Below are 55,759 nucleotides of genomic sequence, written 5' to 3' on the forward strand. Positions count from 1 at the left end.
TCGTCCCCCGAGCCGACCATCTCCGACTCCCCCACCTCCGACTCCCCCGCGAGGACGTCCCGATGACCACCGCACAGGTGACCGCAGCCCCCGCCCGCCCCGGCCCCCGGACCGCGCCACGCGGCCTGCTCGGCCGTCTCTGGCGCGGGCGCGCCGCCGACGCCCCCTGGGTGCGGCCCGTCTTCCTCGTCCTGCTGCTCGTCACGGCCGGGCTCTACCTCTGGAACCTCGGCTCCTCCGGGTACGCCAACTCCTTCTACTCCGCGGCCGTCCAGGCCGGCAGCCAGAGCTGGAAGGCCTTCTTCTTCGGGTCGCTCGACGCGGCGAACGCCATCACCGTCGACAAGCCGCCGGCCGCGCTGTGGCCGATGGCCCTGTCCGTGCGCCTCTTCGGGCTCGGCTCCTGGCAGATCCTGGTGCCCGAGGTGCTGATGGGGGTGGCGACCGTCGCCGTCCTCTACGCGGCGGTACGGCGCCGGTTCGGCGCGGGCGCCGGGCTGATCGCGGCCGCCGTGCTGGCCCTCACGCCCGTCGCCGCGCTGATGTTCCGCTTCAACAACCCGGACGCCCTGCTCGCGCTGCTGATGACGGTCGCCGTCTACTGCGTCCTGCGGGGCCTGGAGGACGGCGCCGCCAAGTGGCTGGTGTGGGCCGGGGTGGCCTTCGGCCTCGCCTTCCTCGCCAAGACCCTGCAGGCGTTCCTGATCCTGCCGCCGCTGGCGCTCGTGTACGCGGTGTGCGCGCCGGCCGGGCTCGGCCGCCGGTTCGGGCAGCTGGCCCTCGCCGGACTCGCGATGATCGGCTCGGCCGGGTGGTGGGTGGCCCTCGTCGAACTGTGGCCGGCCTCCTCCCGCCCGTACGTCGGGGGCTCGCAGAAGAACAGCTTTCTGGAGCTCACCTTCGGTTACAACGGGCTCGGGCGGATCAACGGCGACGAGACCGGCAGCGTCGGGGGCGGCGGTGGCCGTGGTGGAGGTCAGGGCGGCGGCTGGGGTGAGACCGGCATCGGCCGGATGTTCGGCGACTCGGTGGGCGGGCAGGTCTCCTGGCTGCTGCCGGCCGCGCTGCTCCTGCTGCTGGCCGGTCTGGCGGTCACCTGGCGGGCCCCCCGGACGGACACGGCCCGTTCCGCCTTCCTGGTGTGGGGCGGGGCGCTCCTGATGACCGTGGCCGTGTTCAGCTTCATGGCCGGGATCTTCCACGAGTACTACACGGTCGCCCTGGCTCCGTACATCGCCGCGCTCGTCGGCATGGGCGTGAGCGTCCTGTGGGAGGAGCGCACCGCGTTCCTCGCTTCGGGGGTGCTCGCGGTGACGGCCGGGGGGACTGCGGTCTGGGGCTGGACGCTGCTCGGCCGTACGCCCGACTGGCTGCCGTGGCTGCGCTGGAGCGTGCTGGTCGCGGGCGCCGTGGCGGCGGTCGGGCTGCTGGTCGCCGGCCGGGTGCGGCGGCGGATCGCCGTCGCGTTCGCGGGCCTCGGCGTGGCCGCGGGGCTCGCGGGGCCGTTCGCCTACACGCTGGCGACACTGGGCAGCGGGCACCAGGGCTCGATCGTGACGGCGGGCCCCGCGGGCGGTGCCATGGGCCGCGGACCGGGTGGCACGCGGATGTCCGAGGGCGCCGGACCCGGCGGCCCCCTGCCCCAGGGCGGCGCAGGCCAGGGCGGCATGCCCAACGGTCCCGGGGGCCAGGGGAGCCAGGCCGGCCAGGGTGGGCAGATGCCCGGCGGTGCCCCCGGCGGCACCCCGCCCCAGGGCATGCCCGGCGGTGGCACAGGGCGTCCGGCCCTGGAGCGCTTCGGCCCCGGTGGCGGGGGTGGCATGGCCGGCCTGCTCAACGGCACGAACGTCGGGGCGAAGGCCAAGGCGGCGCTCCTCGAGGACGCCGACTCCTACACCTGGGCCGCGGCGACCGTCGGCGCCCAGAACGCCGCCGGATACCAACTGGCGACCGAGAGGCCGGTGATGGCGATCGGCGGTTTCAACGGCAGCGACCCTTCCCCGACCCTCGCGCAGTTCAAGCAGTACGTCGCCCAGGGGAAGATCCACTACTTCATCGGCAGCGGCGGGTCCGTGGCCGGCGAGTCCGTGGCCGGGGGGCCCGCCGCCGGTGAGGACGACGGCCGGAGGGGCGGCGGTCCGGGCGGCAACTCCGAGATCGCCACCTGGGTCGCGGCCACCTTCGAGAAGGTCACCGTCGACAGCGCCACCTTCTACGACCTGACCAGCAAGAAGTAGCCCGGCACCGACCCCGCGGCAGGCGCTCCCGCGCCCACTCCTATACAGCGTAAGAGAATCTCTTGTACGGTGTACGAGACCGAGTCCCGTACACCGTACAAGGGGGAATCGTGACGGCGACGACCGCTGCGAACCGACCCGCCGCCGGAGAGACCTCCGGCGGCCATCCGCAGCGCTGGCTGATCCTGGGCGTCATCTGCCTCGCCCAGCTCACCGTGCTGCTCGACAACACCGTGCTCAGCGTCGCCATCCCGTCGCTGACCTCCGAACTTCACGCGTCGACCAGCGACATCCAGTGGATGATCAACGCCTACTCGCTCGTCCAGTCCGGCCTGCTCCTCACCGCCGGCAACGCCGCCGACCGTTACGGCCGCAAGAAGCTCCTCGCCGCGGGACTCGCGCTCTTCGGCCTCGGCTCGCTCGCCGCCGGCCTTGCCGACTCCACCGCCCAGCTGATCGCCGCCCGCGCGGGCATGGGCGTCGGCGGCGCGCTGCTGATGACCACCACGCTCGCCGTCGTCATCCAGATCTTCGACGACTCCGAGCGGGTCAAGGCCATCGCCCTGTGGGCCACCGTCGGTTCGCTGGGCTTCGCCGCCGGTCCGCTGATCGGCGGCGTCATCCTCGACCACTTCTGGTGGGGAATGATCTTCCTGGTCAACATCCCGGTCGCGTTCGTCGGCCTGATCGCCGTCGTCAGGCTGGTGCCCGAGTCCAAGAACCCGCAGGGGGAGCGCCCCGACCTGATGGGCGCGCTGCTCTCCACCATCGGCATGACCGCCGCGGTGTACGCGATCATCACCGGCCCCGAGCACGGCTGGACCTCCGGCGAGGTGCTGGTCCCGGCCGTGATCGGCGTCGTCGTCCTCGGCGCCTTCGCCTTGTGGGAGCTGCGCGTCCCGTACCCCATGCTCGACATGCACTTCTTCCGCAATCAGAAGTTCGTGGGCGCCGTCGCCGGAGCCATCCTGGTGATGTTCGGCATGGGCGGCTCGCTCTTCCTGCTCACCCAGCACCTGCAGTTCGTCCTCGGCTACGAGCCGCTCGAAGCCGGTCTGCGGATGGCCCCGCTGGCCCTGACCGTCGTCGCGCTCAACCTCACCGGCGTCGGCCCGCGGATCGTCGTGAGGCTCGGCACCCCGCCCACCGTGGCCGTCGGCATGACCCTCGTCGCGGCCGGCCTCGGCTCGATCGCCCTGATCGGCGGCGGCAGCGACGGCAGCTACTGGGGCATGCTCCTCGGCCTGGTCCTGATGGGAATCGGCCTCGCCGTCTCCAACCCGGCCATGGCCAACGCCATCATGAGCGCGATCCCGCCGGAGAAGGCGGGCGTGGGCGCCGGTGTCAACGGCACGCTCGCCGAGTTCGGCAACGGCCTGGGCGTCGCCGTCCTCGGAGCCGTCCTCAACGCCCGGTTCGCCGCGCTGGTCGCCGTCACCGCCACCTCCCTGCCCGCGGCCCTCGCGGCGGCCGGCAGTGAGACCGAACGGCGGCAGATCTCCGACGCGTTCGCCTCGGGGCTCCAGACGAGCCAGTCGGTCGGCGCGGTCGCGGTGTTCGCCGGCGGCCTGCTGGCGGCGGCGCTGCTCGCCCGCGCCGAGCGGTCCGAGAAGCGGACGGCCGCTGCATAGCATGGGCACGGACCGCTGATCGAGGAGGAACGCGATGGTGAAAGCAGCCGACCGGGCCAAGAACCCGGCGCGTTCCAGCGTCTGGCTGGAGAACAGGGCCGCCCGCGCGGGGGGCGGCCCGGCCGGACTCGACCGCGACCGCATCGTGGCCGCCTCGATCCGGATGCTGGACGAGGAAGGGCTCGGCAAGCTGTCCATGCGCAAGCTCGCGGCCGAGCTGGGCGTCACGGCGATGTCGCTGTACTGGTACGTGGACACCAAGGACGACATCATCGAGTTCGCGCTCGACGCCGTCTACCAGGAGATCGACCTGGCCGCCGTCGACGCGGCGCAGGGCTGGCAGGGCCGGATCCGCGCGCTCGCGCTCGCCTACCGCCGGATGCTCGCCCGCCACGCGTGGGTCTCGCCGTGCGTCGGCTCGTACCTCAACATCGGCCCCCGGTCGCTCGCCGTCAGCAGGAAGATCCAGGAGGCGGTCCGGGACACCGGTCTGCCACTGCACGGCCGGCCGGGCGCGATGGCGGCGGTCTTCCAGTTCGTGTACGGCTACGGCACGGTCGAAGCCCAGTTCGACCGGCGCGCGGAGGAGGCCGGCATGTCGCACGACGACTTCTACACGCAGTCGGTCGCGGCCTTCCGGGACGACCCGGACTTCGCGGCGCAGATCGAGGACATGCGGGACCTGCTGGACGAGCGGGCGTCCCACGGCAGCGTCAGCGACATCTGGGAGCGGGACTTCGCCTACGCCCTCGACATCCTCATCGCCGGCATCGAGGTCATGGCCGCCCGCCCGGCCTGACCGGGTGGGAGGGACCCGGTCCGGCCGCCGACCGGGCCTCGCGTACCGTCCGTTCGCACGGTCGGGGCACCGCCTGTGAGCGGCCTCGCGTATCGCCTGTCCGTACGGTGGGGGCCGCCGTGCCGCCCGTGACCGGGCCTCGGGCACCGCCCGTTCGCACGGTCGGGTCCGCCGTACCGCCCCTCCTCCGTACGGTCAGGCCTCGCGGACCGCCTGCACGTCCAGCGTCACCCGCAGCGTCGCGCCGATCGCCGCGATGCCCGCCGACACCACCTGGTTGTAGTGCATCGCGAAGTCCTCCCGGCGCAGCTCCGCCTCCGCGCGGAACGCGGCCCGCACCCCACCCCACGGGTCGGCGCCCGTGCCCAGGTAGGTCAGGTCCAGGGGGACCTCCCGGGTGATGCCCCGCAGGGTCAGCGCCCCCTCCACGGTCCACCGGTCCGGGCCGGCCGCCCGCAGGGCCGTGCTGCGGTACGTGATCTCGGGGAAGCGGTCCACGTCGAGGAAGTCGGGGGACCGCAGGTGCTTGTCCCGCAGGCCGTTGCCCGTGTCGACGGACCCGGCCGCGATGACGGCCTCCACGCGGGACGCCAGGACGTCCGGCGCGATCTCGATCCGGCCGGTGAAGTCGGTGAACCGCCCGTGCACGCTGGAGATCCCGAGGTGCTGGGCCACCGCCCCCACGGAGGAGTGCGCCGCGTCCAGCGTCCAGACGCCCGGAGCGGGCAGTTCCGTACCGCCCGCGCGGGACAGCACCACCGTCCCGGCCTCCGCCCGGCCGGAGGCGCCGACCAGGGCCGTGCGCGCGTCCGGCGCGTAACCGACCGCCGTCACCACCACGGTGTACGCGCCCGGAGCCAGCGGCGGCTCCGATCGTACGACGCCGTCCCCGTCCGCCTCCGCCCGCAGGACCTGTCCGCCCGAACCGTCCGTCACGGTCACCACCGCGTGCTGGACCGGCCACCCGTCACGGGTCCGTACCTGTGCGTGCAGTCCCATCCGTGCCTCACTCTCTCCGCAGTACAGCGGGGCGGCAGACCGTCCCCTGTCTGCCGCCCCGGACCCGGCCGCGCTTCCGCTCGGAGCGCGGCCGGGGGTCGGTCACTCGCCCGGGTGGGCGAGTTCGATGTCGTGGCCGTCGAGGCCGGCACCGCTGACGGTCAGCCGCCCCGCCACCGGGGGGTAGCCGGTCGCGATGAGGGTGTACTCGCCGGTGTCCAGGTCCGCGAAGGCGTACCCGCCGTCCGCGTCCGTCGTCGCCGACGCCGCCACGTTCCCGGCCGCGTCGACCAGGGTCACCCGCGCGTCCGCCAGCGGGCGGTGGTCGAGGCCCGCGCGGACCGTGCCGTGGACGACCGCTCCGGCCGCCAGGGCGACGTCGAGCCGGGTCACGCCCTGGCCGCCGATCTCCACGGGCAGCGCCTGCGGGCGGAACCCGGTCGCGGTGACCGCGACCGTGACCGCGCCCGGGACCAGTTCGGCGAAGCCGAAGCCGCCGTCCGCGCCGGACTTGCCGGTGGCCAGCACCTCGCCCCGCACGTCCGTGATCACGATCAGGGTCCCGTCCACCGGCGCCCCGTCCTCGGCGGCCCTCACCGAGCCGGCGAGACCGCTGGTGCCGGTCAGGAGCACGTCGTGGGTGAGCGGGCCGTCGTGCACGACCACCGTGGAAGCCTGCGGCTGGAAGCCGTCGGCGGAGGCGATCAGGACGTACGATCCGGCTCCCGGCGCGTCGAAGGCGTAGCCGCCCTCCTCGCGGACGACCGCGCGGCCGAGCTGCTGCCCGCCGAGCGAGATCAGCGTGACCGTCGCGCCGGTGACGTCCGTGCCTTCGGCGGTACGGACGGTTCCGCTGACCGTGAGACCGGTGCGCGGCGCGCTCTCCACGTCGTCCACGCCCTCCGTGTCCGTCAGGTCGTCCGCGGTCTTGTTGCCGCTCTCCGGGACGGCGGTGCTCGCCGCCTTCGCGGGGGCCGCCGTCCCGGCCGGGACGGGGGTCTCGGAGCCGGTCTTCCTCGCCGCGTGGGCGCCGCTCTTCAGCGCCACCTCCTTGATGAACAGCGTCACCAGGAAGGCGAGCAGCGCGAAGGGCGCGGAGTAGAGGAAGACGTCGGCGACACCGTGCCCGTAGGCGCTCTCCATGACGGTACGGATCGGGGCCGGCAGCTTGTCCATGTCGGGGATGCCACCGCCGCCGCCCTGGCCTGCCAGGCCCGCGGCCTTCGGACCGAGGTCGGCGAGACCGTCCTGGACGTAGTGGGTGACCCGGTTGGCCAGGACCGCGCCGAGCGCCGAGACGCCGACCGCACCGCCGAGGGAGCGGAAGAAGGTGACGACGGAGGAGGCCGAGCCGAGGTCGGCCGGGTCCACCTGGTTCTGCGTGCAGAGCACCAGGTTCTGCATCATCATGCCGAGGCCGAGGCCCATGACGGCCATGAAGACCGCGATGTGCCAGTACTCCGTGTCGTAGCGGATCGTGCCGAGCAGGCCCAGGCCGCCGGTCACCAGCGCGCCGCCCGCGACCAGCCACGCCTTCCACCGGCCGGTCTTGGTGATGACCATGCCGGAGACGGTCGAGGAGACGAACAGGCCGGCGATCATCGGGATGGTCAGGACGCCGGACATCGTCGGCGACTCGTTGCGCGCCAGCTGGAAGTACTGGCTGAAGAAGACCGTGCCGGCGAACATCGCGACGCCCACGAAGAGCGAGGCGAGGGAGGCCAGCGTGATGGTCCGGTTGCGGAACAGCCGCAGCGGGATGATCGGCTCGCTCGCCTTGGACTCGACGAGCACGAAGAGCCCGCCGAGGACGATCGAGCCGCCGACCATGGCGGCCGTCTGCCACGACATCCAGTCGTACTTGTCGCCCGCGAAGGTGACCCAGAGCAGGAGCAGCGACACGGCGGCGCTGATCACGAGGGCGCCCGCCCAGTCGACCTTGACCTGGCGCTTCACGACGGGGAGCTTCAGGGTCTTCTGGAGCACCAGCAGCGCGATGATCGCGAAGGGCACGCCGACGTAGAAGCACCAGCGCCAGCCGAGCCAGTCGGTGTCGGTGATGACGCCGCCGAGCAGCGGCCCGCCGACGGTGGCGACGGCGAAGGTGGCGCCGAGGTAGCCGCTGTACCGCCCGCGCTCACGCGGGGCGATCATCGCGGCCAGGATGATCTGCGAGAGGGCGGTCAGCCCGCCGACGCCGATGCCCTGGACGACACGGCAGGCGATGAGCATGCCGGTGTTCTGCGAGAGGCCGGCGACGACCGAGCCCGCGACGTAGATGACCAGGGCTATCTGGACGAGCAGCTTCTTGGAGAAGAGGTCCGCGAGCTTGCCCCACAGCGGGGTGGTCGCGGTCATCGAGAGCAGGGCGGCGGTGACGACCCAGGTGTAGGCGGACTGGCCGCCGCCCAGGTCGGTGATGATCTCGGGGAGGGCGTTGGAGACGATCGTCGAGGACAGGATGGCGACGAACATGCCGAGCAGCAGCCCGGAGAGCGCCTCCATGATCTGGCGGTGCGTCATCGGTGCGCCGCCGGAGGTGTGGCCGCCCGCCTGCGTTGGCGGGGCGGGTGTTGTCGTGGCCATGAACTTCCTTTGCTGTTACGCGTGGTGGGCCCGGCAGTCGCCGAAGGAGTCGCGGAGGCGGGCGAGCAGGGCGGTGAGCAGTTCGACGTCCTCGTCGGACCAGTCCGCGAGGTTGCGGGTGAGCATGGCCGTCAGCCGGCGGTCCAGCTCGTCGAGCTTCTCCCTGCCCTCGGCGGTGAGGTGCAGGATGCGGGAGCGCTTGTCGGCCGGGTCGGGCAGCCGCTCGACCCAGCCGCGGTCCACGGCGTGGGAGACGTGACGACTGCTGACCGACATGTCGACGGCCATCCGCTCCGAGATCCGGCTCATCCGCATGTCCCCGTCGTGCTTGAGCAGCGCGAGGACGATGGCCGAGCCGCTGGGGCAGTCGGCGGGCAGCGAACGGGCCATCCCGCGCTTGACCGCGCCGATGGCGCTGACCTGTCGGGCGAGGTTCTCGTACCGGTTCGGCTTGTCCACTGCTACCCCATGACCCGAAGCATCTTGTTGCTTAGGGCAACCATAGAGATGGATGGTTGCTCCAGGCAAACTAAATCGGTCAAACGGCGCTAAAGAATCGGCAAAGGTGGCAGCCGTGCGGGGGATCGGTGCCGGATGGGGCCTGCGGAGGTACGGGGCTTGGGCCGGGTCCCCCTGGTTCGCTAGGGTCCTGCCCCATGGCACACAACCCCCATGCTCCGCACGGTCAGGGCCCCGCTCCCGAGGGCAACTACGACCCCTCCGGCAACACGCAGATGTTCCGCGCCTTCGTCGACGAGGGCGCCCCGCAGCGTCAGCCGCAGGCGGCCCCGGCCTCCGGCCCGCGCGTCGGCCTCATCGTGGGCGTGGTCGTGGTGATCGCGATCCTGGCGGGAGTGGCCTGGCTGGCGCTGGGCTGATCGGAGTTCCGGCGGCCTCGGGGCTTTCGGGGTGGGCGTTGCCGGCCGGCTTCGGGCGGTCGGCTGCCCTCCCTCCCGAGAGCCGCGCCTTCCGGCGTCGCGCCGGGGGCCCGCGTTCCTCGTCGCGTCGCAGCCCATCCGTGGCGCCGCGACGAAGGAGCGCCCCTGAGGCGGAGACGGAGACCGCCGCGCTCGGAGAGGGTGCGGCCACCCACCAGAAGCTCAGAGGGCCGTGACGAACCGGTCCCAAGCCGAGCGCTCGAAGACGAGGGCGGGGCCCTCGGGGGCCTTGCTGTCACGCACGGGGACGAGGCCGGGGAATCCGGGGGCGACTTCGAGGCAGTTGCCTCCGTTGTCGCCGCTGTAGCTGCTCTTGATCCAGGTTGCCGCGCTCAGGTCGTGCTTCCGCATGGGGCCCCAACCCTTCCGTCATGTCGCCGATCAGAGCAGCCGAATCGCGGGCTGACAGAGCGTCCGCCCTGAGCACATCATAGGTCTGGCCGTGACGGGCGACGGCAGCAGGATCATCGGTGAAGTGGCCCCTGTCGAGGGATTCCGAATACACCCACTCGTGCCCGTCGGGAAGCTTGATCAGGGACATCGAGGTGGTCGGCCGACGCAGGCCGCGGAGCGCGGCCGGGGCGATCTGGATACGGATGTTGGGGAGTCGGCCCACCTCCAGCAGGTGCGCGTACTGGGTGCGCATGACTTCCGGATCGGCCAGTTCGGTACGCAGGCAGCTCTCATCCAGGACGGCCACGTACAAAGGGCCGTCCTCCGCCAAGAACCGCTGCTGGCGGCTCAGCCGGGCCCGGACCCGTTCCTCCAGCTCCGCGCCGTTCGCGACACGGGAGAACAGGGCGTGGGCGTACTCCGGCGTCTGCAACAGCCCAGGAACCACCTGCTCCTGGTACTCCCGTAAGGCGACCGCCTCCGCGTCCATCTCCGCGCGGCGCCTGAACCAGTCCGGGTGCTCCACCTCCGGATACCAGTCGATCCGGTGCCACAGGCGGAGCAACACCCCGCCCGTGCCGAGCAATTCGTCGCAGGCCTTCGCGAACGTGTCCTGCGGCACCCGCGTACCGGCCTCGACACGGGCCACCTGCGAGCGGTCGCACGGGATCCGGCGCGCGAGCGCGTCCTGCGTCAGTCCCGCCGACTCCCGGTAGTGCTTGAGCAGTTCGCCGAAGACGCCCGCCGTCGTGGCGGCCGGGCCTGCCGGGCCCGCCGTGGCATTGCGTCGAGTCACTCCGTCCCCCCTCGTGACAGTGGGCCCTTGGCACGCGTCGGGCGTTGTGGGCGCCCCTCCCATTGAGCAACGCTGGAGCCACGGAGAGTAGTCGCCCGATCGGGTGAGGAGCTGAGGAGCCGTGGAATGGCGGGGCACATGCGGAGCGGGGGCCTGGTGTACGACCCGGTCGCCCGGAGGGTGGGCGAGTACCGGGGGACGGAGGGGCCGTACGCGATGCTGCGGCCGGTCGGCGGGGGGCGGGAGTGGCAGGCCGATCCGGCGCGGGTGCGGCCCGCGACGCCGGCCGAGCGGCTGAGCGCCGGAGTCCGCGCGGCCAACGACCGGGCGGGGGCGGCGTACGACCTGAGCCGGCCGCCGGTTCCGGTGTCGGGCTGCGGGGAGTGCGCCGAGCTGGCCGAGAGCCGGACGGCCGCGCGGCTGCGGTGCGACTGGAGCGCGGAGACCGACGCGAACGTGCTCCTGCGGCGGCATCTGGGCGCGGCCCACGTCGTGGGGTGAGTGCCTGCCGTCGACGCGGGTGTGCGGCACGGTCACGTCCAGGTGGCCGTGACCTTCCGGGTGTCGACGTGCATGCCGAGCGGCACGCGCCAGCTGTCCACGCAGACGGTGTAGGTCCGGGTCCGGGACGTGCCGCCGGCGATCGGGGCCGGGAGGGGCTGCGTCGATTCGATCGTGGCCCAGTCGACACCGAGCGCTCCGATGACGTGGGTGGCGAAGGTGACCGTGCCCGAGCGGGCGGGGGAGCCGCCGGTGTTGCGGAAGGTGACCGTCACTCGCTCGCACCACCGCTTGTCGGCGTCCGCGAGGGCCGGCGCGGAGAGGGTGAGCGCGGCCGGGGACGGGGCGGGCACGGGGGCGGGTGGCGGCGGCGTGGGCCGTGGTGCCGGAGGCGGTGTCGTGGTGCCGGGCCTCGTGGTGCCGGGTGTGGTCGTGCCGGGCCTCGTGGTGCCGGGTGTGGTCGTGCCGGGATCGGCGGGCCGTCCCGGGGTGTGCGAGGCGGTCGGCGGCTCCCCGGTACCGGGCGGCGGGCTTCCCGGGGATGGCGCTGTGGTCGTACGGCCGTCCGGTGGGCCGGACGACGGTGGGGAGGGCGAGGACGTGCTGGAGGTCGTTCCGCTCGCCGAAGGGCTGTCGAGGGGGACGAGGGTGACCTTTCCCGAGGGCCCGGACGGGCCCTTCGGGGCGGTGCCCGCGCCCACCGCCGCGTAACCCTCGCCGTCGCCTCCGCCACACGCGGTCAGCGCTCCGCCGAGGCAGAGCGCGACCACTGCCAGAAGTGACTTCTGTCGCCGCATGGCGGCAGTCTGGCTGACGGGTCGTCAGTACGCCAGAGTCTGGCGTCGGTTCAGTCGTCGATCAGTCCCTGGCGCAGCTGGGCCAGGGTCCGGGTGAGGAGTCGGGAGACGTGCATCTGGGAGATGCCGACCTCCTCGCCGATCTGTGACTGGGTCATGTTGGCGAAGAACCGCAGCATGATGATCTGCCGCTCCCTGGGCGGCAGTTTGGCGAGCAGGGGCTTCAGCGACTCGCGGTACTCCACGCCCTCCAGAGCCGTGTCCTCGTACCCGAGGCGGTCGGCGAGGGAGCCCTCGCCGCCGTCGTCCTCGGGGGACGGGGAGTCGAGCGAGGAGGCGGTGTAGGCGTTGCCGACGGCGAGGCCGTCGACGACGTCCTCTTCCGACACGCCCAGGACGGCGGCGAGTTCGGGGACGGTCGGCGAGCGGTCGAGCTTCTGGGCGAGTTCGTCGCTCGCCTTGGTCAGCGCGAGCCGCAGCTCCTGGAGCCGGCGCGGGACGCGGACCGACCACGAGGTGTCGCGGAAGAAGCGCTTGATCTCACCGACGACCGTCGGCATGGCGAACGTCGGGAACTCCACTCCGCGTTCGCAGTCGAAGCGGTCGATCGCCTTGATCAGGCCGATGGTGCCGACCTGGACGATGTCCTCCATCGGTTCGTTGCGGGACCGGAAGCGGGCCGCGGCGTACCGCACGAGCGGCAGGTTGAGCTCGATGAGGGTGTCGCGGACGTAGGTCCGCTCCGGGCTGTCCGCCGCGACTCCTTCGTCGTCCAGGGCGCGGAGCCGCAGGAACAGCGAGCGGGAGAGCGTGCGGGTGTCGAGGGCTTCCGACGAGACGACAAGCGGCGTGGGGGGCGCTTCGCTCGGCACGGACGTCTGCTCCGGTACGTGCATCTGTACCGGCGTCTGCGCGGGCGTGAGCGTGAGCACCTTCGAGCTGCCCTGTTCTGCGGACATGCCACCCCCTTGAGGTCGCGGACGGTCGCGGCGGCCACGACCATCGGAGGAACGCAGCCTCCACCTGAATACCGGAGGCGGGGCTGCGGCAAACGCGGTTCCAGCAGAATGTCACATGTCGGCAACACGCTGTAGTGACTTGTCGACACGGCGGCGATGGATTTCCGCAGGAAACAAGGGGTGTGCGGCTTTTGGGGTGCCGAACTTCCGCGCAGAACTGCTCCGAACCGGTCTACCCGTTCCAGCTACGCTTCGATCCTGTTTGCGGACCTCAGACGGGCGAAGCTCCGGGCGAGGAGCCTTGACACGTGCATCTGTGAGACTCCGAGCTCCTGGCTGATCTGGGACTGCGTCAGATTGCTGTAGTAGCGGAGCATCAGGATCCGCTGCTCGCGCTCGGGGAGCTGGACGAGCAGGTGCCGTACGAGGTCACGGTGCTCGACCCCGGCGAGGGCCGGGTCCTCGTAGCCGAGCCGGTCGAGCAGTCCGGGCAGCCCGTCGCCCTCCTGGGCCGCCTCCAGGGAGGTGGCGTGGTAGGAGCGCCCGGCCTCGATGCAGGCCAGGACCTCGTCCTCGCCGATCTTCAGCCGCTCGGCGATCTCCGCGGTGGTGGGGGAACGGCCGTGGGCGGTCGTGAGGTCCTCCGTGGCGCCGTTGACCTGGACCCACAGCTCGTGGAGCCGGCGCGGGACGTGGACGGTCCGTACGTTGTCGCGGAAGTAGCGCTTGATCTCGCCGACGACGGTGGGCATCGCGAAGGTGGGGAACTGGACGCCCCGGTCGGGGTCGAAGCGGTCGATGGCGTTGATGAGGCCGATCGTGCCGACCTGGACCACGTCCTCCATCGGCTCGTTGCGGGAGCGGAAGCGGGCGGCCGCGTACCGCACGAGGGGCAGGTTGGCCTCGATGAGCGCCCCGCGCACCCGGTGGTGCTCCGGTGTGCCCGGTTCCAGCCCCTTGAGCTGCCCGAACAGGACCTGGGTGAGGGCCCGCGTGTCGGCCCCCCGGGTGCTCTGGGGCCGTGGGCGCGGGGTGTCCGGGACGCCTGCCTCGTGCTGGGGCGGGACTTGAGGCGCTGTACTGGCCGGCACGTTCACGCCACCCCTTTGGCTGGTCTTGCTGGTCAACTACGGTCAACTCATCCGTCAAAAGCGGTCATAGCATCACAAGACATGTCCACTGTGTGCAAGCACCGTATAACCACGTGTTGACGGCAAGTTGGGAGCAAAGGGATCGCCAAGAAGGCCGAAGGCCCCCCGCCATGACGGCGGGGGGCCTCGGAAGTGGAAGGAGGAGGGCCTCAGAACTCGTAGTCCGCGATCACCCACGTGGCGAACTCACGCCACTGGGCGACACCCGCCTGGTGGGCCGGGTGGTCCAGATAGCGCTGGAGCGCATCGGTGTCCTCGACCGCCGAATTGATCGCGAAGTCGTACGCGATGGGCCGGTCGGTGATGTTCCAGTCGCACTCCCAGAACGTCAGCTCCGGGATCGTGTCGCCCAGCGCCCGGAAGGCCTCGACGCCGGCCACCACGCGCGGCTCGTCGCGCTTGACGCCGTCGTTCAGCTTGAAGAGGACCAGGTGGCGGATCACGGGGGGACTCCTAGTTGATGAGCGCGGTCATGAACTCGCCGACGCCCTGCGCGGCGCTCGATATGCCCTCGAACCCTACCTGGACGAGATCGGCGGCCCGGCTGGGGGAATTGATGATCGTGTACAGCACAAAGACCACGACCGCGTACAGCGCGATCTTCTTCGCTTGCGCCATCTGCCGCGCCCTCCCCTGGGTACTCCGTCTGACTGCCCTGTCTTCCCCGGTCCGGCCTGGGCCCCCGCCGGGTCGCGTGAGTCTAACCGAGCCCCTCACCGGGCCTTTATGGACCAAGGGCCCGGTGACCGAGGCCCTTTGCCGCCCCCCGGAAGGGTGACGGCAGAGCAGTATGGATGTCGAGCCCGGCGGATCCGGCAGGAGGTCCGCGGGGCGAGGAGCCGGCCCCCACTGCGGGGTCCGCGCCGCGGGCTTCCCCCTGATCGCGGCGCAGGACCGGCGGGTCCGGTTCTCGTCGGGGGGAGCGGCTTGTCCCCCCGATGCCGCTCCCCCCGCCCGACGAAGGAAGGCCCCGGTCGCGTGACACCCACGCGACCGGGGCCTTCTTCCCGTCCTGCCCGCGCCACGCTCCACGACGAAGGGTCCGGTGCACGACGAAGGGCCCGGTGCGATGCACCGGGCCCTTCGATCGAAGCGGTAGCGGAGGGATTTGAACCCTCGGTGACTTGCGCCACACTCGCTTTCGAGGCGAGCTCCTTCGGCCGCTCGGACACGCTACCGAGAGAGAGCTTAGCCCAAAGGTGCCCCTGCGATGAAATCCGTATCGCCCCGCAGGTGGGAGCCGGGTTCGGCAGACGTGCCGGGGACGGCTCAAGGGCCTCTCGGGGGCCGCTCAGGGCGCCTCGCGGGCGTCCTGCGGGTGGTCCAGGGGCGGTTGCGGGAGCGGGCGTGGTCCGCGGGGGCGCCTGGCTGGTTCGAGGGGGGCGCGTGCGTGGCGGGGAGAGGGCGCGTGCCCTGGGCCGGAGGGAGCGGGTGCGCGGTTCAGAGGGAGCGGAAGAAGGCCGTGAGCTGCGCGGCGCACTCCTGGCCCAGGACGCCCGGGATCACCTCGGGACGGTGGTTGAGCCGGCGGTCGCGCACGAGGTCCCAGAGCGAACCCGCCGCGCCCGCCTTCTCGTCGTACGCGCCGAACACGACCCGCTCGACCCGCGACTGCACGAGCGCCCCCGCGCACATCACGCAGGGCTCCAGGGTCACGACGAGCGTGCAGCCGGTCAGCCGCCACGCGCCGGTCCGCGCCGCGGCCCGGCGCAGGGCCAGGACCTCGGCGTGGGCGGTCGGGTCCCCGGCCGCCTCGCGCTCGTTGTGTCCGGTGGCGAGGACGGTGCCGTCGGCGGACAGCACGACGGCGCCGACCGGTACGTCACCGGCCGGCGCGGCCCGATCGGCCTCCGCGAGGGCCATCCGCATGGCCTCCCGCCAGGGGTCCCGTAGGGGATCGCGCTCCGGGGCCTGTCGCGAAGTGGTCCCGGAGCCGTGCTGCGGGTCGTGCTCGGGGTCGTGCTCCGGGGCGGGCCCGGATCCTGCGTGGGTCACTAGCGAACGGTCTCCAGCACCTCCGCGGCGCCCAGCGCGTCCGCGATCTCGGCCAGCGCGTCGCTGTCGAGCGCCAGCAGCCGCTTCTCCGACAGTCCGAGGTCGGCGAGGATCAGCCGGTCGCCGACCGGCGCGGCCGGCACGGCGTCGGCGGCCACGCCCGGCGCCTCCTCCACGTCCTCGTCGTCCTCCAGGTCGAGAGGCTCTCCGTCCTCCGTGCCGTCGAGGTCCAGCGCGTCCAGGTCGTCGGCGTCGTCCAGGTCGTCGCCGAGGAGTTCCCTGGTGAGGATCTCCCCGTACGAGGAGCGGGCGGCGGCCGCCCCGTCCGACACGTAGATGCGAGGGTCTTCCTCGCCCTCGATCCGGAGGAGGCCGAACCAGGCGTCCTCCTGTTCGATGAAGACGATGACCGTGTCGTCGTCGACCGCTGCCTCACGGGCCAGTTCGGTCAGGTCCGACAGGGTTTCCACATCGTCGATCTCTGTGTCGCTCGCTTCCCACCCGTCTTCGGTGCGCGCGAGCAGTGCGGCGAAGTACACCGTGACTCTCCCACTGATCAGAGGTGTGACGATCCGGCGGTGCGCTCCTGAAGCCCCGCCCAATCGGCATCGTGGCAGAAACGGCGGCTTCAGGAGAGGTCTTCGGCTCTTGCGTCGTGCATCAGTCTGATCGACACCGCGAACGGGTGGGCGCACGGCCCCGGCGCATCGGCGGCGCACGGCCGCGCGCCGCCGCGGTGCCCGCCGCCCCCGGCGGGCACCGCCATCCTCCCCCTCACCAGCGGAAGGTCCGCATGCGCATCTGCTGACGCATCCTGGCCGCCCGGGCGCGCCGGGGCTGGACACGGTCCCGCAGCGCCTTGGCCTCGTGCAGTTCGCGCAGGAACTGGGCGCGGCGTCGACGGCGCTCCGCGTCGGTCTCCGGCGGCTCGTCGTCCGGGTCCTTCGTGTTCGGCATGGCCACACCACCCCGGGACTGGGTATACGTGCCTCCCCACCTTCCCTCCACGGCATGGGTTGATGCCAGTGCGGGCTACTGTTGGGGCATGCGTCTCCACGTCGTCGATCACCCGCTGGTCGCCCACAAGCTCACCACTCTGCGCGACAAGCGCACGGACTCCCCGACCTTCCGCCGTCTGGCGGACGAGCTGGTCACCCTGCTCGCCTACGAGGCCACGCGGGACGTGCGCACCGAGCAGGTCGACATCGAGACCCCCGTCACGCCGACGACCGGTGTGAAGCTGTCGTACCCGCGTCCGCTGGTGGTGCCGATCCTGCGCGCCGGTCTCGGCATGCTGGACGGCATGGTGCGGCTGCTGCCGACCGCCGAGGTGGGCTTCCTCGGCATGATCCGCAACGAGGAGACGCTGGAGGCGTCGACCTACGCGACGCGGATGCCGGAGGACCTCTCGGGCCGCCAGGTGTACGTCCTGGACCCGATGCTGGCGACCGGCGGCACGCTGGTGGCGGCCATCCGGGAGCTGATCCGGCGGGGTGCGGACGACGTGACCGCCGTCGTCCTGCTCGCCGCCCCCGAGGGCGTCGAGATCATGGAGCGCGAGCTGGCGGGCACGCCGGTGACGGTGGTGACGGCCTCGGTCGACGAGCGCCTCAACGAGCACGGCTACATCGTCCCGGGGCTGGGCGACGCGGGCGACCGCATGTACGGCACGGCCGACTAGAAGGACGCCGGGCAGCCTTCGGCGAGGGAGCCGAAGGGCGCGCGGCTGCCGAGGGGAAGAAACGCTCACAGGCCGCGAGGAACGAGCGGGCGAGCACGATCGGCCGTCGGCAGCCGGCCCACGTGCCCGGAGGCGAGCCGAGCCCTCAACAGATAGGCGCGGGCGCGGGCTTGGGTTTGTTCAGAGCGACCAGGGCCGCGTCCGCCGCCGCTTTCGGGTCCAGGGCCTTGAAGGCGGTGCCCAGGATCAGGTCCACGTCCGCCGTGGCGCGGGTGTCCGTCTTGGTCGTGGCGGTCTTCAGCTGGGTGCCCAGCACGGGGAAGGCGCCCTTGGCGGCCCCGGGGGCGGCCAGCAGGATCGCGGCGCCCGGCACCTTCTTGTCGTACGCGACGGGCGCGTTGCCGACCTTGCCGATGGTGAAGCCGCGCTTCTTCAGCTCGTCGGCCGTCGCCTTCGCGAGGCCGCCGCGCGGGGTCGCGTTGTAGACGTTGACCGTGATCTGCGCGGGCTTGGGGAGGGCCGCGACAGGGGCGGCGGTCGCCTTGGGAGCGGGCTTGCAGTCGGCGCCGCGGGCGGCCGTCGTCTTCGTGCCGTCGCCGGAGAAGACCTGGACGAGCTGCAGGGTGCCCCACCCGGCGGCGCCCAGCACGACCACGGCGGTGGCGGACGCGATGACGATCTTGCGCCGGCGGCTGGGGCGGCGCATGCGCGGGTAGGTGTCCCCCGTGATGCGGTACTTTCCGCCCAGACCGGGGGGAGTGAGCATGCTCATGAGCGCAGCGTAATCCCGCTCGTCGGTGATGCCTACTGGATGATCATGTGATCGCGTCCGGATGGGTGGAAGAGTCCCCGAACGGGTCAGGCGCTGATCCGAACGGGGCGCCCTAGTCCATTTCCAGCACTCGGGCGTGCAGGACCTGCCGCTGCTGAAGCGCGGCGCGGACCGCGCGGTGCAGGCCGTCCTCCAGGTAGAGATCGCCCCGCCACTTCACGACGTGCGCGAAGAGGTCGCCGTAGAAGGTGGAGTCCTCGGCGAGCAGCGTCTCCAGGTCCAGCTGGCCCTTGGTGGTCACCAGCTGATCGAGGCGGACCGGGCGCGGCGCCACGTCCGCCCACTGCCGGGTGCTTTCCCGGCCGTGGTCGGGATACGGCCGCCCGTTACCGATGCGCTTGAAGATCACACGGAAAGCCTACCGGGCGAGCGGCTCCCGGCGCAGCCACGAGGACGCGGTGGGATGCTGGGCCGAACCGCCGCGTACCGTCACAAACCCGGAATGGGGTCCGCCATGAGTGTGAGCGCAGTGCCTCCCACCGGCGAGGTCGCGAAGATCGCGGCGGGATACGGGTTCACCGGGGCGGCACTCGAACTGGGGGCCCTGCTCTGGGACGGCGCGTGTCACCCGGACGCGCCGATCCGGGTCCCGCTGGCCGTGCTCAACCGCCACGGGCTGGTCGCCGGCGCCACCGGCACCGGCAAGACGAAGACCCTCCAGCTCATCGCCGAGCAGCTCTCGGCGCACGGCGTGCCCGTCTTCCTCGCCGACATCAAGGGGGACGTCTCGGGCATCTCGGCGCCGGGCGAGGACGGCGAGAAGGTCCGTGGGCGGGCGGCGCAGGTCGGGCAGGAGTGGGCGGCGAAGGGCTTCCCCTGCGAGTTCTACGGACTCGGGGGCACCGGCCCCGGCATCCCCGTGCGGGCCACCGTCACCCGCTTCGGGCCCGTCCTGCTGTCGAAGGTGCTCCAGCTGAACCGGACGCAGGAGCAGTCGCTCGGCCTGATCTTCCACTACGCGGACGCGAAGGGTCTGGAGCTGGTGGACCTGAAGGACCTGCGGGCGGTGGTGGCCTTCCTGGTGTCGGCCACCGGGAAGGCGGAGCTGAAGGCGATCGGCGGGCTGTCGACGGTGACGGCCGGGGTGATCCTGCGGGCCCTGACCGCCTTCGAGCAGGAGGGCACGGGCGGGTTCTTCGGGGAGCCGGAATTCGACACGGCCGCGTTCCTGCGGACGGCGGAGGACGGGCGCGGGGTGGTGTCCGTACTGGAGCTGCCGGCCGTGCAGGACAGGCCGCGGCTGTTCTCGACGTTCCTGATGTGGATGCTGGCGGACCTCTTCCACGACCTGCCGGAGGTCGGGGACGTGGAGAAGCCGAAGCTGGTCTTCTTCTTCGACGAGGCGCACCTGCTCTTCGACGGGGCGTCGAAGGCGTTCCTCGAGTCGATCACGCGGACGGTGCGGCTGATCCGCTCGAAGGGGGTCGGGGTCTTCTTCGTGACCCAGACGCCGAAGGACGTACCCGGAGACGTGCTGGGGCAGCTGGGCAACCGGGTGCAGCACGCGCTGCGGGCCTTCACCCCGGAGGACGCGACGGCGCTGAAGGCGACCGTGCGGACCTTCCCGAGGTCGGCGTACGACCTGGAGGAGGTCCTGACGGGTCTGGGCACGGGCGAGGCGGTGATCACCGTCCTGAGCGAGACAGGCGCGCCGACGCCCGTGGCGGCGACCCGGCTGCGGGCGCCGGAGTCCTTGATGGGGCCGGTGGCGGGGAGCGCCGTGGAGGCGGCGGTGAAGGGGTCGGCGCTCTACGGGCGGTACGCGGAGGCGGTGGACCGGGAGTCGGCGTACGAAAGGCTCACGGCCGCGGATCGGGTGGAGGCGTCGGGGGAGCGGGCGCCGGAGCCGGCCGAGCCGGCCGAGCCGGCCGAGCCGTCCGAGCCGTCCGGATCCTCCGGGTCGGGGTCGGGGGCGCCGGCCGAGGACCGCTCGCTCGCGGAGCAGGTGGTCGGCAGCGGTGTCTTCACGTCCCTCGCGCGCTCGATCGGCACGCAGCTGGGCCGGGAGATCTCCCGCTCCCTCTTCGGTACGGCCCGGCGGAGGCGGCGGTGAGGGGCGGGGCGGGTCTCTCGTACGCGAGGCCGTGACGAGGTCCGGATCTTTGTGGTTTCCGCCAGTACGACGGTTCGTCAGGACACGGAGAGACTGCCAGAAGACGGCCGTGGCGTGCCCAGGGGCAAGGGGGCCGGGGCCGGGAGTCGACGACGTACAGGGGAGGACGGCACGATGGCCGTGCAGCTTTACGACGAGATCGGTGAGGCGTTCGAGGGCTTCAAGGCCCTGCCGCTGGCGCGGTACGGAGAGGTTCCCGGCTTCCTGGGCATGGTCGGTGACGTGCGGGGCAAGTCGGTCCTCGACCTGGCCTCCGGTACGGGCTTCTACAGCAGGGAGTTCATGAGGCGCGGCGCCGCGGAGGTCTTCGGCGTCGACATCTCGACCGAGATGGTCGCCGTGGCACGGGCTTTCGAGGAGCGCGAGCCGCTGGGGGTGCGCTACGAAGTCGGTGACGTGGCCGAACTGCGGCCCCTGGACAAGCGCTTCGACCTCGCCGTGGGAGTCCAGCTGCTGCACTACGCGCCGGACGTGGCGGCCATGGAGCGGATGTGCCGGAACGTGCACCGGAGCCTGAAGTCCGGTGGGGAGTTCTTCGTGCTGGCCCAGAACCCCGACTACCGCTTCGACGGGCCGTCCCTGGCGAAGTACGGCTTCCTCTGCGAGCCGACCGGCGAGGAGATCGAGACCGGGCCGCGGGTGAGGATCACGGCGCTGCTCGATCCGCCGATCTCCTTCGTGGGGACCAATCCGCCCCGCGAGGTCTACGAACGGTGTCTGCGGGCGGCCGGATTCGGCGAGCCGACCTGGGCGCCCGTGGAGGTGTCCGAGGCCGGCGTGCGCGCGTTCGGCGCGGACTTCTGGGCGGACCTCCGTGCCAATCTCCCGCTGGTGATGCTGCGCTGCCGCGCCTGATGACCAGCCGGGCGGCGGCCGGGTGGTGCGGACGCGGGCCCGGAGAGGCGATGCCTCTCCGGGCCCGCGGCCCTGCTGCTGCCCGAGCGCGGCCGCCCCGTGGCCCCGGCCGGCCCCGTGACCCGGCCGGGTCCGGAACACGGCCGGCCTCGGGCCCGGTTCCGGGTCGCCCCGGGCCGGGCCGCCGGCGGTCCTACTCGGTGACCTCGTGGTCGTGACCGTCGTGCAGGCCGCCACCGCTGCCCGCGTCGCCGTCCGTCGGGGTGGAGACGACCGGCTTGCGCAGGGAGCTGATGTCGTGGGCGTAGGTGCCCACGGCGTTGGCGATCACGTCGATGTTGACGTCGAAGGCCGTCATGTTGATGTTCGACAGGTCGTCGCCGGCGGCGTGGTAGTTCACGTCGTACGCGACACCCGCCGTCCCGCCGAACTTCGCCGCCTGCGCGGCCGTCTTGATGCCCTCGGCGCCGGTGAACGTACCGCCGGACGGGATGCCGATCTCGATGAACGGGCCGTAGTCCGAGCGGCCGGTGAAGTCGGTGCCCTCGTGCGGCTTGCCCTGCTTGTCGAGGAAGGCGTTGATGTCGCGCTCGAGCTGCGCGGAGCCCTCCGGGCCCGCGCCCGAGCCGACGCCGTCCGAGTTGTCGCCGTCGTAGACGAACAGGCCGTAGTTCGGCGAGGCGATCATGTCGAAGTTGAGGTAGAGCTTGACTTCCTTCTTGTCCAGCTCGCTCATGTTCGCGACGTAGTGCTCGGAGCCGAGCAGGCCGTTCTCCTCGGCGGACCACCAGGCGAAGCGGACCTTGTTGCGGACCTTGTCCTTGGACTCGGCCAGCTCCAGGGCCGCCTGGAGCAGCCCGGCGGAGCCGGAGCCGTTGTCGTTGATGCCGGGGCCGGCCGTCACCGAGTCGAGGTGCGCGCCGAGCATCACGGTGTTGGCGGCGTTGCCGCGCTTCGTCTCCGCGATGACGTTGTTCGTCGTGCGCTTCTCCTGGAGCTGGCGGATCTCGAAGGAGAGGGTGACCGGGCCCTTGGCCAGGTCGGCGACGAGCTTGGCGCCCTCGGCCTGGGTGATGCCGCCGGTCGGGATCTTGCCCGCCGCCGGCTCGCCGAGGGTGCCGGAGAGCACGCCCTCGGCGTTGTTGTAGACGATCGCGCCCGCGGCGCCCGCCGCGGCCGCGTTCTCCTGCTTGACGGCGAAGGCGCAGCCGCCGCGCTTGATGAGCGCCACCTTGCCGGTGAACGTGCCGGAGGCGAAGTCGCCCGGCTCGCATCCGGTGGTGCCGTCGGCGTCGACCGGGACGGCGGCCAGCTCGGCCTTGATGCCGCCGACCGGCGTCGACTTGGTGTAGGTCATCGCCTTGATGTCGAACGCGCGCGGGGCGGGCGACACGACGGAGGCCTTCTCGGCCAGCGTCTCGGTGTAGACGAAGTCGAACTTCTGGTACGAGACGTTGTAACCGGCCTTCTTGAGCTGCTGGTACACGTACGCCGCGGAGGCGTCGTGTCCGAGCGAGCCGGCCGCGCGGTGGCCGCCGGTCGAGTCGGCTATCGCCTGGAACTTCTGGAGGTGCTTGTAGGCGCCCGAGGCGGACGTCTCACGGACGAGCTTCTTCGCCAGCTTCGCGGCGTCCCTGGCGGGTGCGGCCCCCGGGTCGGCGGTGGCGGTGGCGGGGGAAGCGGCGGCCAGCAGGAGCGGGGTCGCGAGTGCGGCTGCGGCCAGAGTGGCCGCGGCTCTGCGATGGGATGCGTTCACAGAGGTCCTTCCCGGTGCGAACGAGGTTGAGGGGAAGTTAGCGATCTCTGGTGCTCTCTGTGAACAGCTTGGTCGCAATTCATGTCACATTCCGCAGGATTGACATCCGGAATCATCAATTCCCCGTGGTCTTCGCGGCCTTTGCGGTCTTTGCGGCGGCTTTCGCCTCCTGCTTGAAGGCACGGACCTTCGCGAGCGACTCCGGTCCGGTGATGTCGGCGGCCGACCGGTACGAGCCCTCGTCGCCGTAGGATCCGGCGGCCTCCCGCCAGCCGCGCGGCCGCACGCCGTACTGCTTGCCGAGCAGGGCGAGGAAGATCTGCGCCTTCTGCACCCCGAAGCCCGGCAGCGCCTTCAGCCGGTCCAGCAGCTCCTTGCCGGTGCCCGCGTCCGACCAGACGGCCTCGGCGTCACCGCCGTACTCGTCCACCAGGAACGCGCACAGCTGCTGGATCCGCTTGGCCATCGAGCCCGGATAGCGGTGCACGGCGGGTTTGTCGGAAAGCAGCGCGGCGAACGCCTCCGGGTCGTACGCCGCGATCTCCCCCGCGTCGAGATCGTCACGGCCCAGGCGCCGCGCGATGGTGTACGGACCGGAGAACGCCCACTCCATGGGCACCTGCTGGTCGAGCAGCATGCCCACGAGCGCGGCGAGCGGGGAGCGGCCGAGGAGCTCGTCTGCCTCGGTCTGCTGGGCGAGGTGGATCTGGGTACTCATACCTCGATGATCGCGCGACGCACTGCCCGGCGCGCGGCCTGTGGACGGCGCTTCACCCGTCCGCGAAGCGCCCCGGCGCGGCCAGGACGCGGTCGCGGGGTACCGTCGCCGCCCAGGTGACCCGCGCTCGCGACGACCGGCGGTTCGGCGTCCGGCCGGGCGCGGCTCGGCTCCCGGGCCGTGGTCAGGGGCCCGGCCATGTCCAGCCGGCCGTGAATCGGGACGCCGGGATCCCCCGCGGGCCGGTGGGTGCCCCCGGGACCCCCCGCGGGCCGGTGGGTACCCCCGGGATCACCCGCGGGCCGGTGGGCGCCGCTGATCAGCTGGTGGGCGCCAGGGATCAGCGCGCCCTCCTCCAGCCACGCGCCGTGCGCGAAGCGGTGCGTACGGATACGGACGAGGCCGAGCCGGGTGTCATGGACCAGGTTCGTCCACGGGGTGCCCCTGCCCCCCACGGACAGCACCGCGCCCCTGGTCGGCGCGCGGCTCCGGCGCCGTGAGGGCGAGCACCTCGGCTATCCCCGCCTTGAGTTCGTCGGCGGTCAGGCCCCGCTCCACCGACAGGTGGTGCATCAGGCTCGGCGAGAACGGCGCGAGCAGCAGGTGGGCGAGGAGCGAGCCGTTCGCCTCCGGCCTGACCCGGGAGACCAGCAGGGCGACGTGGGTGTGCATCGCCAGGTAGGCGCCGCTGGTGTAGCGGGCGCTGGGCGCGGCGGCCTGGGCGGCGAGGAGGAGTTCGCGCTGCTCGATGACCCGGTCGACGAGCGCGTCGAGGAACGCGGTGAGCCGTTCGGCGGCCGGTGCGCCGGGGCCGAGCGGCGCCGGGCCGCTCATGTACGCCTCCTGGAACTGCCGTTCCCGGTCGTCGAGGAGCGCCCAGAGCAGCTGGGCCACGTCGCCGAAGCGGCGGTAGACCGTGCCGACGCCGATCCCGCTGGCGTGGGCGACCTGGTTCATGGTGACGGCCTCGGGGCCGACCTCGGCGACGATCCGGGCGGCGGCGTCGAGGATCTTGCGCCGGTTGCGGGCGGCGTCGGCGCGCTCGGGTGCGGGCTGGTCCGCGGTGCGCAGGAGGGTGAGGGCCGCCGGGGGCCGCGGGGTGAGCGCGATGCGCGCCGGGCCGCTCTCCCCGGACGGGGCCGGGGAGGAAGCCGCCGCTTGGGCCCGTGCGTCCCGGGGTTTCTCCTGCGGGGTCTTCGCGCTCATCGCCGTACGCCTGCCCTTCGTCTTGTCGTGCCCCCTCGTTCCGTCCGTGACACGAGCATAACGGAGCGCTATCCGGTTCTCCCGGGCCTCCGGTTGCGAAGTGGATGGCTATCCGTTTAGGCTCGGGGCTTGAATCGGAAAAGAATCCGGTTAGAGACATCCGTTGAGGGATTCGAGGGGCTCGCCATGTCCGTCAAGGTTGCTGTCATCTACTACTCGGCCACGGGGAACGTCCACACGCTCGCCCAGGCCGTCGCCGAAGGCGCCGAGAAGGCCGGCGCGGAGGTCCGTCTGCGGCGCGTGCCCGAGCTGGCCCCGGACGCCGCCATCGACGCGAACCCGGCCTGGCGCGCCCACGTCGACGCCACCGGCGACGTGGAGGTCGCCACGCTCGACGACCTGGAGTGGGCGGACGCGTACGCGCTCGGATCGCCGACCCGGTTCGGCAACGTCGCGGCGCAGCTGAAGCAGTACATCGACACCAGCGGCGGTCTGTGGCAGCGGGGCGTCATGGCCGACAAGGCGGCCACCGCCTTCACCAGCGCCCACAACGTGCACGGCGGCAACGAGTCCACGCTGCTCGCGCTCTACAACTCCTTCCACCACTGGGGTTCGGTCATCGTCTCCCCCGGCTTCACCGACCCGTCGGTCTACGCGGGCGGCGGCAACCCCTACGGCACCGCGCACCCCGGCGCCAACGGCGCCCCGGAGGAGAACGTCCTCCAGGCGGCCCGCTACCAGGGCACCCGGCTCACCACGATCGCCAAGCGCCTGAAGGGCCTGGCGACCGACTGACCGGACGGCGACCGACTGACCGGACGACGACCGGCCGACCTGCGGCGGCCTGCCGACCTACGGCGCCTCCCGACCTGGGGAGGGCGACCGGCCGAACGGCGGCCGGCCGGCCGGTCGGCGACAGCCGCCCACGCGACGAGACGGGCGGTCCGCAGGCTCATTCGGCCAGGCGGGCCGCCTTCGTCCGCAGATAGTGGCGCTCCGGACCGCTGAGGGTGTGACGGGCCGCCGACTGGTAGGCGGCCCGGGCGGCCTCGGTGTCGCCCGCGCGTTCCAGCAGGTGGGCGCGGACCGCCTCCAGACGGTGGTGGCCCCGCAGCCGGGGCTCGAGGGCGGCGAGCTCGCTCAGGCCGGCCCTGGGGCCGTGGACCATGGCGAAGGCGACCGCGCGGCCGAGTTCCGCCATCGGATCCGGCGCTCCGGCGACGAGGACGTCGTACAGCGCCAGGATCTGCGGCCAGTCCGTGTCCTGCGCGCGAGGCGCCTCGTCATGGAGGGCCGCGATGGCCGCCTGGAGCTGGTAGGGCCCCGGCGGTCCCTCGGCGAAGGCCTCCTCGACCAGGGCCGTGCCCTCGGCGATCGCGGCGGCGTCCCAGAGTGTCCGGTCCTGTTCGTCGAGCGGGACCAGCTCGCCGTGCGGCCCCGTGCGCGCCGCGCTGCGGGCCTCCGTGAGCAGCATCAGCGCCAGCAGACCGGTCACCGCGCCCTCGCGCGGCAGCAGGCGGCGCACCTCCCGGGTCAGCCGGATCGCCTCGCCCGCCAGGTCGGCGCGGTGGAGCGCCGGGCCCGAGGTGGCGGTGTACCCCTCGTTGAAGATCAGGTAGAGGACGTGGAGGACGGCCGGCAGCCGGGCGTCCCGGCGGCCCGGCCGGGCGGGGCCGGACGGTGGCCTGTCGGGGCCGGCCGGTGACGCGTGAGGGCCGGCCGATGACCCGTCGGGGCCGTCCGGTGGTCTGTCGGGGCCGGCCGGTGACGCGTGAGGGCCGGCCGACCGGGAGGAGCCGGACGCTTCGGGGCCCGGCTCGGGAGGCGGCGAGAAGGGGCGGTCCTTCAGCTTCCGCTTCGCCCGGCTGATCCGCTGGGCGATCGTCGCCTCCGGTACGAGATGGGCCCGCGCGATCTCGGCGGTGGTGAGGCCCCCCACCGCGCGCAGCGTCAGGGCCACCCGGGCGGCCGGGTTGAGCGCCGGGTCGCAGCAGAGGAAGAGCAGCGTCAGCGTGTCGTCGTCGGACGGCGCCGCCCGGACCTCCCGCGGCTCCAGGCGCACCGCCGTCTCCTCCCGCCGGGCCCGCGCCTCGTCCGCCCGCATCTGGTCGGTCAGCCGCCGCGCCGCCACCCGGATCAGCCAGCCCCGCGGGTTGGCGGGCGTCCCCGCCCGCGGCCACTGCCGGGCGGCGGCCAGCAGGGCCTCCTGGACGGCGTCCTCCGCGGCGTCGAAGTGTCCGTACCGCCGCACGAGCGCGCCGAGGACCTGCGGCGCGTGCCGGCGCAGCAGGTCCTCGATCCGGGACTCCTCCACGGTCAGACGTCGCCTCCGCCGCGCTCGTCGATCGGCCGGATCACCACCGGAGACTCCTTCGACCCGGCGGGCACCGGACACTGCGCCACCCGCGCCGCGATCTCCGTGACGCGCTCCAGGCTCTCGCAGTCGAGCACCCAGTAGCCGGCGAGCAGCTCCTTCGTCTCCGGGTAGGGCCCGTCCGTGACCACCGGCCGGCCGTCCTGGTCGGCGGTGACGAACCGGGTCTGCGCCGGCTCGACGAGCCCCTGCGCGTCGACCATCTCACCGGACTCGGAGAGGTCGTCGCTGATCGAGTTCATGTAGGCGAACATCGCCCGCAGGTCCTGCTCGGTCCAGGCCGGGCTGCCGGGCGAGCCCTTGCCGTTCATGGCGTCGTAGTCCGCCTGCGAGCCCTGCACCATGACGAGGTACTTCATGACGTGCTCCTCGTATCGTCTTCCTCGGCTGTCTGCCTTTCACAGGGGACGTCGGAGCCGGGTCGCGTTTCTCGACACCGCGCGGGAGCGGATCCGCATTCTGCCGGGATTCCACCCGCAGGAACCATGATTGCGGGGGTGAACGACTTCGGCTTCTCCGCCTCCTTCATCACCTTCTTCTCGGTCGTCGGCCCGCCGAAGGTGCTCCTGGCCTTCGCCGGCCTGGCCCAGCTCCACTCGCCCCGCCAGCTCCGGATGATCGCCCTGGTCGCGTCCGGCGCCGCCGTCCTCGTCGGCCTTCTGACCGGCATCACCGCGCCGTGGCTGCTCGACCTCTTCCACATCAGCACCCCCGCCCTCCAGCTCGCGGGCGGCGCCATCTTCTTCCTCTACGCCGTCGGTCTCGTCCTCGGCCTCCACCTCGGCTCGGACGGCCCGCAGCAGGACGCGCCCGACCTGGTCAGCGGGGTCCGCGAGCTGCTCATGCCGTACGTCGTGAGCCCTCTGGCGATGACGGCGGTACTGATCGAGGCGGCGGCCCGCGACTCCTGGACCTGGCGCTCGACGGTCGTCGGCTCCTACGTCTGCGTCATCGTGCTCGACCTCGTCTGCGTCCTGCTCCTGACCCGCCTCCTGCGCCGCACCCACCACGCCACCATCGAACTCCTCGGCCGTCTCCTCGGCCTGCTGCTCGCGGCGGTCGGCGTGGACCTGGTCCTCGACGGCCTCGCGGAGCTGGGAGTGGAGAATCTGGACCGCGACGGACACTAGGGAGTGTCCGGAGGCCGTGTCCGGGTCGTGCCCCGAGGTCCGGCCCCGCGGGGTCGCGCGCTCAGGCTCCGGCCGACAACTCCCTCTCCAGCGGCGTACGGAAGCGCGGGGTCACCCGGACGGCGCCGATCCGGTCCGCGAGGCCGGCGGCCTCCGCCGCGATCGCCGAACGGGCCTCCTCGCCCACGTCGTCGAGCAGCCGCCAGGCGATCTCGCCGTCCGGGCGCTGGGCCCAGCCGCCGACGATCCGGCCGTCCCACCAGACCGTCGGCCCGATGTTCCCGCTGCGGTCGTAGAGGGCCGGCCGGAGCGCCGGATCCAGGAACCAGTCGCGCAGCCGCCACCCCATGGCCGTCGGGTCGAGCGCGGGCAGCAGCGCGGCCCAGGGCTCCGGCGCCGGCACGGGACCGGTGTCGCCCGGCAGGACGTGGCCGGTGCCCTCCGCCAGCTCCACGGCCCGCGCGCCGACCGCCGCGAGCGCCTTGCGGACGTCGGTGACCCTCCAGCCGGTCCACCACTTCAGATCGTCCTCGGTCGCCGGACCGTAGGCCGCGAGCCACTGCCGTACGAGTACGGCGTGCGCGTCGGCGTCCGACGGGTCGGCGCGCTCGGGGGCGAGGGCCCAGCGGAAGCGGCTGGAGGTCCAGGCGCCCTGCGGACGCCCGCGGGCGATCCGGCCCTCCATGCCCAGCACGCGCAGCAGCCGGCTGGAGAGCGGCTGCGGACCCTCCTGCCGGGTGCCGACTCCGTACACGTACTCCGCCCGCAAGCGGGGGACGGCCGCACCCAGCTCGGTGCCCGTCGCCTCGCCGCGCGCCTCCAGCTCGGCGAGCAGCAGGCGTTCGGTCTCCGCCAGCCACTCCGCGTCGTACGAACTGCCCGCGGCCAGGTGCCTGAGGAGCGAGGCGCGTTCGCGGGCGGCGACGTCACGGGTGGTGGAGGCGTGCACGGCGGGGACGAGCGCGGTGGGGAAGACGAAGATCGTGTGCCGCATGCCGTGCATCCGGGTCAGCGACCGGTCCTCGTACAGGGCCCGCTCCAGCCCGGCGACGGCGTCCTCCCGACCGCCGCCGGCGCGCGAACCCTCCCCGCCGTCGGCGCCGCCGGCCAGTCGTGCCCCCACAGCGAGGAACACCGTCGCCGGGTCCGTGGCGTGCAGGGCCACCAGCGACCCGGCCACCTCCTCGACGGTGTCCGCCTTCGCCTCGCCCGCCAGCCGGTGCCGCACGGCGAGCCGCGCCCGCCGCTCGGCCGCGTCGATCCGTCGCGCGCCCTGCTTCGTGCTCCCCATGCCGGCAAGCATGGAGGAAGGGTCTGACAACCGACACCGGACGGCCTCGCGCCGACCGGCTGGCCCCGGTGAGGGCCGGAGGCCGGTCGAGGGGAGCGGGCCCGTCTCACCCCGCCGCGCGGTCCCCCACCGGCCGACGCCGCAGCGAGGCGTCCGTCAGGGCGGGCGGCCGCCAGACCCCGTCCGGCTGGTAGAGGTTCGCCCCCGGCGGGACGATCGCGTCGACGCGGTCGAGGACGTCGTCGTCGAGGACGAGCGGGGCCCCCTTGAGCAGGCCCTCCAGCTGGTCCATCGTCCGGGGCCCGATGATCACGGAGGTGACGGCCGGGTGCGCGGCCGGGAAGGCGATCGCCAGCTCGGGCAGCGAGCACCCGGTCTCCTCCGCGAGGGCCACCAGCCGCTCCACCGCGTCCAGCTTGGCGTCGTTGCCCGGGACCGCCGGGTCGAAGCGGTGCGGCGTGAGCGCGGCCCGCCCGCTGGTCAGATCGACCGGCCGCCCCTTGCGGTAGCGGCCGTTGAGGAAGCCGGACGCCAGCGGACTCCAGGTCATCACGCCCATCCCGTACCGCTGGGCCACCGGCAGCACCGACGCCTCGACACCCCGCGCGAGCAGCGAGTACGGCGGCTGCTCGGTGCGGAAACGGCGCAGCCCGCGCCGCTCGGCGACGTGGTGCGCCTCGGCGATCTCCTCGGCGGGGAAGGTGGAGCAGCCGAACGCCCGGATCTTGCCCTGGGAGACGAGGTCGCCGAGGACCCCGAGGGTCTCCTCGATGTCCGTCCGGTGGTCGGGCCGGTGCACCTGGTAGAGGTCGATCCACTCCGTGCCGAGCCGCCGCAGGCTCTCCTCGACGGCCCGGGTGATCCAGCGGCGGGAGTTGCCGCTCCGCCCGCGCGCCTCGCCCATCGGGAAGTGCACCTTCGTCGCGAGGACGACGTCGTCCCGCCGCCCGGGGTCGCGGAGCGCCTTGCCGACGATCGTCTCGGACTCGCCGGCGGAGTACATGTCGGCGGTGTCCACGAAGTTGACGCCTTGGTCGAGGGCGGCATGGATGATCCGTACGCAGTCGTCATGGTCCGGATTGCCGACGGCGCCGAACATCATGGTGCCGAGGCAGTACGTGCTGACGTCGATCCCGGTCCCGCCGAGTGTCCGATAACGCATGCGCGCACCCTACGAATTGGAGTGCGCTCCAAGGCAAGGGCCGAGGAAGCCCGCCGGTGGACGGTGGAGGACGTCCGGCCGTTCCCGGGGCAGGCCGTGTCCGGTGCCGGGGACGCTCACGGCCCGGGCCCACGCCCCGCTCCCCGGCCTCTCTCATACGGACTCCCCTGTGGGGGTGAGCAGGGCGTCCGCCACCGCGGTACGGGCGTACAGCACGGACCGGCCGCTGCGGTGGGCGGTGACGAGCCCGGCGTCGCGCAGGGCGGTGAGGTGCTGGGAGACGCCGACCGCCGACAGGCCGGAGAGCGCGGCGAGTTGGGTGGTCGACGCCGCGGAAGGGCACCGGGGCGGATGACCGCCGTGAGGGCACCGGCTACGGCGTGGTGCTCCGGGACAGGCTGGCCCTGCTGCTCCTGCCCCTGTTCGGTGTCCAGCTGTTCGTGTACTCCCTCACCGAGGTCGCCCTGCCGCTGGCGATGCACGACAGCGGGCTCTCCCCGGCGGTGTACGGGGCGATGGCGGCGGTCAACGCGGTGCTCGTGGTCGTCCTCCAGCCGTTCGCGACCGCGCGGCTGGCGGGGCTGCCCCCTCTTCCGGTGCAGTGCGCGGGCAGCGTCCTGATCGCCGTCGGCGTGGCCCTGACCGGCGCCGCGGACGGGGTCGTGGCCTATACGGTCTCGGTGGTCGTCTGGTCCCTCGGCGAGGTCTGCGTCGCGGGCATCGCGGCGGCCGTCGTCGCCAACCTCGCCCCACCCCACGCCCGCGGCCGCTACCAGGGCGCCTTCGGCTGGACCTGGGGCGTCGCCCGCTTCGCCGCCCTCACCCTGGGAGTCACCCTCTACACCGCCGTGGGTCCGGCCGCCCTCTGGTGGACGGCCCTGACCGCCGGCCTCCTCTCGGCGGCGGCGACGCTCACCCTCACGCGCCGCGTCGCCCACCGCACGGCCCACGCCCTGGCGGCGTGAGGGGACCCGTCACTCGGCGAGGGTGTGGGCGACCAGGGCGTTGGCGTGGCCGTGACCGAGGCCGTGCTCGGTCTTGAGCCAGGAGACGAGCTCCATGTGCTTGGTCAGGGGCGAGGCGCGGATGAGCGCCTTCCACTCCTCGACCGGGCGCCCGTACTTCCTCTCGATGGAGGGGAAGTAGCTGGCGGGTCCCTTGACGGGCTGGGTCATGGTCGGCACCTCTCGGCTCGGCGTGCGTGATCCTCTACGAGTTCGACCGGGCCCGCCGACGGAACTCATCGGTTCAGTCGCGCCGAATGTGCTCCGGGTCGACATGCCGCCGCACGAGCGGCAACGACGCGACCCCGGCGACGACCAGCACCCCCAGCGTGCAGGCCAGGAGCAACGGCAGCCCACTCCAGTCCCAGTGCACGGCCCCGCCCCCGGTGATCAGATAACTCGACTCGGCCAGCCACCCGGTGACCACGGCGGCCCCCAACCCGACCCCCAACGGCACCAGAACCTGCACACACTGCGCCGCCCGCAACGTCCCCGCCCGCGCTCCGAGTAACACGAGAGCGGTGACCTGACTCCGCCGCTCCATGGCCCGATCGGCGACGGACACGACGAAGGCGGCGACGCTGATGACGAGCCCGAGGACCATCCCGGCGGCGAGGAGGCTGCGGATGACGGTGAGTTGCTGGAGGGCTTCGATGTGGATGCCGACGGGTTGGACTCTGGCGGTGGGGGCGATGGCTCCGACGCCGTCGAGGACCCTGCGGACAGTTTCGGGTTCTGAGCTGCTGAGGAGGTTGAGGTCGCTGTCCGCCAAGATGGCTCCGGGCGGGAGATGGGAGGGCGGAACGAGCACGTCCGGACTGATTCCAGCTAACTGGTGGTTGTGGACGACTGCGGCCTGCTTCGGGACTGTGACTGTGAACTTCCTGCCACTTTGCAGCAGGAAAGGATAGGAAAGGAGAGGCTTCGAATTCTGTTCTTCCGAGAGATTGGCGTGACTCAGCCTGAGGACTTTTCCATCGACGCAGCCGGATACCGACTTGGTGAAACTTGCATACTGGGCGCAGCTACCGATGGCGGCGTAGATCGTTGGACCGAATGCTTCGCTATTTGGCGTCCAGGATCGCGTTACGACGGAATGACTCCGAACCCCCTCCACCCTCACGATGCTTTCGCGCTGTTGCGGGGAGAGCTCAGCTAGCGAAAGGCGATAGGTTTGGACGGGGGAGGTGTTACGGCTGACTTGACTGAGTTCGACGAGGACGCCCTGGGTGAGCGACGTCGCATAGACCAGCAGGACAAGGCCAGTCACGACTCGCAGAGAGCTCCCTGGCTCGACTTCCATCCGGCGCATCGCGAGAGCTAGCGGAAGCGAACGTGCGGTGCGAGCCAGACGGCTAGCCAGCCATGAGGTCGCAGGAGCGAGTCCGAAAACAAGGCCCGCTCCCGTCAGGAGGACGGCACCGGGTACGAGGAGTGAGTTGGCTGACCCTCCGGAGGGATCCTTGCCAAGGACGCTGAGGACGCAGTACCCGCCGATGACTCCGAGGCCTGGAACAAGGAGCAAGGTGCCGTACCTATTGGGTGGTCTGCCCACCGCGCTACGGCGCACGTTGAGGGGGGTGAGAGCTGCCTGGCGGGCGTGATGCCGTCCGACGAACCAGGCGAGGGCGGGGCTGCCCATCAGGCAGAAGGAGAGAGTCGAGACAGTCGGGTGTCCGTCGGAGGGATACCAGTGGAGGCCCGGCAGCCCGATCCGAGCCATGATCTCGTTGGCGGTGATGTAGATGCCCACCCCCACGAAGGCTCCAAGGAAGGCTGCTGTGACAGTCTCTGCGGCATTGACCCGAATCGTGTTCTTGACACTCAACCCGACGAGGCGAAGCGAGGCCAGCCTCCTCGCCCGTGACTCTGCGGAGAGACGTGCACAGACGGAGAGAAACACCGCCAGGGGCAGCAGTACGACGCAGGAGAGCGTGAATCGCAAGATATCGAGCGTGGACTCTTCCACTGCGTTGAATCTTGGGTATCGGCCACCGAAATGATGCAGTGGACTGGCGTCCGCCAGCTGATCAGTGGTGGTGCCGATATAGGCGTACAACTCGTCGGGGCCGGTAAGCCCCGCCGGCCCAATAGTTCCGGTCACCGTGCCCGGTAGCAGTCCCGCCAGGTCAGGGTGCTCCGTCAGTACCTCTTCGAGGCGGGGGGAGACGACGACTTCGCCGGCGGCCGGGAGTCGACTTACGCCGGGTGGAACCGGCGTCGAGTCGGAGATCGGACCCGCGAGGAACACGCGTCGCAGGCGCTGCGCTCCGTAAGCGTCCTCATGGCTGAGGTAAACGAGGCCAGTGTTAGGACTTCTGTCGTCCATCTCGGCCGACTGCGGCTCGCGAGGGATGGTTCGCGCGTCGTGCGCTGCAAGAATCCCGGGGATCGTGAGGACGGCGGCAAGGCAGGCCACTCCCAGTGAGCAGCCGAACGTCATGAGAGCGAAGCGAGCACGTCCCTGGCGACCGCCGCCCCACAAGAGGCGCAGCCCCAAGAAGAACGGGTTCATGAGGCTCCCTCACGCGCCAGGATCCCGTCGGTCATCGTGTAACGCGCGTCGGCGTGTGAGGCGACGGCCGCATCGTGAGTGACGATCACCACGGCGGTGCCCTGATCGCGTGCCAGCCGCAAGAACTCCTCCAACACTGCCGCGGCGTTGGCACTGTCCAGTGCGCCCGTCGGCTCATCGGCGAAGACCACCGCCGGCCGGTGGACGAGAGCCCTCGCAACCGCCACACGTTGGCTCTGCCCACCCGAGAGCTGTGACGTACGGCGCTGCAACAGATCGGTCATGCCAAGTCGCCCCAGCACCTCCCCGGCCGCCGCAAGCGCTGGTGCCTTGCGTTGGCCGGCAAGCCGCAATGGCAGGGCGGCGTTCTCCTCGGCGGTCAGTTCGGGAAGCAGTTCGCCGTACTGGAAGACAAAACCGAAGCGTTCCCGCCGCAGGGTGCTCAGTTCGTCGTCGTCAAGCGTCGCAAAGGCGATACCGTCGAAGGAAACGCTGCCGCACGTCGGGGCGAGTACCCCTGCCAGGCAGTACAACAGCGAGGATTTCCCCGACCCGCTGCTGCCCATGATGGCGGCCACCTCGCCCGATTGAAGAGCGAAGTCCGCACTGCTGACGGCCTGGTGCGCTCCATAGAAGAGATCCACGCCTTCAGCGCAGAGAATGGCGTCCATGATGATGCGATCTCCTTTTGCGCACGGAGGCCGCGTCGGCGGCCTCCGTGACCAGCAAATTAGCGGGTGCTTCGCTCGTAGTACACGTGGTCCGAGCAGTTGTCAGGGCGCAGGGAGCCTCGATCGCGACAAGCGCGGAGCCACGCTTGTCCCGTCTGCTGGACGGCACCGTCGTAGATCACCTTGTCCAGGTAGATGCTGCGCTTCTGTACCCCCCTGAAGCGCTTCCAGCTGTAGCCCTCGACCCTCGTGTCCAAATAGACGTTGTGCCCGTCGTCGGGGTCGGTATCACCCAGCCGTCCGGTGAAGTGGAGCCCTCCGTGGTTTTGCCCCTTGGGTTCCCACTTGGACTTCCCTTGGGCGAACTGAACACCACCACTGGACAGATGCGGCATTGTTCGCCACCCATCCGCCACCGCGGCCCCCATCCCCCCGACGAACAACCCCACCGCCACCGCCACCGTCGCCAACTTCCGCACGATTCCTCCAGAGATGAGAGCGCCCACCTGGGCGTGACGGAAAGTATTCCGACGATCACTGGGCGCACGCGCGGGCGGAACGTCTCTGCCCCCGCACGTCGCTCGAAGCGGTGAACTAGCCGAAAACCCCCGCCGTCGCCCCCCGGGCATGCCTGGCCCGCGGCACAGCCTCCGCAGTAACGTCCAGCCAGCCCGTACGCAGGGGGGCCGGGTATGGGGGTGGCCGGTGAGGTTCCGCGTGACGTCCGTCGACCCGTTCGGGGCCGACGGTGACCGGCCCCGCCGCACCCCGCCCCCCAGGGCCCCGCACCCCCGGCCCCGCCCCCTCCGGGCTCGGCTCCCGCCCCCCACCCCCCACCCCGTCAGTATTCGAGAAGCGCCACCCCCCGCCCCCCGCCTAGCGTGAGACCCGGCCCCACAAGCCGTGCCGCGCCCCGCGACAACATACGCAAACCGCACATACTGCTCGCAGCTGGTCGGATCGAGCCAGGCGACGCCGACGGAGACCGCGCCCGCGGCTTCCGCCCAACGGAGGGAAACACGATGAGCAAGGCCCAGAGGACGGATACGCAGTCGCCTGCGCCGCACTTCGCCGACAGCCACGATCTGATCCGCGTGCACGGGGCGCGCGAGAACAACCTCAAGGACGTCAGCATCGAGATCCCGAAGCGCCGGCTGACGGTCTTCACCGGGGTCTCCGGCTCGGGCAAGAGCTCGCTCGTGTTCAACACGATCGCCGCCGAGTCGCAGCGGCTGATCAACGAGACGTACAGCACCTTCGTCCAGGGCTTCATGCCGACCCAGGCGCGCCCCGAGGTGGACGTGCTCGACGGGCTGACGACGGCGATCATCGTCGACCAGCAGCGGCTGGGGGCCGACCCGCGGTCCACCGTCGGTACCGCGACCGACGCCAACGCGATGCTCCGCATCCTCTTCAGCCGGCTCGGCAAGCCGCACATCGGCCCGCCGAGCGCGTACTCCTTCAACACCGCCTCGGTCCGGGCCAGCGGCGCGATCACCGTGCAGCGGGGCGACAAGACCAAGGCCGAGAAGGCGACGTACGAGCGCACCGGCGGCATGTGCACGCGCTGCGAGGGGCGGGGCTCGGTCTCCGACATCGACCTCACGCAGCTGTACGACGACTCCAAGTCGATCGCGGAGGGCGCGTTCACCATCCCCGGCTGGAAGTCGGACAACGTGTGGACGGTGGGGATCTACGCCGAGTCGGGCTTCCTCGACCCGAACAAGCCGATCCGTCGGTTCACGAAGAAGGAGATGCAGGACTTCCTCTACCGCGAGCCGACCAAGGTGAAGGTCAATGGCGTCAACCTCACCTACGAAGGGCTGATCCCCAAGATCCAGAAGTCGTTCCTGTCCAAGGACAAGGAGGCGATGCAGCCGCACATCCGGGCGTTCGTGGAGCGGGCGGTCACCTTCACCACGTGCCCGGAGTGCGACGGCACCCGGCTCAGCGAGGGGGCGCGGTCGTCGAAGATCAAGCGGATCAGCATCGCCGACGCCTGCGCGATGGAGATCCGGGACCTGGCGGAGTGGGTCCGCGGCCTGAAGGAGCCGTCGGTGGCGCCGCTGCTCGCCGCGCTGCAGCAGACCCTCGACTCGTTCGTGGAGATCGGCCTCGGCTACCTCGCGCTCGACCGGCCGGCGGGCACGCTGTCGGGCGGTGAGGCGCAGCGCGTGAAGATGATCCGGCACCTCGGGTCGTCGCTCACGGACGTCACGTACGTCTTCGACGAGCCGACGATCGGTCTGCACCCGCACGACATCCAGCGGATGAACGACCTGCTGCTGCGGCTGCGGGACAAGGGCAACACGGTCCTGGTCGTCGAGCACAAGCCGGAGGCGATCGCGATCGCCGACCACGTCGTGGACTTGGGGCCTGGCGCGGGAACGGCGGGTGGCACGGTCTGCTTCGAGGGCACGCTGGAAGGTCTGCGGGCCAGTGGCACGATCACCGGCCGCCATCTGGACGACCGGGCCGTGCTCAAGGAGTCGGTCCGCAAGCCCACGGGCGCGCTGGAGATCCGCGGGGCGTCGGCGAACAACCTGCGGAACGTCGACGTGGACATCCCGCTCGGTGTGCTGACCGTCGTCACGGGCGTCGCGGGGTCGGGCAAGAGCTCGCTGCTGCACGGGTCGCTGCCCCGGCAGGCGGAGGCGGCCGGCGAGGGGGTGGTATCGATCGACCAGAGCCCGATCCGTGGTTCGCGGCGGAGCAATCCGGCGACGTACACCGGCCTGCTGGAGCCGATCCGCAAGGCGTTCGCCAAGGTCAACGGCGTGAAGCCGGCTCTCTTCAGCGCCAACTCCGAAGGGGCCTGCCCGACCTGCAACGGCGCGGGTGTCATCTATACGGACCTGGCGATGATGGCCGGTGTCGCGACGACGTGTGAGGACTGCGAGGGCAAGCGCTACCAGGCGTCGGTGCTGGAGTACCGGCTCGGCGGGCGTGACATCAGCGAGGTGCTGGCGATGTCGGTGACCGAGGCCGAGGAGTTCTTCGGCTCGGGCGAGGCGCACACCCCTGCCGCGCACCGCATCCTCGACCGGCTCGCGGACGTCGGGCTCGGCTATCTCAGCCTCGGCCAGCCGCTCACCACGCTCTCGGGCGGCGAGCGGCAGCGGCTGAAGCTGGCCACGCACATGGGGGACAAGGGCGGCGTCTACGTCCTGGACGAGCCGACCACCGGCCTCCACCTCGCGGACGTCGAGCAGTTGCTCGGTCTGCTGGACCGGCTGGTCGACGCCGGCAAGTCGGTCATCGTCATCGAGCACCACCAGGCGGTCATGGCCCACGCGGACTGGATCATCGACCTCGGCCCGGGCGCGGGACACGACGGCGGCCTGGTCGTCTTCGAGGGCACGCCGGCCGATCTCGTGGACGGCCGCTCCACCCTCACCGGCGAACACCTGGCGGCCTACGTCGGCGCCTGACCCCACCACCCGGGCACCCGCCCGGGGCCGACCGCCGCCCGCCCGCGGCGGTCGGGCCCGGGCGGCGGAGAGCGTCAACGAAGAAGGGCCCCGCAGCAAGCTGCGGGGCCCTTCGACATCGTGCCCGGTGAGGCACTGGCGGAGGATACGAGATTCGAACTCGTGAGGGGTTGCCCCCAACACGCTTTCCAAGCGTGCGCCCTAGGCCACTAGGCGAATCCTCCGCGGCAAACAATACAAGACGTTGGGGAGTGCTCGCGAACCTGATCCACAGGAGCTCTCCCCGGAGGGTGTCGCGGGGTGGCCGTCGGCGACCGGGGGGCCGCGGGGGGCTCGGGATCGGGTACCCTGGGCGCAGCCCCTCACGTGGCGCTATCTGACTGAACTCCCCCAGGGCCGGAAGGCAGCAAGGGTAGGTCGGCTCTGGCGGGTGCGTGAGGGGCGCTTGCGTTTCCGGCGGCCCGCGTTGTCGGTGGGCGCCTATAACCTCGTATACGTGTCGTCTCTCGCGCTGTACCGCCGTTATCGCCCCGAGTCGTTCGCCGAGGTCATCGGGCAGGAGCATGTCACCGACCCGTTGCAGCAGGCCCTGCGGAACAATCGGGTCAATCACGCGTACCTGTTCAGCGGGCCCCGCGGCTGTGGAAAGACGACCAGCGCGCGGATCCTCGCGCGCTGTCTGAACTGTGAGCAGGGGCCCACGCCCACCCCGTGCGGGGAGTGCCAGTCCTGCCGTGACCTGGCACGGAACGGCCCCGGCTCGATCGATGTCATCGAGATCGACGCGGCTTCGCACGGTGGTGTGGACGACGCCCGTGACCTGCGGGAAAAGGCGTTCTTCGGGCCGGCGTCGAGCCGGTACAAGATCTACATCATCGACGAGGCGCACATGGTCACCTCGGCGGGCTTCAACGCCCTGCTGAAGGTGGTCGAGGAGCCGCCGGAGCACCTCAAGTTCATCTTCGCGACCACCGAGCCCGAGAAGGTCATCGGGACCATCCGGTCGCGGACGCACCACTACCCCTTCCGGCTCGTGCCGCCCGGCACCCTGCGGGAGTATCTCGGCGAGGTCTGCGGGCACGAGGGCATCCCGGTCGAGGACGGGGTCCTTCCGCTCGTCGTGCGGGCCGGTGCCGGGTCCGTGCGTGACTCGATGTCCGTGATGGACCAGCTGCTGGCCGGCGCCGCGGACGACGGTGTGACATACGCCATGGCGACCTCGCTCCTCGGCTATACGGACGGGTCGCTGCTCGACTCCGTGGTCGACGCCTTCGCGGCCGGGGACGGCGCCGCCGCGTTCGAGGTCGTCGACCGGGTCGTGGAGGGCGGGAACGATCCCCGCCGTTTCGTGGCCGACCTGCTGGAGCGGCTGCGCGACCTGGTGATCCTGGCCGCCGTGCCGGACGCGGCCGACAAGGGGCTCATCGACGCCCCCGTCGACGTCGTCGAGCGTATGCAGGCCCAGGCGTCCGTCTTCGGCGCCGCCGAGCTGAGCAGGGCCGCCGACCTGGTCAACACCGGGTTGACCGAGATGCGCGGTGCGACCTCGCCCCGGCTCCAGCTGGAGCTGATCTGCGCGCGCGTGCTGCTGCCCGCCGCCTTCGACGACGAGCGGTCGGTCCAGGCCCGGCTCGACCGGCTGGAGCGGGGTGCCGCGGCCGCGCCCGCGGCCGTCTTCACGACGACCTCGCCCGCTCCGGCCATGGGGTACGCCCCGGCTCCCGACCTCCACGCGCCGGTTCAGGAAGCACCCGCACCTGCCTCTCACCAGGCCCCGGCTCCGGTCCACCAGGCTCCGGCTCCCCAGTCCCCCGCACCCGCGCAGCCCGCGCCGCCTCCCGCCGCCCCCGCACCGGCCGCCCCCGCGCCTGCCGCCGAGGCGCCCCGGCCGGGTGCCTGGCCCGGGGCCGCCCGGCCCGGTGCGCCCGGCGCCTGGCCCGGCGCCTCCTCACCGGCCCCCTCCGCGTCCTCGCCCGCCGCCGCACCGCAGGCGTCCGGCGGCACGCCCCAGGTCTCCACGCCCGCGCCGGCCGCCGCCTCCGGGGAGATGGCCCAGGGTGCCGCCCAGGTGCGGAACATGTGGCCGTCGATCCTGGAGGCCGTCAAGAACCGCCGCCGCTTCACCTGGATCCTGCTCAGCCAGAACGCCCAGGTCGCCGGCTTCGACGGCACCACCCTCCAGCTCGGCTTCCTCAACGCCGGAGCCCGCGACAACTTCGCGAGCAGCGGCAGTGAGGACGTCCTCAAGCAGGCGCTGGCCGAGCAGTTCAACGTCCAGTGGAAGATCGAGGCGATCATCGACCCCTCGGGCGGGGTCGCGCCCCCGCCCGCCGCGACCAACTTCGGCGGCGGGCGCCCCGCCTCCCCGCCCCCGGCGTCCGCACCCCAGCCCTACCAGCAGCAGCCCCCGCAGCAGCAGTACGCGCCGCCCTCGGCGCCCCCGCAGCACGCCCCGGCTCCCGCGCCGCAGGGCCCGTCGGCCCCCGGAGGAGCCGCGTCCGCCGCCCCGTCGGCACGGCAGGCGCCGCCCGCGCCGCGGCCCGTCGCACCCGAGGACGACGTCCCGGAGGAGGACGATCCGGATCTCGTCGACTCCGCGCTCTCCGGCCACGACCTGATCGTGCGCGAGCTCGGAGCCACGGTCCTGGAGGAATACACGAACGAGTAGGAGCGTCTCGCTCGGTGGCCCGCACAAGGGGCATCCCGCCCCGCGGGCTACCCTGACCGGTGTGAAGGTCCTCGTCATCGGCGGCGGCGCCCGCGAACACGCCCTGTGCCGCTCTCTCTCCCTCGATCCCGTCGTCACCGCTCTGCACTGCGCGCCCGGCAACGCCGGAATCGCGGAGGTCGCCGAGCTGCACCCCGTCGACCAGCTGGACGGCCAAGCCGTCGCCCGGCTGGCCACCGACCTCCAGGCGGAGCTGGTCGTCGTCGGCCCGGAGGCACCGCTCGTCGCCGGTGTCGCCGACGCCGTCCGCGCCGCCGGCATCCCCTGCTTCGGCCCGTCCGAGGAAGCGGCTCAGCTGGAGGGCTCCAAGGCGTTCGCCAAGGACGTGATGGCCGGGGCCAACGTCCCGACCGCCCGCAGCTACGTCTGCACCACCCCCGAGGAGATCGACGAGGCGCTGGACGCCTTCGGCGCTCCGTACGTCGTCAAGGACGACGGTCTCGCCGCCGGAAAGGGCGTCGTCGTCACCGACGACCTCGAGGAGGCCCGCGCGCACGCGCTCGCCTGCGGCCGCGTGGTCATCGAGGAGTTCCTGGACGGCCCCGAGGTCTCCCTCTTCGCGATCACCGACGGCTTCACCGTCCTCCCGCTCACTCCCGCGCAGGACTTCAAGCGCGCGCTCGACGGCGACGAGGGCCCGAACACCGGCGGCATGGGCGCGTACTCCCCGCTGCCGTGGGCCGACCCCAAGCTGGTGGACGAGGTCATGGCCACCGTCCTGCAGCCCACGGTGGACGAACTGCGCCGCCGGGGAACGCCGTTCCAGGGCCTGCTGTACGCGGGACTGGCGATCACCGGCCGTGGCGTACGGGTCATCGAGTTCAACGCCCGCTTCGGCGACCCGGAGACCCAGGTCGTCCTCGCCCGGCTCAAGACCCCGCTGGCGGGCGTCCTGCTGAACGCCGCCAACGGCACTCTCGACAGCGAGCCGCCGCTCACCTGGCGCGACGACGCCGCCGTGACCGTGGTCGTCGCCTCGCACAACTACCCCGGCACTCCGCGGACGGGCGACCCGATCGAGGGCCTCGACGAGATCGCGGCGCAGGACGCGCCGCACGCGTATGTGCTGCACGCCGGCACGAAGCGGGACGGCGACGCGATCGTGAGCGCCGGCGGCCGCGTCCTGTCGGTCACCGCGACCGGCAAGGACCTCGCGCAGGCACGCGAACGGGCGTACGCGGCGGTCGGCCGGATCCGTCTGGACGGTTCCCAGCACCGGACGGACATCGCGCGTAAGGCCGCCGGGGAGTGACCCCCGCGCGTGCTGGGGGAGTGAACCCCCCAGCACGCCGCACCGTCATCACCTTTACCCAAAGCCATTCCATCGAGTGACGGCTGGGCCATCCGGATGACGCCCGCCACAGCCCCAACTAGGGTGCGGCGAAGGCGTTCCGGCACTTGGCCCACCGGCATTGCGATGTCGGTGCCGGGTGCCACAGTGGGGGAGTGAGCAACACCGCCACAGGCAGTCCCGACGACGGCAGGAGGGGGTGATGTACGGCGTGTCCGGTACCGGTTCCGTTGTCGGCGAGGAGATGGGTGCGCGCGCCGCGCGCTCCCGGGCCCTCGCCGTACTCCGCGTCCGCGGCAGGGCCCTCGCCGTCGCGCTGCTCCCCGCCGCCGCGGCCGTGGTCCTGTACGCCGGGGGTGTCACCGGCCACTTCACCGGCCCCGGCTGGGACACCGCCCGCTGGGTGGTGACCGTCCTCGCGCTCGTCGTCCTCCTCGCGGCGGCGGCCGTCGCCCTGGTCGTCGCCCGAGCCCGGCCGGCCGTCACCCCGACCGTCGAGCTCGCCGAGACAGCGGCCCCCGATCTCTACCGGATGGTCCGGGACCTCGCCGACCGGCTCGGGGTCCCCGCCCCCTCCGCGATAGCCCTGACGCCGGACTGCGACAGCTGGCTGGAGGACCGTACGCATCCGGCGCACGACCGCAGGGCCGGGCTGCGGCGCTCCTCCGACGCGCCCGTCCTCGTCATCGGCTCCCCCTTCCTCTGGTGGATGCGCGTCGGCGAGCTGCGCGCGGTCCTCGCCCCCGTCGTCGCCGGTACGGCTCCGGCCGCGCAGCCGGACATAGCCGCCGCCCGCCGCTTCGTGCAGGGACTGGACGCCGCCGTCGCCTCACCCCGGACCCCCGGACTCGACCCGTTCCGCCGGCTCGGCGCCCACGGGGTCGGGCGCGTCGCCCGGCTGCTGCTGCGCAGCTGTCGCGGGCACGCCGCGGAGATGGAACGGGGCGTCGCCGCGGCGGGCTCCGAGCGCGCCCAGGAGGTCGACTACGGCGTCCGGATCGTCGCCCAGGAACAGGTCGGCCTCGCCTACGCCGGCTGGGACCGGCTGCTGACCCGGGTGGCGCTGCCCGCCTGGCGGATGGGCCGCTGGCCGACGAGCCTCGACGTCGGTGTGGTCGCGGCCCTGACCGAGCTGTCCCGCCGCGACCGGCTCGCGGAGGGATTCACCACCCGGCTCGGTGAGCGCCCCGCCTGCGACCTGCTGGAGGAGCCCGGCGCGGTGGACGAGGCGGCCTCGCTGCTCGCCGCCCGGCTCTTCCACGGCGGCCCGGCCGAGCCCGGCCCCGACTGGTCCCCGGTGGAGTGGAGCCAGTATCCGGAGGAGGTCGTGGACCGCAAGTGGCGCGCGGACGCGGCCCGCCTCCACCAGGTGCTCGACGAGCTGGGCGTACGGCCCTCGGGGACCGCCGGCCGCTCGGCCGCCGACGGGCCGACCCTGACCCGGGTGATGTCCCACCTGTCGGTGCCGGCGCGTCAGGCCCGCCCCGGCGCCCTCGACGCCTCCACGGGCGCCGCCGCCGAGGCACCCTCCGCGGGCGCTCCCGCCGAGCCGGCCTTCCCGGACGCCGTGACGACCGGGCCGGCCCTCCCGGACGAGGCCCCCGCCGAGGCCCGCCCCGACGCCCCCGCCGAGGTCCGCCCCGAGGTCCGCCCCGAGGTCCAGCCGGGAGCACTCCCCGAAGCGCTCCACGACGACTTCTCCGACCCTCTTCCCGAGGTCCCGCCCCGGGTGAACGCCGCCGCCGACTCCCTCGCCGCCGCTCTGACCGCCCATGTGGCCCGTGAGGAGGCCGCCAAGCCCGCCGCGCCCGTCCCCGGGCCCCACGCCGCGGCGCTGGGCGGGAGCGAGGCCGACGACCAGCTGCCGCTCTTCCCGCTCCAGCCGCCCAGGACCGGGCGGGACCTGCTCGCCGACCACGTGACGGCGATGGTCTGCTGCGCCGCCGTGGACACCGCCGGCGCCGCCCCCGGCCTGGACTGGCTCGACGGCCCCGCGTTGCTGGTGGGCGGGGCCCGCAGCACGGACCTGGCCGCCCGCGTCCTCGCCCTCGTCGAGGACGGGGACGCGGAGCCCCTGCGCGTCTGGCTCACGAAGACCGGTGTCCGACCCGAGAAGCCGGTGCGCCTCGTGTGACGCCGAGCCGGCATGCGACCCCGGCGGTCGACCTCGGCATTCGACCTCGGCATTCGACCCCGGCAGTCGACCCCGGCAGTCGTGGACCGGGGCGGGCCCGGACGGCCCGTCCGGGGACGGGAGACGGCGAGCCCGGAGCCGTAAAACCCGGAAGCCCGCCTTCCGTTCACGTCAATTCGCGACGAACGGTGACGGAGTGCGTGCGTTATGTGATGTGCTGGGGACCGGCACTGACAGCAGCACATGACAGAGCCGCCGAGGCAGAGCCTGGGCGGCGGCCGGTACGGAACGAGCACACGGCACTGCACACGACACGGGGGAGTCGAGGGAGGGGCGCGTCATGGGGGCGGAGCAGATCAGGCGGTGGGAATCGGGCGCACTCGCCCATGCCGTCACGGACCCGTTCGGACAGGGCCCTCTGCCCTGGCTGCGCGGGTCGGAGAACTACTTCGACGACACCGGCCACGTCGTCCCCTGGTATGCCGACGCGACCCTCGCCCGCGGCGGCAGCGGCGGTCCGCGTACGGCCGACGACGTGCACCGCCAGATCAAGGGCTTCACGTCGAGCGGAGCGGTCGCGCCCGGCGAGGCGATCGATTTCCACATCACCGTGGACCCGCCGCAGCAGTTCTCGGTCGACATCTACCGCATCGGTCATTACGCCGGCGAGGGTGCCACCAAGATCACCACCAGTCCGCGGCTCTCCGGCATCGTCCAGCCGGCCCCGCTCACCGCCGACCGGACCGTCTCCTGCCACCACTGGTGGCAGTCCTGGCGCCTCCAGATCCCGTCCTTCTGGTCGATCGGCGCGTACGTCGCCGTCCTCACCACCGCCGACGGCTACCGCTCCCACATCCCCTTCACCGTCCGCGACGACCATCCCGCCGACCTTCTCCTCGTCCTTCCGGACGTGACCTGGCAGGCGTACAACCTCTACCCCGAGGACGGCCGGACGGGCGCCAGCCTCTACCACGCGTGGGACGAGCAGGGCCGTCTGCTCGGCGAGGAGGACGCGGCGGTCACCGTCTCCTTCGACCGCCCCTACGCGGGGGCCGGCCTGCCCCTGCACGTGGGGCACGCCTACGACTTCATTCGCTGGGCCGAGCGGTACGGCTACGACCTCGCGTACGCCGAGACCCGTGACCTGCACGCCGGCCGCGTCGACCCCACCCGATACCGCGGCCTGGTCTTCCCCGGCCACGACGAGTACTGGTCCGTGCCGATGCGCAAGACGGTCGAACTCGCCCGCGACCAGGGCACGTCGCTCGTCTTCCTCTCCGCCAACACCATGTACTGGCAGGTCGAGCTGGGCCCCTCCCCGTCGGGCGTCCCCGACCGGCTGCTGACCTGCCGCAAGCGCCGCGGTCCCGGCCGTCCGGCTCTCTGGCGCGAGGTCGACCGCTCGGAGCAGCAGCTGCTCGGCCTGCTGTACGCGGGCAGGGTGCCCGAACCGCACCCCCTGGTCGTCCGGAACGCGGACCACTGGCTCTGGGAGTCCACCGGCGCGGGCGACGGCGACGAGATCCAGGGCCTGGTCGCCGGCGAGGCGGACCGCTACTTCCCGCGCACCGCGCTGCCCGAGCACGACGGCCGGATCCTCCTCGCCCACTCGCCCTACCAGGACAGCGAAGGGGCGCTGCGCCACCAGGAGACCTCCCTCTACCGGTCCCCGTCCGGCGCCTGGGTCTTCGCCTCCGGCACGTTCGCCTGGTCGCCCGCCCTGGACCGGCCGGGCCATGTCGATCCACGGATCCAGCGCGCCACCGCGAACCTCCTGGACCGCATCTGCAAGCGGGACTGAGCGAAGAACGACAGGCCGGGGGCGGGGCCGGGCGACGCCCCCACGCCAGGATGCGAGAGAATCGAAGCGCTCCTGGATCAACCTACGCGGAGGAACCGTGTCCGGATTTGTAGAAAAGCCCGAGCCTGTTCAGGTCCCGGGCCTGACCCACCTCCACACGGGCAAGGTGCGTGACCTCTACCAGAACGAGGCCGGCGACCTCGTCATGGTGGCCAGCGACCGTATGTCCGCGTACGACTGGGTCCTGCCCACCGAGATCCCCGACAAGGGCCGGGTCCTGACCCAGCTCTCGCTCTGGTGGTTCGATCAGCTGTCCGACCTCGCCCCCCACCACGTCGTGTCGACCGACCTGCCGGCGGGTGCCCCCGCCGACTGGGCGGGCCGCACGCTCGTCTGCAAGTCGCTGCGGATGGTCCCCGTCGAGTGCGTGGCCCGCGGCTATCTGACCGGGTCGGGGCTCGTCGAGTACAAGGAGTCGCGTACGGTCTGCGGCCTCGCACTGCCCGAGGGGCTGAGCGACGGCTCCGAGCTGCCCGCCCCCATCTTCACGCCGGCCACCAAGGCCGCCGTCGGCGAGCACGACGAGAACGTGAGCTACGAGGAGGTCGCCCGCCAGGTCGGCGCGGAGACGGCGGCCCATCTGCGGCAGCTGACCCTCGCCGTCTACAGCCGGGCCCGCGACATCGCCCGCGAGCGCGGCATCATCCTGGCCGACACCAAGTTCGAGTTCGGCTTCGAGTCCACCCCGCACGGCGACCGGCTCGTCATCGCCGACGAGGTGCTGACCCCGGACTCGTCCCGCTTCTGGCCGGCCGCGAGCTGGGAGCCGGGCCGCGCCCAGCCGTCGTACGACAAGCAGTTCGTCCGTGACTGGCTGACCTCGGCCGCCTCCGGCTGGGACCGCACGAGCGAGCGCCCGCCGCCCGCCCTGCCGCAGGAGATCGTCGACGCGACCCGGGCGAAGTACCTGGAGGCGTACGAGCTGCTCACCGGCACCCCCTGGCACTGACCGGCACGCCGGTGCCGGAACGCGAGGAAGCCCCCGGTCGGATCGACCGGGGGCTTCCTCTTATGGAGCGGACGACGAGATTCGAACTCGCGACCCTCACCTTGGCAAGGTGATGCTCTACCAACTGAGCCACGTCCGCATGCGCCGTAGCGCGGAGCCAACTATACCCAACCTTTCTCCCGCGCGAGACGCACCGCCGTATGACGGTTCTCGGCACCCAGCTTCGTGGCGGCCGAGGAGAGGTAGTTCCGGACGGTCCCCTGCGAGAGCGAGGCCCGCTCGGCGATCTCCGCGACCGGCGCCCCGTCCGCCGCGAGCTCCAGGACCTCGGCCTCCCGCGCGGTCAGCGGGGAGTCCCCGGCGGAGATCGCGTCGGCCGCCAACTCCGGGTCCACGTAACGGTTTCCGGCGTGCACGGTACGAATGATCTCCGCCAGCCGCTGGGCGCTGACGGTCTTCGGGACGAAGCCCCGCACCCCGGCGGCGAGGGCCCGCTTGAGATGCCCGGGACGGCCGTGACCGGTCACGATCATGGTCCGGCACTCGGGCACCTCGTCCCGTACGGATGTGGCGACCTTCACACCGTCGGCGCCCGGCATCTCCAGATCGAGGACCGCGACATCGGGCCGGTGCGCGCGGACCATGGCCAGGGCCTCGGGACCGCTGGCGGCCTGGGCGACGACCACGAGGTCGTCCTCCAGGGCGAGCAGGGCGGCGAGCGCGCCCCGGATCAGATGCTCGTCGTCGGCGAGCAGGACCCGTACGGTCACGACGCCTCCCTCTCGGCCGGCGGGCGCGCGGAGACGAGACCGGCACCGGAACCGGAACCCGAACCGGCCCCATCATCGGCCCCGGACCCCTCAGCGGTCCCGGCCCCGGACACCGAAGCGGTGGCCCCGGACACCGAGCCGGTCCCGGGAAGCGGAACCCGCGCCCGCACGCGGAACGTGCCGCCTTCCGCCGGACCCGCCTCCAAGGAGCCGGCCACCGCCGAGAGCCGCTCCCGCAGCCCGGCGAGCCCGGAGCCGCCGACCCGTGGCCCCGGCACCTCGCGCCCCCCGTCCTCGACGCCGTCCTTCACGCCGTCGTTCTCGACGGTGAGCAGCACCGAACCCTCCTCTCCCCGCAGGGTGATCGTGCAGCGCGACGGGTCGCCGTGCCGCAGGACGTTCGTCGTGGTCTCCCGGACCACCCAGCCGAGTGCCGACCGCACCTCGGCCGGCAGCTCCAGCTCCACCGAGTCCACCGCGCAGGTGATCCCGGCGGCGTTCAGCACTCCGCGCGCGCCCTCCAGCTCGACCCGCAGATCGGCCTCCCGGTAGCCGCGCACGACATCGCGGACCTCCCGCTGGGACTCCCGGGCGATGCGCTGCACCTCGATCATCTGGTCCACGGCCTCGGGGCGTTCGCGGCGGGCGAGCTGGACGGCGAGTTCGCTCTTCAGCGCGATCACCGAGAGGTTGCGGCCCATGACGTCGTGGAGGTCGCGCCCGAAGCGGAGCCGCTCCTCGGCGACGGCGAGGCGGGCCTTCAGCTCCCTGGACCGCTCCAGTTCCCAGACCACCTTCATCAGCCAGCCGGAGAATCCGCACGCGGCCACGAGTCCCCCGCCGCTGAACAGGATGCCGACCGCGTAGCCGGCGGCCTCCGCCGGGCCGATGCCCATCACGGCGACCACGGCGCCGGTGGTGAGCGCGGCGAGCGGGGCCACGTACAGCATGTGCCGGACCCGGTCCATGCACAGGACCAGGGCGCCCAAGCTGAAGGTGATCGTGCCGGTGACGATGCTCGCGGCGACCGATCCGTCGGCGAGGACACCCGTGGCGCGCAGCACGATCGCCGTCAGCGCGCCGGCCGCGGTGAGGGCCACGACCGCCGTCGCCGGCCGGACGGGCCGCTCGCGCCGGCCCGCGATCCAGTCGAGCGCCCGCGAGCTGAGCACGGCGGTCAGGACGGCGTGCACGCAGACCAGCAGCCCGAGGGCGAGTGCGAGGGGCAGACCGAGAGGGCTGCGTTCCTTCTGCGCGAGCGGCACGCCGCCGATGGCGGCGATCTCCAGCAGCGCGAAGAAGTGGAAGGTCCACCGGGTGTACAGCTCGACCTTGGCCGCGCTGCTGCGGCCGACCCACCACCCCGTCAGCCTGGACACCGGCCGCCCCCGTTCCTCGCGTCGTTCGCGATCGTTCCTAGCGTCGCGGTTCCCAGCGGAACCACCGCTGGACAGCAAACACGGTGAGGGCGCCCCAGGCCAGCGTGGTGAGGGCGGCGGTCAGCAGGTCCCCGGCGCCGACGCCCCCGAACCAGCCGGCGCGGACGAACTCCATGACGCCACTCAGCGGCAGCAGCGCGCAGACGTCGGCGACCGCGTCGGGCAGGACCTCGCGCGGGACCATCATTCCCGAGCCCATCGCCGAGACGAGGAAGAAGGGCAGGGTGGTGAGGCCGGCGCTCTCGACGTTGCGGGTGATGGCGGTGGTGGCGGCCGCCAGCCCGGCGAGCAGCCCCACGCCCGCGAGGAGCCCGACGAGCAGCAGGTCGGGCCGCTCGGGCGCCGCCACGTCGAGGACGGCGACCCCGCCGACCGTCAGCACGGCGCACTGGGCCAGCGCGATGGCGGTGGAGGGGAGCGCGGCGCCCGCGAGGATCTCCCGGTCGCTCGCCTCGCCGGTGCGCAGCCGCTTGAGGACCAGTTCCTCGCGCCGGGCGACGTAGGCGGAGACCAGGCCCATGTAGACGACGAGCACCAGGACGAGGCCGGTACCGCCGACGAGGGTGGCTCCGGCGACCCCCATGGGCAGTTCGTCGCCCAGCTGGGTGACCGACGAGCGCAGCACGAAGATCATCAGCAGCGGCATCAGCAGGGCGATGAAGAGGTTGTTCTTGTTCCGCCCGAGGAGGGTGAGTTCGGCGCGTCCGAGGGCGGTGAGCCGGGTGACGGAGGCGTTCATCGGGCACCTTCCAGGTCGGTCGCGTGCGAGGCGGTCGCCGCGTCGGGGGCGGCGTGGCCGGAGGCGATCTCCAGGAACGCCTCCTCCAGTGAGGCGGAACGGGCGTCGAGCGCCTCCAGGCGTACGCCGGCGCCCTGGGCCCAGGCCAGCAGCTCGGTGAGCGCGTCCTGGAGTTCGTGCGTACGGATCTCCACCCGGCGCCCGTCGGCCGCTGCCCGCAGTCCCAGGGGCAGCCGCGCGGCGGGGACGCCTTCGGGCAGGGTGAAACGGATGCGGGAGGGACGGGCGGCGGTGACCTCGGCGGGGGTGCCGGAGAGGACGATCCGGCCCTGGTGCATGATCGCGAGCTGGTCGGCCAGGGTCTCGGCCTCTTCGAGGTAGTGCGTGGTCAGGACCACGGTCGTACCGCCGTCCCGCAGCTCCCGCACCAGCCGCCAGGTGTCGCGCCGGCCTTCGGCGTCGAGGCCGGTGGTCGGCTCGTCGAGGAAGAGGACCTCGGGCCTGCCGAGGAGGGCGAGCGCCAGGTCGAGGCGTCGCCGTTCACCGCCGGAGAGCTGTTTGATCCGCACCCGGTCGCGGGCGCCGAGGCCGACCATGTCGAGGGCTTCGGCGGTGGGCCGGGCGCCGGTGGTGCAGCCGGCCCACATGCGTACGGTTTCGGCCACGGTCAGGTCGGACGGGAAGCCGCCTTCCTGGAGCATGACGCCGATCCGGGGGCGGACGGCGGTCCGTTCGCGGTACGGGTCGTGGCCGAGGACGCGGACGGTGCCGCCGCTGGGGGCGGCGAGTCCTTCCAGCAGCTCGACGGTGGAGGTCTTGCCGGCTCCGTTGGTCCCGAGCAGGGCGAAGACCTCGCCCTGGGGGACGGCGAAGGAGATGCCGTTGACGGCGTCGAAGCCGCCGGAGTAGGTCCGGCGGAGGTCCTCGGCCTCGATCACGTGGGTCATGGCTCCAGCCTTCCGCCGGGCGGGGGAGGTCGGCAGTGCGCGGTGTCATCGGCGTCCATGACAAATGTCAGGGCCGCCGTGCCGGGTGACCCCAGCCCTGTCCGGGCCGCCCGCCGGGGCCGGCCGCCGTGCCGCGCACCCCCGGGCCTCGTCCGGGCCGCGCACCCGATCTGCTCCCGGTCCCGTCGGCACCCCCGGCACCCCGGACCCCCGGCATCGCACACGAAGAAGCCCCCGGTCGGTTCGACCGGGGGCTTCCTCATATGGAGCGGACGACGAGATTCGAACTCGCGACCCTCACCTTGGCAAGGTGATGCTCTACCAACTGAGCCACGTCCGCATTGCTGCCGCTCGGCTTTCACCGGGCGGTGCGAGCACTACTCTACCTGATCCATCTCGCGGCTCTCGACCCTTTTCGGGGCGACGGCCAACGAGGTGATCGGTCAAGCGATGCAGAGCGGGTGACAGGAATTGCACACTGCGCCTTCCCCCTGGAAGGGGGATGTTCTACTACTGAACTACACCCGCACGCTGCGTGAGGTCCGGCCCTGCGGCCTCGCCCCTCGGCGTGCTCCAGACTCTAGCCGATCACCGGGGGTGCCGTGCAACTCGGTGGCCGACGGCGCGTCAGCGGGGCCGCTCAACCGGCCGCGCGAAAGGCCTCGTAGACCCGCTTCGGGATCCGGCCGCGGGCGGGCACGTCCATCTTGTTGGACTGCGCCCAGGCGCGCACCGCCGCCGGGTCGGGCTCGAGCGCGGTGTGCTTGTACGAAGTGACGGTCGCCGTGCCCGTACCGGCGGTCCGCCCCGGCCGCTTCCGCCCCGCGGCGAGGTAGGGAGCCAGCGCCTTGCGCAGTTTCTTTGCATTGGCGGGATTCAGGTCGATCTCGTACGTCTTCCCGTCCAGGCCGAACGCAACCGTTTCCGCCGCTTCTCCGCCGTCGATGTCGTCGGAGAGAGTGACCACTACTCGCTGAGCCACGGATATCGGTCCTTTCCTGCGGTCCGCCGCGGTGTCAGGGGGCTCTGAGGCGTCTCTGACGTGCGGTGATACCGACTTAACGGCTACCCCGGTGCAATGCTGCTTTCCTCTGTATTCCTTTGTACAGCGCCGGGCCTCGTATTGTGAAGCCCAGGCAATTGCATCAGCGTGTCCCGCGCAATGGGCGGGGCGGTATTTCTCTTGAATTTTCGGTGCGGGTCTTTGCGTCGTTTGTAGGGTCCTCCAGTTTTCTACTCGCGTAGAATTTGGAGGCAGGTACGCTGAGGGAACCGCCCACGCAACACACCACCGGGAGTGCCAGTGGCACGCGTCGTAGTCGACGTCATGCTCAAGCCGGAGATCCTCGACCCGCAGGGACAGGCGGTGCAGCGTGCACTGCCCCGCCTCGGGTTCGCCGGGATCGCCGACGTCCGCCAGGGGAAGCGCTTCGAGCTGGAGGTGGAGGGGCCGGTCGATGACGCCGCCCTCGCCCGCATCCATGAGATGGCCGAAACCTTCCTTGCCAACACCGTGATCGAGGACTTCGTCGTCAAGGTCGAGTCCGAGGTCTCCGCCGAGGTCACGTCGTGACCACACGCATCGGCGTCGTCACGTTCCCCGGAACGCTCGACGACCAGGACGCGCTGCGGGCCGCCCGTCTGGCGGGCGCCGAGCCCGTCTCGCTCTGGCACCGCGACAAGGACCTCAAGCAGGTCGACGCCGTGGTCCTGGCCGGCGGCTTCTCCTACGGCGACTACCTGCGGGCCGGAGCCATCTCCCGCTTCTCGCCGGTCATGGAGACGATCATCGAGCAGGCGAAGGCGGGCATGCCCGTCCTCGGTATCTGCAACGGCTTCCAGATCCTCACCGAGGCCCATCTGCTGCCGGGCGCGATGCTGCGCAACAACCACCTGCACTTCATCTGCCGCGACCAGAAGCTGCGGGTGGAGAACGCGGACACCGCCTGGACCGCGGACTACGAGCAGGGCCAGGAGATCCAGGTCCCGCTCAAGAACATGGACGGCCGGTACGTCGCCGACGAGCGGGTGCTCGACGAGCTGGAGGCCGAGGGGCGGGTCGCCTTCCGCTACCTGGACGTGAACCCCAACGGCTCGCTCCGTGACATCGCGGGCGTCACCAACGCCGCCGGCAACGTGGTCGGTCTCATGCCGCACCCCGAGCACGCCGTCGAGCCGCTGATCGGTACGGGTCGTACCGACGGCCTCGGATTCTTCACCTCGATCCTGAAGAAGCTGGTCAACGCATGACTCTCGACACCGTCAAGCACGCGGGCGAGACGCCCGACAGCGAGCAGCCGTGGAAGGAGCTCGGCCTCAAGGAGGACGAGTACGCGCGCATCCGCGAGATCCTCGGCCGCCGTCCCACCGGTGCCGAGCTCGCCATGTACTCCGTCATGTGGTCCGAGCACTGCTCGTACAAGAGCAGCAAGGTCCACCTGAAGCAGTTCGGCGAGAAGACCCCCGAGAACGACGCCATGCTCGTCGGCATCGGCGAGAACGCGGGCGTCGTCGACGTCGGCCAGGGGTACGCGGTCACCTTCAAGGTCGAGTCCCACAACCACCCGTCGTACATCGAGCCCTACCAGGGCGCGGCCACCGGCGTCGGCGGCATCGTCCGCGACATCCTCGCCATGGGCGCCCGCCCGGTCGCGGTCGTCGACCCGCTGCGCTTCGGCGCGGCCGACCACCCCGACACCAAGCGCGTGCTCCCCGGAGTCGTCGCGGGCATCGGCGGCTACGGCAACTGCCTGGGCCTGCCGAACATCGGCGGCGAGGTCGTCTTCGACGCGTGCTACCAGGGCAATCCGCTGGTCAACGCCGGCTGCATCGGCGTGATGAAGCACGAGGACATCCACCTCGCCAAGGCCTCCGGCCCCGGCAACAAGGTGATCCTCTACGGCGCCCGCACCGGCGGCGACGGCATCGGCGGTGTCTCCGTCCTCGCGTCGGAGACCTTCGACGACACCAAGCCGACGAAGCGCCCCGCCGTCCAGGTCGGCGACCCCTTCCAGGAGAAGCTCCTCATCGAGTGCACCCTGGAGATCTTCAAGGAGAAGCTGGTCGCCGGCATCCAGGACCTGGGTGGCGCCGGACTCTCCTGCGCGACCAGCGAACTCGCGAGCGCCGGCTCCGGCGGCATGCGGGTCGAGCTGGACCGGGTCCACCTGCGCGACGCGACCCTCTCGCCCGAGGAGATCCTCATGAGCGAGTCGCAGGAGCGCATGTGCGCGATCGTCGAGCCCGAGCACGTCGACCGCTTCCTGGAGATCTGCGAGAAGTGGGACGTCATCGCCACCGTCATCGGTGAGGTGACCGAGGGCGAGCGCCTGGAGATCTTCTGGCACGGCGAGCAGATCGTCGACGTGCCGCCGCGCTCCGTCGCCCACGAGGGCCCGACCTACCACCGGCCGTACGCCCGCCCGGAGTGGCAGGACGCGCTCCAGGCCGACGACGCGGGCAAGCTGCCCCGGCCGCAGACCGGCGAGGAGCTGAAGGACCAGGTCCTGAGGCTGGTCTCCTCTCCGAACCAGGCGTCGAAGTCGTGGATCACGGACCAGTACGACCGGTTCGTGCAGGGCAACACCGTCCTGGCGCAGCCCGAGGACGCGGGCATGGTCCGGATCGACGCCGAGACCAACCTCGGTGTCGCCATGGCGACCGACGGCAACGGCCGCTACGCCAAGCTCGACCCGTACACGGGCGCGCAGCTCGCGCTGGCGGAGGCGTACCGCAACGTCGCCGCCTCCGGCGCCAAGCCGCTGGCGATCTCGGACTGCCTGAACTTCGGTTCGCCCGAGGACCCGGCCGTGATGTGGCAGTTCGCCGAGGCCACCCGCGGTCTGGCGGACGGCTGCCTGCAGCTCGGCACCCCGGTGACCGGCGGCAACGTCTCGCTGTACAACCAGACCGGCGACATCGCCATCCACCCGACGCCGGTCGTGGCCGTGCTCGGTGTGATCGACGACGTCAACCGCCGCACGCCGATCGCCTTCGCGGAAGAGGGCCAGCTCCTCTACCTGCTCGGCGACACGCGCGAGGAGTTCGGCGGCTCGGCCTGGTCCGAGGTCGTCCACCAGCACCTCGGCGGTCTGCCGCCGGCCGTGGACCTCGACCGGGAGAAGCTGCTCGGCGAGATCCTGATCTCCGCCTCCCGCGACGGCATGATCGACGCGGCGCACGACCTGTCCGACGGCGGACTGGTCCAGGCGGTCGTGGAGTCCTGCCTGCGCGGCGGCACCGGCGCGCGCCTGGTCGTCCCGGACGGCCTGGACGCCTTCACCTTCCTCTTCAGCGAGTCGGCGGGCCGTGCGGTCGTCGCCGTCCCGCGCAGCGAGGAACTCCGCTTCACCGACATGTGCGGCGCGCGGGGCCTGCCCG

Annotated in this window: 50 protein-coding genes, 5 tRNA genes, 1 other RNA gene and 3 pseudogenes (1 of these 59 cut by a window edge); 21 read left to right on the forward strand and 38 right to left on the reverse strand. The window is 71.9% G+C overall.

The annotated features are described in order from the left end of the window. Nucleotides 1–62: 62 nt before the first annotated feature. The 3 genes from AB0K65_RS02475 to AB0K65_RS02485 all read left to right on the forward strand — a co-directional run bounded on the left by AB0K65_RS02475 (nucleotide 63) and on the right by AB0K65_RS02485 (nucleotide 4,667). On the forward strand, nucleotides 63–2,237 hold the full coding sequence (locus tag AB0K65_RS02475) for a glycosyltransferase family 39 protein (protein WP_365713460.1): 2,175 nt from the start codon (nucleotides 63–65) through the stop codon (nucleotides 2,235–2,237). A 110-nt stretch (nucleotides 2,238–2,347) separates the two neighbouring features. Then, a complete protein-coding gene (locus AB0K65_RS02480; RefSeq protein ID WP_365713462.1) occupies nucleotides 2,348–3,868 on the forward strand; it encodes an MFS transporter in 1,521 nt (506 codons plus the stop codon). A gap of 34 nt (nucleotides 3,869–3,902) precedes the next feature. After that, a complete protein-coding gene (locus AB0K65_RS02485; protein WP_365713464.1) occupies nucleotides 3,903–4,667 on the forward strand; it encodes a TetR/AcrR family transcriptional regulator C-terminal domain-containing protein in 765 nt (254 codons plus the stop codon). A 195-nt stretch (nucleotides 4,668–4,862) separates the two neighbouring features. On the opposite strand, the gene AB0K65_RS02490 is transcribed toward AB0K65_RS02485, so the two are convergent. From AB0K65_RS02490 to AB0K65_RS02500, 3 genes are all read right to left on the reverse strand, one after another. Then, nucleotides 4,863–5,666: a YceI family protein gene (locus AB0K65_RS02490; protein WP_365713466.1), complete on the reverse strand. Its 804-nt coding sequence runs from the start codon at nucleotides 5,664–5,666 to the stop codon at nucleotides 4,863–4,865. A 102-nt stretch (nucleotides 5,667–5,768) separates the two neighbouring features. Then, nucleotides 5,769–8,252, reverse strand: coding sequence for an MFS transporter (locus tag AB0K65_RS02495; protein WP_365713468.1), 2,484 nt, complete (start codon nucleotides 8,250–8,252; stop codon nucleotides 5,769–5,771). Nucleotides 8,253–8,267: 15 nt separating this feature from the next. After that, entirely contained in the window at nucleotides 8,268–8,711 is a 444-nt protein-coding gene (locus tag AB0K65_RS02500) for a MarR family transcriptional regulator (RefSeq protein WP_365713470.1), read from the reverse strand. 197 nt (nucleotides 8,712–8,908) lie between these two features. On the opposite strand from AB0K65_RS02500, the gene AB0K65_RS02505 reads away from it, so the two are divergent. Further along, nucleotides 8,909–9,130 (forward strand): hypothetical protein, encoded by a 222-nt coding sequence (locus AB0K65_RS02505; protein ID WP_365713472.1) that lies wholly within the window; start codon nucleotides 8,909–8,911, stop codon nucleotides 9,128–9,130. Between the two features lie 222 nt (nucleotides 9,131–9,352). On the opposite strand, the pseudogene AB0K65_RS02510 reads toward AB0K65_RS02505, so the two are convergent. Then, nucleotides 9,353–9,457: pseudogene (locus AB0K65_RS02510) on the reverse strand (DUF397 domain-containing protein); the annotation flags it as partial. Further along, nucleotides 9,426–10,379, reverse strand: coding sequence for a helix-turn-helix transcriptional regulator (locus tag AB0K65_RS02515; protein ID WP_365713474.1), 954 nt, complete (start codon nucleotides 10,377–10,379; stop codon nucleotides 9,426–9,428). The pseudogene AB0K65_RS02510 and the gene AB0K65_RS02515, both read right to left, overlap by 32 nt. Before the next feature lie 126 nt (nucleotides 10,380–10,505). Between AB0K65_RS02515 and AB0K65_RS02520 the strand changes: the two genes are divergently transcribed. Next, nucleotides 10,506–10,880 carry a hypothetical protein gene (locus AB0K65_RS02520; protein ID WP_365713476.1) on the forward strand — a complete coding sequence of 125 codons (375 nt, stop codon included), beginning with the start codon at nucleotides 10,506–10,508 and terminating at the stop codon, nucleotides 10,878–10,880. Between the two features lie 32 nt (nucleotides 10,881–10,912). Here AB0K65_RS02520 and AB0K65_RS02525 read toward each other — a convergent pair whose 3' ends face one another. From AB0K65_RS02525 to AB0K65_RS02565, 9 genes are all read right to left on the reverse strand, one after another. After that, the gene (locus AB0K65_RS02525; RefSeq protein WP_365713478.1) at nucleotides 10,913–11,233 is read right to left on the reverse strand and encodes a hypothetical protein; all 321 of its coding nucleotides are present in this window, start codon (nucleotides 11,231–11,233) and stop codon (nucleotides 10,913–10,915) included. Nucleotides 11,234–11,727: 494 nt separating this feature from the next. Further along, nucleotides 11,728–12,636 carry an RNA polymerase sigma factor SigF gene (locus AB0K65_RS02530; RefSeq protein WP_365713480.1) on the reverse strand — a complete coding sequence of 303 codons (909 nt, stop codon included), beginning with the start codon at nucleotides 12,634–12,636 and terminating at the stop codon, nucleotides 11,728–11,730. Nucleotides 12,637–12,881: 245 nt separating this feature from the next. After that, on the reverse strand, nucleotides 12,882–13,727 hold the full coding sequence (locus tag AB0K65_RS02535; protein ID WP_365713482.1) for an RNA polymerase sigma factor SigF: 846 nt from the start codon (nucleotides 13,725–13,727) through the stop codon (nucleotides 12,882–12,884). A 209-nt stretch (nucleotides 13,728–13,936) separates the two neighbouring features. Next, nucleotides 13,937–14,230, reverse strand: coding sequence for a Dabb family protein (locus AB0K65_RS02540; RefSeq protein ID WP_365713484.1), 294 nt, complete (start codon nucleotides 14,228–14,230; stop codon nucleotides 13,937–13,939). 10 nt (nucleotides 14,231–14,240) lie between these two features. Further along, complete coding sequence (locus AB0K65_RS02545) at nucleotides 14,241–14,405, reverse strand: hypothetical protein (protein ID WP_365713486.1); 165 nt, start codon at nucleotides 14,403–14,405, stop codon at nucleotides 14,241–14,243. A gap of 475 nt (nucleotides 14,406–14,880) precedes the next feature. After that, a tRNA-Ser gene (locus AB0K65_RS02550) sits at nucleotides 14,881–14,965 on the reverse strand. Nucleotides 14,966–15,227: 262 nt separating this feature from the next. Beyond that, complete coding sequence (gene tadA, locus AB0K65_RS02555) at nucleotides 15,228–15,656, reverse strand: tRNA adenosine(34) deaminase TadA (protein WP_365713665.1); 429 nt, start codon at nucleotides 15,654–15,656, stop codon at nucleotides 15,228–15,230. A 125-nt stretch (nucleotides 15,657–15,781) separates the two neighbouring features. After that, nucleotides 15,782–16,321 carry a hypothetical protein gene (locus AB0K65_RS02560; protein ID WP_365713488.1) on the reverse strand — a complete coding sequence of 180 codons (540 nt, stop codon included), beginning with the start codon at nucleotides 16,319–16,321 and terminating at the stop codon, nucleotides 15,782–15,784. A gap of 235 nt (nucleotides 16,322–16,556) precedes the next feature. Beyond that, nucleotides 16,557–16,739, reverse strand: coding sequence for a hypothetical protein (locus AB0K65_RS02565; RefSeq protein WP_365713491.1), 183 nt, complete (start codon nucleotides 16,737–16,739; stop codon nucleotides 16,557–16,559). Nucleotides 16,740–16,827: 88 nt separating this feature from the next. Here AB0K65_RS02565 and upp point away from each other — a divergent pair, with 88 nt between their 5' ends. Further along, a complete protein-coding gene (gene upp, locus AB0K65_RS02570; protein ID WP_365713492.1) occupies nucleotides 16,828–17,463 on the forward strand; it encodes a uracil phosphoribosyltransferase in 636 nt (211 codons plus the stop codon). Between the two features lie 145 nt (nucleotides 17,464–17,608). Here upp and AB0K65_RS02575 read toward each other — a convergent pair whose 3' ends face one another. Continuing rightward, nucleotides 17,609–18,235, reverse strand: coding sequence for a LytR C-terminal domain-containing protein (locus AB0K65_RS02575; protein WP_365713494.1), 627 nt, complete (start codon nucleotides 18,233–18,235; stop codon nucleotides 17,609–17,611). 112 nt (nucleotides 18,236–18,347) lie between these two features. After that, a complete protein-coding gene (locus AB0K65_RS02580; protein ID WP_009067182.1) occupies nucleotides 18,348–18,644 on the reverse strand; it encodes a type II toxin-antitoxin system VapB family antitoxin in 297 nt (98 codons plus the stop codon). 105 nt (nucleotides 18,645–18,749) lie between these two features. On the opposite strand from AB0K65_RS02580, the gene AB0K65_RS02585 reads away from it, so the two are divergent. Both AB0K65_RS02585 and AB0K65_RS02590 read left to right on the forward strand, forming a co-directional pair. Then, on the forward strand, nucleotides 18,750–20,348 hold the full coding sequence (locus tag AB0K65_RS02585) for a helicase HerA-like domain-containing protein (protein ID WP_365713497.1): 1,599 nt from the start codon (nucleotides 18,750–18,752) through the stop codon (nucleotides 20,346–20,348). 174 nt (nucleotides 20,349–20,522) lie between these two features. Further along, complete coding sequence (locus AB0K65_RS02590) at nucleotides 20,523–21,263, forward strand: class I SAM-dependent methyltransferase (protein WP_365713499.1); 741 nt, start codon at nucleotides 20,523–20,525, stop codon at nucleotides 21,261–21,263. 193 nt (nucleotides 21,264–21,456) lie between these two features. Here the strand turns inward: AB0K65_RS02590 and AB0K65_RS02595 are convergent, their stop codons facing one another. From AB0K65_RS02595 to AB0K65_RS02610, 4 genes and pseudogenes are all read right to left on the reverse strand, one after another. Beyond that, nucleotides 21,457–23,019 (reverse strand): M28 family metallopeptidase, encoded by a 1,563-nt coding sequence (locus AB0K65_RS02595; RefSeq protein ID WP_365713501.1) that lies wholly within the window; start codon nucleotides 23,017–23,019, stop codon nucleotides 21,457–21,459. Nucleotides 23,020–23,134: 115 nt separating this feature from the next. Continuing rightward, complete coding sequence (locus AB0K65_RS02600; RefSeq protein WP_365713503.1) at nucleotides 23,135–23,737, reverse strand: HhH-GPD-type base excision DNA repair protein; 603 nt, start codon at nucleotides 23,735–23,737, stop codon at nucleotides 23,135–23,137. Nucleotides 23,738–23,789: 52 nt separating this feature from the next. Beyond that, nucleotides 23,790–24,147 (reverse strand): annotated as a pseudogene (locus AB0K65_RS02605) (hypothetical protein); the annotation flags it as partial. Between the two features lie 4 nt (nucleotides 24,148–24,151). After that, complete coding sequence (locus AB0K65_RS02610; protein WP_365713505.1) at nucleotides 24,152–24,943, reverse strand: TetR/AcrR family transcriptional regulator; 792 nt, start codon at nucleotides 24,941–24,943, stop codon at nucleotides 24,152–24,154. A 186-nt stretch (nucleotides 24,944–25,129) separates the two neighbouring features. On the opposite strand from AB0K65_RS02610, the gene wrbA reads away from it, so the two are divergent. Further along, complete coding sequence (gene wrbA / locus AB0K65_RS02615; protein ID WP_365713507.1) at nucleotides 25,130–25,738, forward strand: NAD(P)H:quinone oxidoreductase; 609 nt, start codon at nucleotides 25,130–25,132, stop codon at nucleotides 25,736–25,738. A gap of 157 nt (nucleotides 25,739–25,895) precedes the next feature. Here the strand turns inward: wrbA and AB0K65_RS02620 are convergent, their stop codons facing one another. Both AB0K65_RS02620 and AB0K65_RS02625 read right to left on the reverse strand, forming a co-directional pair. Continuing rightward, nucleotides 25,896–27,263: a sigma-70 family RNA polymerase sigma factor gene (locus AB0K65_RS02620; protein WP_365713667.1), complete on the reverse strand. Its 1,368-nt coding sequence runs from the start codon at nucleotides 27,261–27,263 to the stop codon at nucleotides 25,896–25,898. Next, nucleotides 27,260–27,676 (reverse strand): YciI family protein, encoded by a 417-nt coding sequence (locus tag AB0K65_RS02625; RefSeq protein ID WP_365713509.1) that lies wholly within the window; start codon nucleotides 27,674–27,676, stop codon nucleotides 27,260–27,262. The genes AB0K65_RS02620 and AB0K65_RS02625 overlap by 4 nt, the downstream gene beginning before the upstream one ends. 126 nt (nucleotides 27,677–27,802) lie before the next feature. Between AB0K65_RS02625 and AB0K65_RS02630 the strand changes: the two genes are divergently transcribed. After that, nucleotides 27,803–28,447: a MarC family protein gene (locus AB0K65_RS02630; RefSeq protein ID WP_365713511.1), complete on the forward strand. Its 645-nt coding sequence runs from the start codon at nucleotides 27,803–27,805 to the stop codon at nucleotides 28,445–28,447. Between the two features lie 61 nt (nucleotides 28,448–28,508). On the opposite strand, the gene AB0K65_RS02635 is transcribed toward AB0K65_RS02630, so the two are convergent. From AB0K65_RS02635 to AB0K65_RS02645, 3 genes and pseudogenes are all read right to left on the reverse strand, one after another. Then, nucleotides 28,509–29,738 carry a winged helix DNA-binding domain-containing protein gene (locus AB0K65_RS02635; protein ID WP_365713513.1) on the reverse strand — a complete coding sequence of 410 codons (1,230 nt, stop codon included), beginning with the start codon at nucleotides 29,736–29,738 and terminating at the stop codon, nucleotides 28,509–28,511. Nucleotides 29,739–29,844: 106 nt separating this feature from the next. Beyond that, entirely contained in the window at nucleotides 29,845–30,900 is a 1,056-nt protein-coding gene (locus tag AB0K65_RS02640; protein WP_365713515.1) for an aldo/keto reductase, read from the reverse strand. Between the two features lie 153 nt (nucleotides 30,901–31,053). Beyond that, nucleotides 31,054–31,230 (reverse strand): annotated as a pseudogene (locus AB0K65_RS02645) (ArsR family transcriptional regulator); the annotation flags it as partial. A 50-nt stretch (nucleotides 31,231–31,280) separates the two neighbouring features. Between AB0K65_RS02645 and AB0K65_RS02650 the strand changes: the two are divergent. Next, complete coding sequence (locus AB0K65_RS02650) at nucleotides 31,281–31,865, forward strand: MFS transporter (protein WP_365713517.1); 585 nt, start codon at nucleotides 31,281–31,283, stop codon at nucleotides 31,863–31,865. A gap of 9 nt (nucleotides 31,866–31,874) precedes the next feature. On the opposite strand, the gene AB0K65_RS02655 is transcribed toward AB0K65_RS02650, so the two are convergent. The 4 genes from AB0K65_RS02655 to AB0K65_RS02670 form a co-directional block, all read right to left on the reverse strand. Then, nucleotides 31,875–32,075, reverse strand: a complete 201-nt coding sequence (locus tag AB0K65_RS02655) for a DUF4287 domain-containing protein (RefSeq protein ID WP_365713519.1) — start codon at nucleotides 32,073–32,075, stop codon at nucleotides 31,875–31,877. Between the two features lie 73 nt (nucleotides 32,076–32,148). After that, on the reverse strand, nucleotides 32,149–34,419 hold the full coding sequence (locus tag AB0K65_RS02660) for an ABC transporter permease (RefSeq protein ID WP_365713521.1): 2,271 nt from the start codon (nucleotides 34,417–34,419) through the stop codon (nucleotides 32,149–32,151). Beyond that, on the reverse strand, nucleotides 34,416–35,090 hold the full coding sequence (locus tag AB0K65_RS02665) for an ABC transporter ATP-binding protein (protein ID WP_365713523.1): 675 nt from the start codon (nucleotides 35,088–35,090) through the stop codon (nucleotides 34,416–34,418). The genes AB0K65_RS02660 and AB0K65_RS02665 overlap by 4 nt, the downstream gene beginning before the upstream one ends. A 59-nt stretch (nucleotides 35,091–35,149) precedes the next feature. Next, nucleotides 35,150–35,347, reverse strand: coding sequence for a hypothetical protein (locus AB0K65_RS02670; RefSeq protein ID WP_365713525.1), 198 nt, complete (start codon nucleotides 35,345–35,347; stop codon nucleotides 35,150–35,152). Nucleotides 35,348–36,112: 765 nt separating this feature from the next. Between AB0K65_RS02670 and AB0K65_RS02675 the strand changes: the two genes are divergently transcribed. Next, entirely contained in the window at nucleotides 36,113–38,521 is a 2,409-nt protein-coding gene (locus AB0K65_RS02675) for an excinuclease ABC subunit UvrA (RefSeq protein WP_365713527.1), read from the forward strand. Between the two features lie 136 nt (nucleotides 38,522–38,657). Here the strand turns inward: AB0K65_RS02675 and AB0K65_RS02680 are convergent. Continuing rightward, nucleotides 38,658–38,745 (reverse strand) — tRNA-Ser (locus tag AB0K65_RS02680). Between the two features lie 129 nt (nucleotides 38,746–38,874). Here AB0K65_RS02680 and ffs point away from each other — a divergent pair. The 6 genes from ffs (at nucleotide 38,875) to AB0K65_RS02710 (ending at nucleotide 47,484) form a co-directional block, all read left to right on the forward strand. After that, an RNA gene (gene ffs, locus AB0K65_RS02685) (signal recognition particle sRNA small type) lies at nucleotides 38,875–38,973 on the forward strand. A gap of 44 nt (nucleotides 38,974–39,017) precedes the next feature. Beyond that, nucleotides 39,018–41,189 (forward strand): DNA polymerase III subunit gamma and tau, encoded by a 2,172-nt coding sequence (locus AB0K65_RS02690; RefSeq protein WP_365713529.1) that lies wholly within the window; start codon nucleotides 39,018–39,020, stop codon nucleotides 41,187–41,189. 61 nt (nucleotides 41,190–41,250) lie between these two features. Next, complete coding sequence (purD, locus tag AB0K65_RS02695; protein ID WP_365713531.1) at nucleotides 41,251–42,501, forward strand: phosphoribosylamine--glycine ligase; 1,251 nt, start codon at nucleotides 41,251–41,253, stop codon at nucleotides 42,499–42,501. 241 nt (nucleotides 42,502–42,742) lie between these two features. After that, a complete protein-coding gene (locus AB0K65_RS02700; protein WP_365713533.1) occupies nucleotides 42,743–44,674 on the forward strand; it encodes a hypothetical protein in 1,932 nt (643 codons plus the stop codon). 340 nt (nucleotides 44,675–45,014) lie between these two features. Next, complete coding sequence (locus tag AB0K65_RS02705) at nucleotides 45,015–46,475, forward strand: N,N-dimethylformamidase beta subunit family domain-containing protein (RefSeq protein WP_365713535.1); 1,461 nt, start codon at nucleotides 45,015–45,017, stop codon at nucleotides 46,473–46,475. 97 nt (nucleotides 46,476–46,572) lie between these two features. After that, entirely contained in the window at nucleotides 46,573–47,484 is a 912-nt protein-coding gene (locus AB0K65_RS02710) for a phosphoribosylaminoimidazolesuccinocarboxamide synthase (protein ID WP_365713537.1), read from the forward strand. Between the two features lie 63 nt (nucleotides 47,485–47,547). Here AB0K65_RS02710 and AB0K65_RS02715 read toward each other — a convergent pair. From AB0K65_RS02715 to AB0K65_RS02750, 8 genes are all read right to left on the reverse strand, one after another. After that, nucleotides 47,548–47,623: transfer RNA gene (locus AB0K65_RS02715), tRNA-Gly, on the reverse strand. A gap of 22 nt (nucleotides 47,624–47,645) precedes the next feature. Further along, a complete protein-coding gene (locus AB0K65_RS02720; RefSeq protein WP_365713539.1) occupies nucleotides 47,646–48,254 on the reverse strand; it encodes a response regulator transcription factor in 609 nt (202 codons plus the stop codon). Further along, on the reverse strand, nucleotides 48,251–49,633 hold the full coding sequence (locus AB0K65_RS02725; protein ID WP_365713541.1) for a histidine kinase: 1,383 nt from the start codon (nucleotides 49,631–49,633) through the stop codon (nucleotides 48,251–48,253). The genes AB0K65_RS02720 and AB0K65_RS02725 overlap by 4 nt, the downstream gene beginning before the upstream one ends. Before the next feature lie 37 nt (nucleotides 49,634–49,670). Further along, a complete protein-coding gene (locus AB0K65_RS02730; RefSeq protein WP_365713543.1) occupies nucleotides 49,671–50,432 on the reverse strand; it encodes an ABC transporter permease in 762 nt (253 codons plus the stop codon). After that, the gene (locus tag AB0K65_RS02735) at nucleotides 50,429–51,379 is read right to left on the reverse strand and encodes an ABC transporter ATP-binding protein (RefSeq protein WP_365713545.1); all 951 of its coding nucleotides are present in this window, start codon (nucleotides 51,377–51,379) and stop codon (nucleotides 50,429–50,431) included. The genes AB0K65_RS02730 and AB0K65_RS02735 overlap by 4 nt, the downstream gene beginning before the upstream one ends. A gap of 264 nt (nucleotides 51,380–51,643) precedes the next feature. Beyond that, nucleotides 51,644–51,719: transfer RNA gene (locus tag AB0K65_RS02740), tRNA-Gly, on the reverse strand. A 116-nt stretch (nucleotides 51,720–51,835) separates the two neighbouring features. Beyond that, nucleotides 51,836–51,907 (reverse strand) — tRNA-Gly (locus tag AB0K65_RS02745). A 112-nt stretch (nucleotides 51,908–52,019) separates the two neighbouring features. Then, nucleotides 52,020–52,361, reverse strand: a complete 342-nt coding sequence (locus AB0K65_RS02750; RefSeq protein WP_365713547.1) for an Lsr2 family protein — start codon at nucleotides 52,359–52,361, stop codon at nucleotides 52,020–52,022. 321 nt (nucleotides 52,362–52,682) lie between these two features. On the opposite strand from AB0K65_RS02750, the gene purS reads away from it, so the two are divergent. The 3 genes in view from purS to purL are tightly spaced (each overlapping or abutting the next) and all read left to right on the forward strand, a layout consistent with a single transcriptional unit that may run on beyond the window. Further along, complete coding sequence (purS, locus tag AB0K65_RS02755) at nucleotides 52,683–52,952, forward strand: phosphoribosylformylglycinamidine synthase subunit PurS (RefSeq protein ID WP_365713549.1); 270 nt, start codon at nucleotides 52,683–52,685, stop codon at nucleotides 52,950–52,952. Beyond that, nucleotides 52,949–53,629, forward strand: coding sequence for a phosphoribosylformylglycinamidine synthase subunit PurQ (gene purQ / locus AB0K65_RS02760; RefSeq protein WP_365713551.1), 681 nt, complete (start codon nucleotides 52,949–52,951; stop codon nucleotides 53,627–53,629). The genes purS and purQ overlap by 4 nt, the downstream gene beginning before the upstream one ends. Then, nucleotides 53,626–55,759 carry the 5' portion of a phosphoribosylformylglycinamidine synthase subunit PurL gene (purL, locus tag AB0K65_RS02765; protein WP_365713553.1) on the forward strand. It continues 116 nt past the right edge of the window, so 2,134 of the gene's 2,250 nt are visible here — the first part of the coding sequence; it begins with the start codon at nucleotides 53,626–53,628; the stop codon falls past the right edge of the window. Before purQ ends, purL begins: the two co-directional genes overlap by 4 nt.

The organism is Streptomyces sp. NPDC053755, assembly GCF_040677675.1.
GTDB lineage: Bacteria > Actinomycetota > Actinomycetes > Streptomycetales > Streptomycetaceae > Streptomyces.

Excerpts from the sequence above, each read along its gene's own strand:
- AB0K65_RS02475 (WP_365713460.1), top strand. The coding sequence starts at position 63 with ATGACCACCGCACAGGTGACCGCAGCCCCCGCCCGCCCCGGCCCCCGG.
- AB0K65_RS02485 (WP_365713464.1), top strand. The coding sequence starts at position 3,903 with ATGGTGAAAGCAGCCGACCGGGCCAAGAACCCGGCGCGTTCCAGCGTC.
- AB0K65_RS02490 (WP_365713466.1), bottom strand. The coding sequence starts at position 5,666 with ATGGGACTGCACGCACAGGTACGGACCCGTGACGGGTGGCCGGTCCAG.
- AB0K65_RS02495 (WP_365713468.1), bottom strand. The coding sequence starts at position 8,252 with ATGGCCACGACAACACCCGCCCCGCCAACGCAGGCGGGCGGCCACACC.
- AB0K65_RS02505 (WP_365713472.1), top strand. The coding sequence starts at position 8,909 with ATGGCACACAACCCCCATGCTCCGCACGGTCAGGGCCCCGCTCCCGAG.
- AB0K65_RS02520 (WP_365713476.1), top strand. The coding sequence starts at position 10,506 with ATGGCGGGGCACATGCGGAGCGGGGGCCTGGTGTACGACCCGGTCGCC.
- AB0K65_RS02530 (WP_365713480.1), bottom strand. The coding sequence starts at position 12,636 with ATGTCCGCAGAACAGGGCAGCTCGAAGGTGCTCACGCTCACGCCCGCG.
- AB0K65_RS02545 (WP_365713486.1), bottom strand. The coding sequence starts at position 14,405 with ATGGCGCAAGCGAAGAAGATCGCGCTGTACGCGGTCGTGGTCTTTGTG.
- tadA (WP_365713665.1), bottom strand. The coding sequence starts at position 15,656 with ATGCGGATGGCCCTCGCGGAGGCCGATCGGGCCGCGCCGGCCGGTGAC.
- AB0K65_RS02565 (WP_365713491.1), bottom strand. The coding sequence starts at position 16,739 with ATGCCGAACACGAAGGACCCGGACGACGAGCCGCCGGAGACCGACGCG.
- upp (WP_365713492.1), top strand. The coding sequence starts at position 16,828 with ATGCGTCTCCACGTCGTCGATCACCCGCTGGTCGCCCACAAGCTCACC.
- AB0K65_RS02575 (WP_365713494.1), bottom strand. The coding sequence starts at position 18,235 with ATGAGCATGCTCACTCCCCCCGGTCTGGGCGGAAAGTACCGCATCACG.
- AB0K65_RS02585 (WP_365713497.1), top strand. The coding sequence starts at position 18,750 with ATGAGTGTGAGCGCAGTGCCTCCCACCGGCGAGGTCGCGAAGATCGCG.
- AB0K65_RS02590 (WP_365713499.1), top strand. The coding sequence starts at position 20,523 with ATGGCCGTGCAGCTTTACGACGAGATCGGTGAGGCGTTCGAGGGCTTC.
- AB0K65_RS02600 (WP_365713503.1), bottom strand. The coding sequence starts at position 23,737 with ATGAGTACCCAGATCCACCTCGCCCAGCAGACCGAGGCAGACGAGCTC.
- AB0K65_RS02610 (WP_365713505.1), bottom strand. The coding sequence starts at position 24,943 with ATGAGCGCGAAGACCCCGCAGGAGAAACCCCGGGACGCACGGGCCCAA.
- wrbA (WP_365713507.1), top strand. The coding sequence starts at position 25,130 with ATGTCCGTCAAGGTTGCTGTCATCTACTACTCGGCCACGGGGAACGTC.
- AB0K65_RS02625 (WP_365713509.1), bottom strand. The coding sequence starts at position 27,676 with ATGAAGTACCTCGTCATGGTGCAGGGCTCGCAGGCGGACTACGACGCC.
- AB0K65_RS02630 (WP_365713511.1), top strand. The coding sequence starts at position 27,803 with ATGATTGCGGGGGTGAACGACTTCGGCTTCTCCGCCTCCTTCATCACC.
- AB0K65_RS02635 (WP_365713513.1), bottom strand. The coding sequence starts at position 29,738 with ATGGGGAGCACGAAGCAGGGCGCGCGACGGATCGACGCGGCCGAGCGG.
- AB0K65_RS02640 (WP_365713515.1), bottom strand. The coding sequence starts at position 30,900 with ATGCGTTATCGGACACTCGGCGGGACCGGGATCGACGTCAGCACGTAC.
- AB0K65_RS02655 (WP_365713519.1), bottom strand. The coding sequence starts at position 32,075 with ATGACCCAGCCCGTCAAGGGACCCGCCAGCTACTTCCCCTCCATCGAG.
- AB0K65_RS02660 (WP_365713521.1), bottom strand. The coding sequence starts at position 34,419 with ATGAACCCGTTCTTCTTGGGGCTGCGCCTCTTGTGGGGCGGCGGTCGC.
- AB0K65_RS02665 (WP_365713523.1), bottom strand. The coding sequence starts at position 35,090 with ATGGACGCCATTCTCTGCGCTGAAGGCGTGGATCTCTTCTATGGAGCG.
- AB0K65_RS02675 (WP_365713527.1), top strand. The coding sequence starts at position 36,113 with ATGAGCAAGGCCCAGAGGACGGATACGCAGTCGCCTGCGCCGCACTTC.
- AB0K65_RS02700 (WP_365713533.1), top strand. The coding sequence starts at position 42,743 with ATGTACGGCGTGTCCGGTACCGGTTCCGTTGTCGGCGAGGAGATGGGT.
- AB0K65_RS02705 (WP_365713535.1), top strand. The coding sequence starts at position 45,015 with ATGGGGGCGGAGCAGATCAGGCGGTGGGAATCGGGCGCACTCGCCCAT.
- AB0K65_RS02730 (WP_365713543.1), bottom strand. The coding sequence starts at position 50,432 with ATGAACGCCTCCGTCACCCGGCTCACCGCCCTCGGACGCGCCGAACTC.
- AB0K65_RS02735 (WP_365713545.1), bottom strand. The coding sequence starts at position 51,379 with ATGACCCACGTGATCGAGGCCGAGGACCTCCGCCGGACCTACTCCGGC.